Genomic DNA, 47,910 nt, shown 5'->3' with positions numbered 1-47,910 from the left:
AGCGGCAGCGGCCACGGCCGCTGCCGCGATCCGCTCGTCCGCGGCGGCACGGATCCCGCGCCACGCGGACTCCGCCGCCTGCTGTTCCGCTTCCTTCTTGCTGCGGCCGGTGCCGGTGCCGTACGAGACACCACCGACGCGGGCGGCAGCGGTGAAGGTTTTCTCGTGGTCCGGTCCCGTCTCGGTGACCAGGTACTCGGGCACACCGAGCCCTTCGGCCGCCGTGAGCTCCTGGAGACTGGTCTTCCAGTCCAGGCCGGCCCCGAGGTTGGAGGACTTCTCGATGAGCGGGTCGAAGAGCCGGTGGACCAGCTCCGAGGCCGCGTCGAGGCCCTGGTCGAGGTAGACCGCGCCGATCACCGCTTCAAGGGTGTCGGCGAGGATGGAGGCCTTGTCCCGGCCACCCGTGCCCTCTTCGCCCCGGCCGAGCCGGATGAAGGAGCCGAGATCGAGGCCGCGCCCGACCTCCGCCAGTGCGCGAGAGTTGACCACCGCGGCCCGCAGTTTGGCCAGCTGGCCTTCCGGCAGATCGGGGTGGGTGGTGTACAGCGTGTCCGTGACCACCAGGCCCAGCACGGAGTCCCCGAGGAACTCCAGGCGTTCGTTGGTGGGCAGACCGCCGTTCTCGTACGCGTACGAACGGTGGGTCAGCGCACGCACCAGAAGGGCGGACTCGAGTCGATACCCGAGCCGCCCTTCCAGAAGCGTGTGGGACGAGGCCGCGTTGTTACTGTCTGCCTGCTTCTCAGCGTTGGACAGCTCAGACATTGCGCCTCTCACCAGCCGCTCAGACCTCGAGGACCTGGCGCTTGTTGTAGGTGCCGCAGCTCGGGCACGCAATGTGCTGGAGCTTCGGCTCCTGGCAACGCTCGCACGAAACCAGGGTGGGGACCGCAGCCTTCCACTGCGACCGGCGGTGGCGCGTGTTGCTGCGCGACATCTTCCGCTTCGGAACAGCCACGGCTACTTCTCCTGCTTCTCGGCGGCGCCCTGAACTCCGTCAGAGGCAGTGCCGCTCATGTTGTCCTTCTCATCGCCCTGATCGGTGACGAGTCCCTGCAATGCCGCCCAACGGATGTCGACGGCGTCATGGTGGTGGTCCGGGTCGTCGTTCAGGCTGGTCCCGCAATCGGGGCACAGTCCGAGACAGTCCTCCCGGCACACCGGCTGCATCGGCAGTGCGAGCACCACCGCGTCCCGCAGCACGGGTTCGAGGTCGAACAAACCGTCCTCGAGGAAAAGCGCGTCCTCGTCGTCCTCGGCGTCGTCGGCCGGCTCCGCCTTGGAGCGGGTCCGGTCGTCGGCGTCAGGGTACGAGAACATCTCCTGGAAGTCCGCCTTGAGCTCACGCTCGACGGCCTCCAGACACCTTACGCACTCCCCTACGGCCGATGCACGGGCGGTGCCTGTGACAAGCACCCCTTCCATGACCGACTCCAGGCGGAGGCTGAGCTTCAGCGGGGCGCCTTCCGGCACTCCGATGACTCCGACGAGACCGAAGTCCGCCGGGGTCTCGATCTCGCGGGAGAGCCGCTGCATGGCACCAGGACGCCGACCCAGCTCGTGCGTGTCGAACACGAGGGGGTTGCGGTGGTCGAGGCGGGTATTCAGGGCCGTTCCTGCTTTCACAGATCGCTGAAGATCAAGTTCCTGCCGCGTGAGCGAGAAGACGCTTACGGGCAGCATGGATCGCGGTGCATACGCGCGACCGAAGAGCCAGGATACCCGGCGCTTCGCTCTGAGCCCAATCCGGGGCTACCGCCCCTGTTCGTACTGGCGCAGCTGATCCAGGTTGATCATGCTCGTGTCGAAGAAGCTGGTCTCGTCCAGAGCGGGCTGCTGGGGCACCTGCTGGGGGTGGCGTTCCTGGGGCTGCTGGTAGGCGCCGTACGGGTCGGGCTGCTGTTGCTGCTGGTAGACCGCGTACGGGTCGGGCTGCTGCGGGGCCCCGTAGGAGTGGCCCGTGTACGGGTCCTGGTAGGCGTACGCGTCCTGCTGCTGGACGGCCGGCTGCTGCGGGTAGGGGTACGCGTCGTACTGCGGCGCGGGCTGCGCCTGCGGGGGGACGTGCGCCCGCACCGGGCCGGGGTCCGGCTCGGCCAGTCCGGCCAGGAAGTCCGCGTCGCTCGACGGGCGGGCCCCGGTGAGACCGGCCGCGTCCTGGGCGGCCATGTGCGCGCCGAGGTCGTCCGTCGGGACCCTGCCCAGCAGCTTCTGGCGGCCCCGGCCGACGGCCTCCAGGGTCTTGGCCAGCACCGCCTCGAAGGTCGCCAGCTTGGTGTCCACGTACGCGTCCGCCTGCCGGCGCTGCTCCTGCGGGTCGTGACTGCGCTCGGGGGCGTCCGCGTCGGCGAAGCCCTGCTCGTCGAGGCCCGGACCGCGCCCCAGGAGCTTCTCGCGGCCCCGGTCCACGGAGCCGATGGTCTTGCTGAGGACGACCTCGAAGTTGGCGAGCTTGCTGTCGACGTAGTCGTCCGCCTCGGCCCGGATCTCCTCGGCCTCGCGGCGCGCGTCCGCCAGGATCCGGTCCGCCTCGGCCTGCGAGCGGCGGGCGATCTCGGTGTCGGAGATCAGCGAACCCCGCTGGGCGTGCGCGGACTCGATGATCCGGTCCGCCTCCCGGCGGGCCTCCTCGACCATCTGCTCGCGTCCGCCGATCAGTTCGGCGGCCTGGGCGAGGGAGCCGGGCAGGGCCTGGCGCACCTCTTCGAGACGCTCCAGGAGCTCCGCACGGTTGATCACGCAGGACGCCGACATGGGCATGGACCGGGCGCCGCCGACGGCCGCGACGATCTCGTCGAGCTTCTTCTGTACGTCCATGGGGGCTCGCACTCTCTCTGGCTCAAGCGGGTCCTGAGACGGACGGGACCACTGACGAGACGACTGTAGGGCCACCGGCCGCACGTGCGGCGCGGACCGGGGAAGCCCGGTCCGGCCGCCGTCGGGTCACTTCGCGCGCAGCCGTTCGGTCAGTGCCGCGTGCACGTGCGCGGGCAGCAGGTGGGCGACGTCGCCGCCCCAGGTCGCGACCTCCTTGACCAGGGAGGACGAGAGGAAGCTGTAGGTCGGGTTGGTCGGCACGAACAGCGTTTCGACGCCCGAGAGTCCCATGTTCATCTGGGCCATCTGCAGCTCGTAGTCGAAGTCGCTGACGGCGCGCAGGCCCTTGACGATGGCGGGGATGTCCCGCTGCTTGCAGAAGTCCACGAGCAGTCCGTGGAACGACTCGACCTCGACGTTGCCGTAGTCGGCGGTCGCCTCGCGGATCATCTCGATCCGCTCCTCGACCGTGAAGAGCCCCTTCTTGGACTGGTTGATCATCACGGCGACGTGGACCACGTCGTAGAGCCGGGAGGCCCTGCCGATGATGTCGAGGTGTCCGTTGGTGATGGGGTCGAACGACCCCGGACAGACGGCGCGGCGCAACTGAATTCCCTCGCTCCCCGGTGCGGGCATCATGACTCTTCGCTGGTGTCGGCGGCGCGGCCGTACCACAGGGTGCCCTCGCCGTACTTGCGGGACCGGAGCCCCTCGAAGCCTCGGGGCCACGGGAACGCGCCGCTCCTCGTGCTCCGCTCCACGGTGACGAGCGCATCGTCGGTGAGCCAGCCATTGGACCGGAGTGTGAGGAGGATCTCCCCAAGATCGCCGTGCTCGACGGCGTACGGCGGGTCCAGGAAGACGATGTCGTACGGGTCTCCCTGCGCGGTCGCCGCCACGACCTGCTCGGCCTTTCCGGCCCGGAATTCGGCGCCGGGCAGGCCCAGCGTCCTGATGTTGTCCCGGATGGCCTTGGAGGCCTTGGCGTCGGCCTCGACCAGCAGGGTGTGGGCCGCGCCCCGGGAGAGGGCCTCCAGGCCCACGGCGCCCGAACCGCCGTAGAGGTCGAGCACCCGGGAGCCCTCCACCCCGTGCAGGGACTCCCACGTGGAGAAGAGCCCTTCGCGCATCCGGTCGGAGGTCGGGCGGGTGCCGGTGCCGGGCGGCACGGCCAGCCTCCGCCCGCCGGCGGTGCCGGCGATCACGCGGGTCATCTGGGGTCCTTCGGTGCTCGGGGGTTCGTTCGACGCCCCCCCATTGTCAGCCCTTCTCCAGGTACTGCTCCCGCTCGGTGTCCAGCAGGGCGTCCAGGGCGGTGCGCAGGCCGGGGAGGCCGGTCAGCTCGGGGTCGTCGGCGACCACGCGGGTGGCCTCCTCGCGGGCCTGGGCGATGACCTCCTCGTCCTCGATGACGGCGAGCATGCGCAGCGAGGAGCGCACGCCCGACTGGGCCTGGCCGAGGACGTCGCCCTCGCGGCGCTGCTCCAGGTCGATCCGGGAGAGTTCGAAGCCGTCGAGGGTGGCGGCGACGGCGGCGAGCCGGGCACGGGCCGGGCTGGCCTCGTGCATCTCGCTGACCAGCAGGCACAGGCCCGGGGCGGAGCCGCGGCCGACGCGGCCGCGCAGCTGGTGGAGCTGGGAGACGCCGAAGCGGTCGGCGTCCATGATCACCATGACCGTGGAGTTGGGGACGTTGACGCCGACCTCGATGACGGTGGTGGCCACGAGCACCTTGACCTCGCCGGCGGCGAAGCGGCGCATCACGTCGTCCTTGTCGGCGGGGTCCATCCGCCCGTGCAGGACCTCGACGCGGAGCCCGGCGAGCGGTCCCTTGGCGAGCTGCTCGGCGATCTCCAGCACGGCGAGCGGGGGGCGCTTGTCGCCGTCCTCCTCGGTGGCCTTCTTCTTCTTGGGCTCGTCCTCGCCGTCCCCGATCCGGGGGCAGACCACGTAGGCCTGGTGGCCGTTCTCGACTTCCTCACGGACGCGTTCCCAGGCCCGCGTGAGGAAGTGGGGCTTGTCCTTGGCGGGCACGACGTGGGTGGCGATCGGGGAGCGGCCGGCGGGCAGCTGGTCGAGGACGGAAGTCTCCAGGTCGCCGAAGACGGTCATCGCGACGGTGCGCGGGATGGGGGTGGCGGTCATGACGAGCAGGTGCGGGGGCTGCTTGCCCTTCGACCGCAGCGCGTCGCGCTGTTCGACGCCGAAGCGGTGCTGTTCGTCGACCACGACGAGGCCGAGGTCGTGGAACCGGACCTTGTCCTCGATGAGCGCGTGGGTGCCGATGACGATGCCCGCCTCTCCGGTGACCAGGTCGAGCAGGGCCTGGCGGCGGGCGGGCATGCCCATGGAGCCGGTGAGCAGCACCACTTTGGTGCCCTGGTCGGAGCCGCCGAGCATGCCGCCCTCGGCGAGCTCGCCCATCATCTCGGTGATGGACCGGTGGTGCTGCTGGGCGAGCACTTCGGTGGGCGCGAGCATCGCGGCCTGCCCTCCGCTGTCGACCACGGCGAGCATGGCCCGCAGGGCGACCATCGTGTTGTGCGTCACGGTGAAGTTGTCGGTCACGTAGGCGTGACCGGCGTGCTCGACGCTGATGCACTGCACCGGCTTGGGGCCGACATGCTCCACCGTCCGGATACTCCGCCGGAGGGTGCTGGACGTCGGCCTCGGCCGCACGCGTGCCGCCTTGCGCGGCAGCCGGAACGGCTCGAACTCCTCGGGCAGGGCGACGGAGACGTGGAAAGCGGCCTCCTCGGGCAGCACGCGAGCCCGGCCGCCGAGAGAGCGCACGAGCCAGGCCACGTCCTCCGCGAGCCGGAGAGATGCCGAGCGGAATGAGATACCCGTCCCGTCCGCGTGCAGCGTCCCGTCCGTGTCCATGAGCCCCTGAAGGACCGCCAAGCGGTCCTTGACCGGCGCGTTCTTGTAGACCTCCGGGACGAACTCGCCATGGGGGCTCGCACCCCACAGCCCCAGATCGCGCACCGCCTGGATGACGGGATTCCGCCGGGTGCCGCCCCTCGGTCCGCTCGGCCGGATCGTGTAGTCGCAGGCGGATCCCGGCACCGCGGCCATCTCGCAGTGCGGGGCGACCGCCGCCTCGGCGGCAGCCAGGATGTCTTGGTCCCTGGTGGACAGTCGCAGGTCGTGCCGGAAAGAGCCGTCGCCGATGAGCACGCCCATCAGATAGGGATCAAGTGGTGGGCGGTCATCGCTCCCGAGGTCCACGGGGACGGCCACCGGCAGGTACCACTTTGAAGATCCATCGGCCTCGCGCAGGTCCGACCTGATCTCCCTCGTGGTCATGACCTTCGGCTCCTGGCCAGGGTGCCCTCCACGGCTCGTGCCGACGATCCACAGGTGTTCGTCATCGCACTCGACAGAGCTCCCGTCCGAGAGCAGTACGCGCCACACATCGCGCACTCCCTGCGGGAAGACGCCCCCCACGAGGGCGATCTCGCCGGACGGCACCACCACCTCGTCCCCCACCCGGATGTCTCCCATGGGCCGGAACCCGGTGGGCGTCAGCACCAGCGAGTCGAGGGGTTGCGCTTTGCCCGAGCCGACCTCGCCCTGGAGGAGGCGGTGCATCGGGTGGCTGGTGGCGAGGTCGTCGAAGATCTCCCGGGACACGTTCTGCTGGCCGTCGGTGAGGGTGAAGGGGAGCTTCGCGTCGAAGGAGTCGAGGAGGCCGGCCGGGGCGGGGCGGCGGGGGACGGCGGGGAGCTGGGAGTCGGCGTGGCGGCGGCGGGCGAGGGCGACCTGGAGGACGAAGGCCTCGTCCCACTTCAGGCGTTGCCGCGCGTCCTCGATGTCGGCCTTGGCGGTGGGGCGGTGGATCTTGAGGAGGGCCTCGGTGAGCGGGACGAGCCCGCGGCCCTCGCGCAGGGTGGGCGGGAGGGGGTCCACGGTCTCCCGGGCGGCGGGCAGGACCGCGTCCACGCATTTGGCGATCTTCCAGGACTCCAGCTTGGCGCAGGCCGGGTAGATCGGGATGAGCCGGTTCGCGAAGGCGGTCGCCGCGTCCCCTTCGGAGGCGTCGGCGCCGAGGAGTTCGTAGGCGGGGTGCGAGAGCTGGAGCTTGCGGTTGAACATGCCGACCTTGCCCGCGAACATGGCGCGGGTTCCGGGCAGCAGGTCCTTGTGCGGTTTGTGGACGCCGGCTCCGAAGAAGACCAGCTGGAGCCGGCCGCTGCCGTCGGTGATGGTGACTTCGAGGCGTTTGCCCCGGCCGCCGTTGAAGGTCAGGATCCGGGCGTCGGCGACCTGGGCGACGACCGTCACGTGCTCGTCGAGCTGGTCGGCGAGCTCGGTGAGCGGGGTCAGCTCGCCGCGCTCGGCGTACCGCCGGGGGTAGTGGTGGAGCAGGTCCAGGGCCGTGTGCAGGCCGAGCTGCTCGGCCAGCACCTTGGCGGTGGCGGGGCCGAGGGTCTTCTTGAGGTCTTCGTCGAGCGCGGGCACGTGTTCCATTGCACACCATCGCGCTGACAAGGCCGCTATTCCACCCCGATGAGCAGCGGCGCCGAGTACCGGCCGCCCCGGTAGGTGACCGTGTCGACGGCGAGGTGCCCGTGCTGCACGTACGCCTCCAGGCGCGCGGCGAGGGCGTCGGGGACCTCGGGGCCCAGGACCAGGGTGACCAGTTCGCCGCCGGAGCCGAGCATCCGCGCCAGGACCGCCTCGGCCGTCTCGGGCAGGCCGGCGCCGATGACGGCGACGTCGCCGTCGATCAGGCCGAGCACGTCGCCGGCCTGGCAGATGCCGGCGGAGGTGAAGGACTGCCGTTCGGCGACGGCCAGTTCTCCGTAGCGGGTGGCGCCGGCGGCGGCGGTCATGGCGACGACGTCCTCGTCGAAGCTGCCGTCCGGGTCGTGCACGGCGAGGGCGGCCAGGCCCTGGACCGCGGAGCGGGTGGGGATGACGGCGACCCGTACGCCGTCGGCGCGGGCCTGTTCGGCGGCGGCCGCGGCGGCGGCCCGCAGGTCGGCGGCGCCGGGCAGCAGGACCACCTCGCGGGCGTGGGCCCGGCGGATCGCGTCGAGCAGCACGGGGACGGCCGGCGGCTCGCCGGGGCGGGCCAGTACGGCGGTGGCGCCGGCCTCGCCGCACAGTCCGGCCAGCCCCTCGCCCTGGACGACGGCGACGACGGCCCGCTGGACGCGCGGGGCCCGCGCGAGGCGGCGCTCGTCGCCGAAGTGGGTGATGCGGATCCGGTAGGGCCGTCCGGCGACCACTCCCGCCTCGACGGCCGCGCCGGGGTCGTCGACGTGGACGTGGACGTTCCAGAGCGCGTCGCCGCCGACCACCACCAGGGAGTCGCCGAGCCCGTCGAGCGTGGCGCGCAGCTCCCCGACCGCCTCCTCGCCGGCCTCCAGCAGGTAGACCACCTCGTAGGCGGGTCCGCCCAGCTCCTCGGCGCACGGCCGGTCGTCCCGGGGGCCGGGCACGGCCCGGCCGCGTGCCGGTTCGGCCTCGGGTTCCTGTCCGGACAGCGCCTGCCACAGGGCTCCGAGTACGGCGACCAGCCCGCAGCCCCCGGCGTCGACGACTCCGGCCCGCCCCAGCGCGGCGAGCTGGCCCGGGGTCTCGGCGAGGGCCGCGCGGGCTCCCTCGTAGGCGGCCCGCGCCACGTCGGCGGCGGTCGCGGCGGCTGCTCCGGCGGTCGCCGCGGCCCGGGCGGCGGCTCCGGCGACGGTGAGCATGGTGCCCTCGACCGGGTGCGCGACGGCCTGGTAGGCCTCCTCGGCGGCCCGGGTCAGGGCCCGGGCCAGCAGCGGGCCGCCGTCGCGGGCGTCGGGCTCGGCGCCCAGGACGTCGGCGACCCCGCGCAGCAGCTGGGCGAGGATCGTCCCGGAGTTGCCCCGGGCGCCTATGAGGGCGCCGTACGCGTAGGCCCGTACGGCCTCGGGCAGGGAGGGGGCGGCGGGTGTGCCGTCGGTCACGCGGGCGGGGGGGCCGGCGAAGGCCTCGGTCAGGGCGCGGTCCGCGGACTCGGCGGTGAGGTACAGGTTCGTGCCGGTGTCGGCGTCCGCGACCGGGTAGACGTTGATCGCGTCGATGTCCTCGCGGGCCCGGCCCAGTGCGGCCAGGGCCAGCGAGCTCCAGGTGCGCACCGCTTCGGCGTCGAGGGTGTGCGGGCCAGGCTCGTGCGCCACCGGGCGTTCCTCCTTGTGCGGGCCAGGGTTCACCGCAGGGTAACGAAGGACGGGCCCCGGCTCGGGACCCCGGGGCGGAGCCCGTCCCCGTCATGGTAGTTTTCTTGGACCCAAGCAGTCGTTGTATGCTGCTCAGGTTGCCCGTCGAGAGTCGGGTCATTCGTCCGGCAAGCCACTTCAGATCTCTGATTCCGGTGCGCCGGATTCCACCGTAATTGCATCTGAAGTCTTGGAGTGACCTGTGGCTGCCAACTGCGACGTTTGCGCCAAGGGGCCGAGCTTCGGCAACAACATCTCCCACTCGCACCGCCGCACCTCGCGTCGCTGGAACCCGAACATCCAGCGTGTCCGTGCCGTGGTCAATGGGACGCCGAAGCGCCTCAACGCCTGCACCTCGTGCATCAAGGCCGGCAAGGTCTCGCGCTGACGCCTCCCGTCGTCGTAGCGCAGCCCTTTCCGGTTGCCAAGAAGGCCGGTTCACCTCTGGTGAACCGGCCTTTTGTCTTTCCCGGGACGCTGCCGGGAGGGTGCGGGCGAGGGGTGCGGGGAGGGTGCGGGCGCGCTCAGCGCCACTGCCAGGCGTGATCGACGGGACCGATGCCCGCGCCGAGCGCGAAGCCGGCCGCGATGGCGCCCGTGACGTACTCCTTGGCGGCCGTGACCGCCTCCGGGACGGCGAGGCCCTTGGCCAGGCCCGCCGCGACGGCGCTGGCGAGGGTGCAGCCCGTGCCGTGCGTGTGCCGGTTGTCGAGGCGCGGCGCGCGCAGCCACAGCTCCTCGGAGCCGTCGGTGAGCAGGTCCACGGCCTCACCGCCGTGGGCCGCGAGGTGGCCGCCCTTGATCAGCGCCCAGCGGGGGCCGTAGCCGAGGACGGCGTCGGCGGCCCGGCGCATGCCGTCCTCGTCGGTGACGGTCAGTCCCGTGAGCTGCGCCACCTCGTCCAGGTTCGGCGTCGCCACCGTGGCCCGCGGCAGCAGTTCCCGGCGCACGGCGTCCAGCGCGGAGGCGGCGAGCAGCGCGTCCCCGTGCTTGGAGACCCCGACGGGATCGACCACCACCGGGGCGTCCGTCGCGGCCAGCAGCCCGGCCACCGTTTCCACCAGTACGGCGGAGGACAGCATCCCGGTCTTGACGGCCTGGACCCCGATGTCGTCCACCACGGCCCGGTACTGGGCGGTGACGGCCTCGGCGGGCAGCTCCCAGGCCCCCCGTACGCCGAGGGAGTTCTGCGCGGTCACCGCGGTGACGACGCTCATGCCGTGCACGCCGAGGGCGAGCATGGTCTTGAGGTCGGCCTGGATGCCCGCGCCGCCGCCGGAGTCGGATCCGGCGACGGTCAGGCACAAGGGCGGGTGCGGCACCGGCCGGCTCACTGGGACGGTCCCTCGGCGTCCGGATCGGCGCCGAAGTGGTCCCAGCCGCCGGTGCTGGTCCAGGGGGCGCCGTCCACGGTCACCTGGGGCAGCGCGGAGCGGTGCTGGACCTCCCCGATGACCTTCCAGCGGGCCGGGAGCTTCACGTCGGACGGGAAGGTCGCCACGATGGCGTGGTCCTCGCCCCCGGTCAGCACCCACTGGAGCGGGTCCACGCCGACGGCCTGGCCGATGTCGTGCATCTGGGTCGGGATGTCCACGGCCCCCGAGCGCACGTCGATGCGCACCTTGCTGGACTCGGCGATGTGCCCCAGGTCGGCGATCAGGCCGTCGCTGACGTCGGTCATGGCGGTGGCGCCGAGTCCGGCGGCCGCGGGGCCCGCGTGGTACGGGGGCTCGGGGCGCCGGTGCGCCTCGACGAAGGCCCGCGGGGAGCGGAAGCCGCGCGAGAGCACCGCGTAGCCGGCCGCGGACCAGCCGAGCCAGCCCGTGACGGCCACGACGTCCCCGGGCCGGGCGCCGGAGCGCAGTACGGGCTCGTGGTTGCGCAGGTCGCCGAGGGCGGTGATGGAGACGGTGATGGTGTCGCCGCGCACGACGTCGCCGCCGACCACGGCCGCGCCCGCGACCTGGCATTCGTCACGGATGCCGTCCATCAGCTCGGTGGGCCAGGTGACCGGCAGTTCCGCCGGGACGACCAGGCCCAGGAGCAGCGCGGTCGGCACCGCTCCCATGGCGGCGATGTCGGCCAGGTTCTGCGCGGCGGCCTTGCGGCCGACGTCGTAGGCCGTGGACCAGTCGCGCCGGAAGTGCCTGCCCTCCAGCAGGATGTCCGTGCTCGCCACGACCCGCCGGTCGGGGGCCGACACCACCGCGGCGTCGTCGCCGGGTCCGAGCCGGACCGCCGGGGTGGTGGTGAGCCGTGAGGTGAGCTCCCGAATGAGCCCGAACTCCCCCAGCTCGCCCACAGTGCCCTTCATCGCTGTGCCCCTTCTTGGCAAGTCCGCTTGCGGTCGCGAGCCGTCACAGCTCTGGGTACCGTCAACAGATACGTCAACTTCTGCTCTCCGTGCGCCCCGCTGTGCGTGGCGCCGGGCCCACGGGTCTCCCCGCAGCGCACGGCGACGCGGTACCGTGGCGTCTCTTCCCCGGGCCCGCCCGATCTCCCTGGGCCCATCCGAAGGTTAGGGGAAATGATCCTCGTGGCCGCCCTGGAGGTTCTGTGGTACAGGCGTACATCCTCATCCAGACCGAGGTGGGCAAGGCGTCGTTCGTCGCCGAGTCCATCGGAAAGATCGCGGGGGTGATCCAGGCCGAGGACGTGACGGGTCCGTACGACGTGATCGTGCGCGCCCAGGCCGACACGGTCGACGACCTCGGCCGCATGGTGGTCGCCAAGGTCCAGCAGGTGGAGGGGATCACCCGCACCTTGACCTGCCCCGTGGTCCATCTGTAGCCCCCGTCTACTCTTGGCCGGTGATGTCACTCCACCGCCGGCCGTTCCGTCTAGCCGCCCCACTGGTCCTGCTGGCCCTCGCGGGCTGCGCCCCGGGGGATTCCGGGGCCCGGGTGGATCCGCCGCCCGCTCCGCCGGCCGATGTCGCGGGGCTCTGTGCGTCGCTGCACAAGGAGCTCCCGGAGACGGTGGCGGGGCTGGCCCGGACCGCCACCGAGCCGGTGTCGGATCTGACCGCCGCGTGGGGCGGCTCGGCGATCGTACTGCGGTGCGGTATCCCCAAGCCCCCCGCGATGGCCGATCCGAAGCAGGAGGGCGTCGAGGTCAACGGCGTCGGATGGCTGTTGGAGAAGATGTCCGACGGCGGCTTCCGGTTCACCACCGGAGCACGGCTGGCGTACACGGAGGTCCGGGTCGACAAGGAGCATGCCACGGACGCGGGGATGCTGGTCGGTCTGTCCGCCGCCGTGGCCAAGTCGGTGCCGGTGGGCATCTCCTCCTACTGATCCCGCCGGACCCGCTCCCGCTCACACCGCCGCCCGTCGGCCGCCCCTCTCGGGGCGGACGGCGGGCGGTCGGCTGTACGGGGCCGGGTGCGGCTAGCGCAGCCCGGTGGAGCGGCGCAGGGCCGCCTGGAGCAGGAGGTCCACCAGCTCCTGGTACTCGATGCCCGACTCCTGCCACATCCGCGGGTACATGGAGATCGGCGTGAACCCGGGCATGGTGTTGATCTCGTTGATGACGAAGGTGCCGTCCTCGGTGAGGAAGAAGTCGGCGCGCACCAGGCCCTCGCAGGACGCGGCCTCGAAGGCCTCGATCGCGAGCCGCTGCACCTCGGCGGTCTGCTCCGGGGTGAGCGGGGCGGGCACGAGTCCGGCGGCGGAGTCGATGTACTTCGCCTCGAAGTCGTAGAAGTCGTGGCTGGAGACCGGCGGGATCTCGGCCGGGACGCTCGCGCGCGGCCCGTCCTCGAACTCCAGCACGCCGCACTCGATCTCGCGGCCGCGCAGCAGCGCCTCCACGATGACCTTCGGGTCGTGGCGGCGGGCCTCGTGGACGGCCGCTTCCAGACCGGAGGGGTCGTCGACCTTGGTGATGCCGATGGAGGAGCCGGCGCGGGCGGGCTTGATGAACAGCGGCCAGCCGTGCTCGCCCGCGAAGTCCAGGATCCTCGCCGTGGCGGCGGCCGGGTCGGCCTCCCACTCGCGGGGACGGATGGTCACGTACGGGCCGACCTTCAGCCCGAAGGAGGTGAACACCCGCTTCATGTAGTCCTTGTCCTGGCCGACGGCCGAGGCGAGGACGCCCGAACCGACGTAGGGGACCCCGGACAGCTCCAGGAGGCCCTGGAGGGTGCCGTCCTCGCCGTAGGGACCGTGCAGGACGGGGAAGACGACGTCGACCTCGCCCAGCGCCTTGGGGACGGCACCCGGCTCGGTGTAGACGACCTCGCGGCTGGCGGGGTCCACGGAGAGCACGACGGTGCCGTCCGGGGACTCCGCCAGCGTGTCCACGCTCGGGAGGGCGCGGTCCGCGATGGCCATGCGCTCGGGGTCGTCGGCGGTCAGGGCCCACCGGCCGTCCGTGGTGATGCCGATGGGCAGCACCTCGTACTTGGCACGGTCGATGGAGCGCAGCACCGCGCCCGCCGTGACGACCGAAATGGCGTGTTCCGAGCTGCGGCCGCCGAACACGACGGCCACGCGGGGCTTGCGGCCCTGCTGCTCAGGGGTCTGGGGGAGGTTCTCGCTGCTCATATCGCCACGAGGGTACCCGCTCATACGTCCGGAAAGGACTCAGCGGCGTTCCGGTTTCGCGCTGCGCCCCATCAGTTCCTTCAGCGCGACCAGCGGGGGCTTGCCGTGGTGCACGATGTCGACCACCGTGTCGGTGATCGGCATGTCCACCCCGTACCGGCCGGCCAGATCCGCCACCGACTGGCAGGACTTGACGCCCTCGGCGGTCTGCCGGGTGACCGCGATGGTCTCCTCCAGGGTCATCCCGCGGCCCAGGTTGGTGCCGAAGGTGTGGTTCCGGGAGAGCGGCGAGGAGCAGGTGGCGACCAGGTCGCCGAGGCCCGCGAGGCCGGAGAAGGTGAGCGGGTCGGCGCCCATGGCGAGGCCCAGGCGGGTGGCTTCGGCCAGGCCGCGGGTGATGAGGGAGCCCTTGGTGTTGTCGCCCAGGCCCATGCCGTCCGCGATGCCGACGGCGAGGCCGATGACGTTCTTGACGGCGCCGCCGAGCTCGCAGCCGATGACGTCGGTGCTCGTGTACGGGCGGAAGTACGCGGTGTGGCAGGCGGCCTGGAGGCGCCGGGCCACGGCCTCGTCCACGCAGGCGACGACCGAGGCGGCGGGCTGGCGGGCGACGATCTCGCGGGCCAGGTTGGGCCCGGTGACCACGGCCACGCGCTCGGCGGGGACCTTGGCCACCTCTTCGATGACCTCGCTCATCCGCTTGGCGGTGCCGAGTTCGATGCCCTTCATCAGGGAGACGAGCACGGCGTCGGCGGGCAGCAGCGGGGCCCACGCGGCGAGGTTGGCGCGAAGGGTCTGCGAGGGGATGGCCAGGACGGCGAAGTCCGCGTCGCGGGCGGCCTCGGCCGCGTCGGTGGTGGCGCGGAGGTTCGCGGGCAGTTCGACGCCGGGGAAGTAGTCCGGGTTGGTCCGGCCGGTGTTGATGGCGTCGGCGAGCTCCTGGCGGCGGCCCCACAGGGTCACCTCGCAGCCGGCGTCGGCGAGCACCATGCCGAAGGCCGTGCCCCAGGAGCCCGTTCCGAAGACGGCCGCCTTCACGGTACGTGTCACTTGTCGCCCTCCCCCGCGGCATTCCGCCGCTGCTCCGCCCTGGCCTTGCGGTGGTCGTACGGCTGCGCGGGCGCGGTCTGCCCGCGCAGTTCCTCCAGGAGCCCGGTGATGTCGGCCATGATGGCCTCGGTGGCCCCCTTGAGGACGTCCGGAGTGGGTTCCCGGTCGTAGTAGGCCGAGAGGTCCACGGGCGGTCCCGCGAGCACCTGGAGGGTCTTGCGGGGGAACAGGCGGACCTTGTTCTCCTTGGCGTAGGGCGGCATCGCGAGGTTCGCGCCCCACTGGGCCACCGGAATGACCGGGGCCTTGGTGATCAGCGCCACGCGGGCGACACCGGTCTTGCCGGCCATCGGCCACATCTCGGGATCACGGGTGAGGGTGCCCTCCGGGTAAAAGGCCACGCATTCTCCGCGCTCGACGGCGTCGACGGCCGCCCGGAATGCGTCCAGGGCGTTCGTGGTCTCCCGGTAGACGGGGATCTGCCCGGAGCCGTGGAGGATCATGCCGACAAAAGGCACCTTGAAGAGTCCGGCCTTGGCGAGCAATCGGGGCACCCGGCCGGTGTTGTACTGGAAGTGCGCGTAGGAGAGCGGGTCCAGATACGAGTTGTGATTGACGGCGGTGATAAATCCACCATCAGCCGGAATGTGCTCCATTCCCCGCCAGTCCCGCTTGAAGAGCACTACCAGCGGCGGTTTTGCGATGACCGCCGCCAGGCGGTACCAGAAGCCGATTCTGCGGCGGGACACTCGGACACCTTCCTCTAGGACCGGTGCGTGGCGTGGGCACCTTGCGGGCCGGACAAGTGTCGCTTCGGGTCCGGTCCCTGTCGAGGACACCGTACGCCCCGCTCGCACCACCGGGCCCCCCTGTTGCCGGTCGGAGGCGACAATGGGCCGACCGGGGGCCGGGCGACGGCCCGCCGATGGCCGGGGCGGGTGCGGGAGCGCACCGGAGGGAAGGGGTCCGTCACGAACGCCGTGTGGAGTCTGGTGATGCCGCTGAAGCCCTTGGCACTGGCCAAGAGCCGTCTGGCGGCGGCCGTCGGCGCGTCCCGTCCGGGGCTGGCGCTGGCCTTCGCCCAGGACACCGTGGCCGGGGCCCTGGCCTGCGCCTCGGTCGCGGATGTGGTGGTCGTCACGGACGACGTCCTGGCGGGTGCGGAACTGGCCCGGCTGGGTGCGCGGATCCTTCCCGACGCCCCGGGGGCCGGGCTCAACGCCGCCCTGGACCACGGGGCGCGGGCGGTGCGCGCGGGGCGGCCCGGGACCGCGGTGGCGGCGATCAACGCGGACCTGCCCGCCCTGCGGCCACCGGAATTGCTACGCGTGCTCGATACCGCCACGGCATTTCCACGGGCATTTCTGGCGGATGCGGCCGGAATCGGTACCACGCTGCTTTGCGCCGGCCCGGACGTGGAATTGGCCCCCTCGTTCGGCGGCCCCTCCCGGGCCCGCCATTCGGCCTCGGGGGCGGTGGAAATCTCGCTGGCGGACGTCGAGAGCGTCCGCCGGGACGTGGACACCGCGGCGGACCTGCGTACGGCCCTCGCCCTCGGCGTGGGCCGGCACACGGCCCGATACAGTGCCCGTATGCAGGCGACCGCGTACACGTACGACTCCCGGACCCACAGCGGCAGTGTGCTGCTGGACGACGGCACCCCGGTGCCCTTCGAGGCCGCGGCCTTCGAGGCGGGCGGCCTGCTGCTGCTGCGCCCGGGGCAGCGCGTACGGATCGAGACGGACGGCGAGGGCCCGGCCCTGCGCATCACCCTGGTCACCCTGCAGACCTTCTGACCTGCGCAAACCCCGGGCGAGTGGCCCGGGACCACGCACCGCGGGCCGGCTTCCCCCTGGTGGGGAAACCGGCCCGGCGTGTGTGACTCGTGCCCCTTACTTCTTGCGGGCGGTGGTCTTCTTCGCGGTGGTCTTGCGCGCCGTCGCCTTCTTCGTGGCGGGCGCCTTGGTCGCCGGAGCAGCCTTCTTGGCCGCCGGGGCGGTCTTCTTGGCGGCGGCCGTGGTCTTCTTCGCCGCGGTCGCCTTGACGGCGGTGGTCTTCTTGGCCGCCGGCGCGGCCTTCTTGGCCACCGCGGTCGTCTTCTTCGCCGTCGCGGTGGTCTTCTTGGCGGCGGTCTTCTTCACGGTCGCCGCGGTCTTCTTCGCGACCGTGGTCTTGGCCGCCGCCTTCCTGGCGGTGGTGGCCTTCTTGGCCGCGGCCTTCTTGACCGTCGCGGACGCCGAGGCACCGCCGGACAGGCTGCCCTTCGGCGCCTTCTTCACCGACACCTCGCCGCCCTTGGGGAGCTTCTTGGTGCCGCTGACCAGGTCCTTGAAGCCCTGACCCGCACGGAAACGGGGAACCGAGGTCTTCTTGACCCGGACGCGCTCACCCGTCTGCGGGTTGCGGGCGTAGCGGGCGGGCCGCTCCACCTTCTCGAACGAGCCGAAGCCCGTGACCGAGACCCGGTCGCCCGCGACGACCGCGCGGACGATCGCGTCGAGTACCGCGTCGACAGCGTCCGCGGCCTGCTGGCGGCCGCCAACCTTGTCGGCAATCGCTTCTACGAGCTGCGCCTTGTTCACGTCTTCCCCTTCGGAGACTTCGCCAGAACGAATGTGTTCAAGCTTATTTCGCACGTTAGGCGGATATATACCGCAAATCAAACACGAAACGGGCTAATCACCCTAGTGCCGCAACGATGCAGGCCGTTACGGAGTTCCTTCGCATCAGTCGCCTTCAGGGAATCGACCCTCGTCGAGGTCCTTCATCAACCTGTCCAGGCGCCTTGCCGCATCGACGAGATCGTGCTTCGACGCCGCAGTGACGACCAACAGCTTCCGGGACAGCGCCATCCTTACGCCCTCCGGGACTTGCAGTGTGCGCACCCTTGCGTGTGCTTCTTTCAACCGGTCCGCGACGAGTTCGTAGAGGTGCAGTTGACTGTCGCGTTCCATGCACAGATTGTGCCATCTGGGGCGAGTTGTCGCCTCACGGGGCCTCAACATACGGCTGTGCCCCCCGCCGGAAGGCGGGGGGCACAGTGTTGCCGATGTGATCACCCAAGGGTGAATAAGCGCTGATCAGGCAGGAATCAAGCCCGAATCGTGCGGGGCTTGAAGGCCGGGCGGGTGCTTTCGTAAGCGTCGATGTCCGCTTCGTTCTGAAGGGTGAGCGAGATGTCGTCCAGCCCCTCCAGCAGACGCCAGCGGGCGTTGTCGTCGAGTTCGAACTCGGCCTCGACGCCCTCGGCTCGGACCTTGCGGTCCACCAGGTCGACGGTGATTTCGGCGGTGGGGTCGGCCTCGGTCAGCTCCCAGAGCCGCTCGACGGTCTCCTGGGGCAGGACGACCGTCAGCAGACCGTTCTTCAGCGAGTTGCCGCGGAAGATGTCGGCGAAGCGCGAGGAGATGACGGTCTTGAAGCCGAAGTTCTGCAGGGCCCAGACGGCGTGCTCGCGCGAGGAACCGGTGCCGAAGTCGGGACCGGCGACCAGCACCGTGGCACCGGCGCGCTCCGGACGGTTCGTGACGAACTCCGGGTCCTTGCGCCAGGCCTCGAAGAGCCCGTCCTCGAACCCGTCGCGGGTGATCTTCTTCAGCCAGTGGGCCGGGATGATCTGGTCGGTGTCGACGTTGCTGCGGCGCAGCGGGACGGCCCGGCCGGTGTGGGTGGTGAAGGCTTCCATGGTTCAGACTCCGGCGGTCGCGGTGGCGTCGGACAGGTCGGCGGGCGAGGCCAGGTGGCCCAGCACCGCGGTGGCGGCGGCCACCTGCGGGGAGACCAGGTGGGTCCGCCCGCCCTTGCCCTGCCGGCCTTCGAAGTTGCGGTTGGAGGTGGACGCGGAACGCTCACCCGGAGCCAGTTGGTCGGGGTTCATGCCCAGGCACATCGAGCAGCCCGCGTGCCGCCATTCGGCGCCGGCGTCCTTGAAGACCTTGTCCAGGCCCTCTTCCACGGCCTGGAGGGCGACCCGGACCGAGCCCGGGACGACCAGCATCCGTACGCCGTCGGCGACTTTGCGGCCCCCGATGATCCCGGCGACGGCCCGCAGGTCCTCGATGCGGCCGTTGGTGCAGGAACCTACGAAGACCGTGTCGACACGGATCTCGCGCAGCGGCTGCCCGGCGGTCAACCCCATGTACTCCAGGGCCTTTTCGGCGGCCAGGCGCTCCGAAGCGTCCTCGTACGAAGCCGGGTCGGGGACGGCGGCCGACAGCGGCGCGCCCTGGCCCGGGTTGGTGCCCCAGGTGACGAACGGGGACAGCGAAGCGCCGTCGATGACGACCTCCGCGTCGAAGACCGCGTCCTCATCGGTGCGCAGCGTCTCCCAGTACGCGACCGCCGCGTCCCAGTCCTCGCCCACGGGGGCGTGGTCACGGCCCTGGAGGTAGTCGAAGGTGGTCCGGTCGGGGGCGATCATGCCCGCGCGGGCGCCGGCCTCGATCGACATGTTGCAGATGGTCATGCGGGCTTCCATCGACAGCTTCTCGACGGCCTCGCCGCGGTACTCCAGGATGTAGCCCTGGCCGCCGCCGGTGCCGATCTTGGCGATGATCGCCAGGATCAGGTCCTTCGCGGTGACGCCCTCGGCCAGCTCGCCGGTGACGGTGATCGCCATCGTCTTCGGGCGGGCCAGCGGCAGCGTCTGGGTGGCCAGCACGTGCTCGACCTGGCTGGTGCCGATGCCGAAGGCCAGCGCGCCGAAGGCGCCGTGGGTGGAGGTGTGCGAGTCGCCGCAGACCACCGTGGTGCCGGGCTGGGTCAGGCCCAGCTGCGGTCCCACGACGTGGACGACACCCTGCTCCACGTCACCCAGCGAGTGCAGACGGACACCGAACTCGGCGCAGTTCGCCCGCAGCGTCTCCAGCTGGGCGCGGGAGACCGGGTCCGCGATCGGCTTGTCGATGTCGAGCGTGGGGGTGTTGTGGTCCTCGGTCGCGATGGTGAGGTCGAGGCGTCGGACCTTGCGGCCGGCCTGACGCAGGCCTTCGAAGGCCTGCGGGCTGGTCACCTCGTGCAGCAGGTGGAGATCAATGAAGAGGAGATCGGGCTCGCCCTCGGCGCGCCGGACGACGTGGTCGTCCCAGACCTTCTCCGCGAGTGTCCTACCCATCGCTTTCCCTCCGGCCGGCCGGTTGGGCCGGCGCTTATTAGAGATCTGTAGCGCCTGATCGCCCGCTACCCCACAGTGCGGAACGACGGCTCGGACCCAGTGGTTCGTGGACCCGCACATACAGACTCGCTGGTTCTTGGAAAAATTGAACTTGCGTTTCACAGTGTGAGACGTGAATATCGTTTCATGGACAACTCTAGCGGCGTCGGCGTTCTCGACAAGGCAGCTCTGGTACTGAGCGCACTGGAGTCCGGTCCGGCCACCCTCGCCGGGCTGGTCGCGGCGACAGGGCTCGCACGACCCACGGCACATCGCCTTGCCGTGGCACTGGAACACCACCGGATGGTGGCGAGGGACATGCAGGGCCGGTTCATCCTCGGTCCGCGGCTGGCAGAGCTTGCCGCCGCGGCCGGCGAGGACCGCCTGCTGGCGACGGCCGGACCGGTGCTCACGCACCTCCGTGACGTGACGGGCGAGAGCGCGCAGCTCTACCGTCGTCAGGGCGACATGCGCATCTGCGTGGCGGCCGCCGAGCGGCTGTCGGGCCTGCGGGACACCGTCCCGGTGGGCTCCACGCTCCCCATGAAGGCCGGATCGGCCGCACAGATCCTGATGGCCTGGGAGGAGCCCGAACGGCTCCACCGGGGCCTGCAGGGCGCGCGCTTCACGGCCACGGCCCTGTCCGGCGTACGGCGCCGCGGCTGGGCCCAGTCGATCGGCGAGCGGGAGCCCGGCGTGGCCTCCGTCTCGGCGCCGGTGCGCGGGCCGTCGAACCGCGTGGTGGCCTCCGTATCGGTCTCCGGGCCGATCGAGCGCCTGACCCGGCACCCCGGGCGCATGCACGCCCAGGCCGTCATCGACGCGGCCGCCCGTCTGACGGAGGCCCTGCGCCGCTCCGGCTGAGCACCTCCCCGGCCGCAGACCTCCACCGCCAACCCCCCGGGTCCGGGGGCGCGAACGACGCCGCACACGTCCGAACTCGCGCCTCCGGGCCCGTACTTGTATGCCGGGCCGGTCCACTCGGGCTTCCGGCCGGACACAGCGAAGAGGCCCTCCGCGATGAACGCGGAGGGCCTCTCCTGTACGTACCCCCGACCGGATTCGAACCGGCGCTACCGCCTTGAGAGGGCGGCGTGCTAGGCCGCTACACAACGGGGGCTAGCTTTACTGCGGTACTGCGCTGGGCTACCAGGACTCGAACCTAGAATAAGGGAACCAGAAACCCTCGTGTTGCCAATTACACTATAGCCCAATGGTCTAGACCAGCCAGACCTTGGTACCCCCGACCGGATTCGAACCGGCGCTACCGCCTTGAGAGGGCGGCGTGCTAGGCCGCTACACAACGGGGGCCCTAGCGATCCTGCATCAAGACGTCCGGGTGCGACCCTGGAGATCTCGCGGGAAGGATCTGTACCCCCGACCGGATTCGAACCGGCGCTACCGCCTTGAGAGGGCGGCGTGCTAGGCCGCTACACAACGGGGGCAAAGCACTGCGTTACTACTGCACTGCGCTGGGCTACCAGGACTCGAACCTAGAATAAGGGAACCAGAAACCCTCGTGTTGCCAATTACACTATAGCCCACCGAACTTCAACCCCCTGGGGGGCTTTCGTTTGGTTAGCGCCTCCGTTCCGGCCTTTCGGCCCGCTCCGGCGGCGCAGAAAGAACATTACCGGATGCCTGACCGTGCTCCAAAACGGGTATCTGCCGCCAGCAACTCCGGCAGCCCGTCGAGTCCGGCGATCCGGTGCACGCCGGCCGGGCCGGGCCCGCGCCCTCCGTCCCGGTCGAGCCAGACCGCCTTCAGACCCGCGTCACGGGCGCCCCGCGCGTCGATCTCCGGCTGGTCGCCCACGTACGCCACCTCGCCCGCGGACAGCCCCAGGGCCGCGCAGGCGGCGAGGAAGGCGGCGGCGTCGGGCTTGCTGACGCCCAGCTCGGCGGCGCAGACGAGCACCTCGAAGCGGTCGCGCACCCCGAGGTGGCGCAGTTTGGGGTCCTGGTTGGCGGCGGAGGAGTTGGAGAGCACCCCGTGCCGGTAGTCACCGGCCAGGGCGTCCAGTACCGGCACGACGTCCGGGAACAGCGTCCATGCGGCCTTGTAGTGCTCGACGTAGCGGTCGAACCAGGCGTCGGCCCGCTCGTCGCCCATGCCGGGGGAATCGAGGAAGTCCCGCACCCGGTCCTGGCGCTGGCCCTGGAAGGTGACCTCGCCGGCCGCGAAGCGCGCCCAGTGCGCCTCCGTGACCCGCCGCCACAGGGCCAGGGCCTCCTCGGGGGTGCCGTAGCGCTCCCCCAGCCCCTCGTCGACGAGGTGCCGTGCCAGGCCCGCCGAATCGGCACCCGTGTAGTCGAAGAGGGTGTCGTCGATGTCCCACAGCACGGCGCGGATCGGCATGGGAGCGAGCCTACGCCGCGACGTCCTCCGGCGTGGGCACGACGAAGAAGTCCGTCACGAAACAGGTGACCTCGCCGTCGGCGTCCCGGCCGATCCAGGTCGGGTAGTGGCCGTCGCCCCAGCCGGAGCCGAAGGCCGCGAGGTTGTGACCGTGCTCACCTCCGACCAGGTACGGGCCGGGGCCGTGGCCGGCCCCCTCGAAGGCGTCCCAGAGCGGACCCTCGTCGCCCTCGCACTCCGGGAAGGAATCGTCGGCGGCCTTGTCGTAGAAGCAGCCGGCGCCCGCGTCCACCCCGTAGCCGAAGAACTCGCCGTCACCGAGGCCGGACACGTCCTGCCCCTCGGTCACGGCGTGCTCCCAGCTCGCCGTCGCCGTGTCCCGGATCACCAGCCGGGCGGCGGCCGTACGCAGGTGCGGGCGACCGCCGGGGTCCGCACCGGGGGTGACGAGGGTGGCTATCGCCGTCTCGACGCGGTAGCGGCCGGGGGCCACCCGGGTGGTGAAGGGCTTGGTCCATCCCCCGCCGAGGCTGACGAAGGGGTCGCAGGCGATCACCTCGCCGCTCGGGAGCCACAGCTCCCCGGCCACGGCCACCGCGAGGGTGCCGCTCTCCCCGCTCTCGTAGACGAAGGAGTGGCCCGGGGTGAAGTAGCGGTCGAAGTCGGGGGCGGTCATCGGCATGGTGCGGCCTTCCGGGGAGTGCGTGATCAACTGCACGCACCTTAGGGCCGGTCGCCGACAACGCCGAAAGGGGCGGCGGCCGGAAGGCCACCGCCCCTTTCACGGGGTGCGGATCAGGCGGCGAGCTTCGCCAGCGCCGCGTCGATGCGCGCCAGCGAGCGCTCCCGGCCCAGGATCTCCAGGGACTCGAAGAGCGGCAGGCCGACCGTGCGGCCGGTGACGGCCACGCGGACGGGGGCCTGCGCCTTGCCGAGCTTGAGGCCGTGGGCCTCGCCCGCGGTCAGGACGGCCTGCTTGAGGGACTCCGGGTCCGACCAGTCGGCGCCGGCCAGGTTCTCGCGGGCGGTGGTCAGCAGGGCCGCGGGCTCGCCCTTCATGGCCTTGTCCCACGACGCCTGGTCCTCGACCGGGTCCTTCAGGAACAGGAAGTCGACGTTCGCGGTGATGTCCGACAGGACGGTCACGCGGGTCTGGGCGTGCGGGGCGATGCGCGCCCAGGCCTCGGCGTCGAAGTCCTCGGGGGCCCAGTTGGCGTGCGGGGCCGCGAGCCAGGGCGCGCAGGCGTCCGCGAAGGCCTTCGGGTCGAGGCGGCGGATGTGGTCGGCGTTGATCGCCTCGCACTTCTTGAGGTCGAAGCGCGCCGGGTTGGCGTTGACGTCCGGGATGTCGAACTTCGCCACCATCTCCTCGATGGAGAAGATGTCCTGGTCCTTGGAGAAGGACCAGCCCAGGAGCGAGAGGTAGTTCAGCAGGCCCTCGGGCAGGAAGCCGCGCTCGCGGTAGAGGTTGAGCGAGGACTCCGGGTCGCGCTTGGAGAGCTTCTTGTTGCCCTCGCCCATGACGTACGGCAGGTGGCCGAACTCGGGGACGGCCTTGGCGACGCCCAGCTCGATCAGCGCCTTGTAGAGGGCGATCTGGCGGGGGGTGGAGGACAGCAGGTCCTCGCCGCGCAGGACGTGCGTGATCTCCATCAGCGCGTCGTCGACCGGGTTGACCAGCGTGTACAGCGGGGCGCCGTTCGCGCGGACGATGCCGAAGTCCGGCACGTTCTCCGGAGAGAAGGAGAGCTCGCCGCGGACCAGGTCCGTGAAGGTGATGGTCTCGTCGGGCATCCGGAAGCGGACGATCGAGCTGCGGCCCTCGGCCTCGTACGCGGCCTTCCGCTCCGCCGTGAGGTCGCGGCACTGGCCGTCGTAGCCGGAGGGCTTGCCGGCCGCGCGGGCGGCGTCGCGGCGCGCGTCGAGCTCCTCGGTGGTGCAGTAGCAGTGGTAGGCGTAGCCGCCGTCCTGGAGCTTGCGCGCCACGTCCGCGTAGATGTCCATGCGCTGGGACTGGCGGTACGGGGCGTGCGGGCCGCCCACCTCGGGACCCTCGTCCCAGGTGAAGCCGAGCCAGCGCAGCGAGTCGAGCAGCTGGACGTACGACTCCTCGGAGTCGCGCGCCGCGTCGGTGTCCTCGATGCGGAAGACGAACGTACCGCCGTGGTGGCGGGCGAACGCCCAGTTGAAGAGGGCGGTGCGGACCAGGCCCACGTGGGGGTTGCCGGTCGGGGAGGGACAGAAACGTACGCGGACGTTCGCGTTAGCCACGCTTGATCACCTTGTTGGTGAGAGTGCCGATGCCTTCGATGGTGACGGCGACCTCGTCGCCGACGTTGAGGGGGCCGACTCCGGCCGGGGTCCCCGTGAGGATGACGTCGCCCGGGAGCAGGGTCATGGCCTCGCTGATGTGCACGATCAGGTCCTCGACGGAGCGGACCATGTCGCTGGTGCTGCCGAGCTGGCGCTGTTCGCCGTTGACGGTGCACTGGACGGCCAGGCCCGCGGCGATCGCCGCCGGGTCGAGGCCGGTCTCGATCCAGGGGCCGAGGGGGCAGGCGCTGTCGAAGCCCTTGGCCCGGGCCCACTGCTTCTCCCGCTGCTGGACGTCGCGCGCGGTGACGTCGTTGGCGCAGGTGTAGCCGAGGATCACGTCCTTGACGCGCTCCCTGGGGACCTCCCGGCACATGCGGCCGATGACCACGGCGAGCTCCGCCTCGTGGTGGAGGTCCTGCGAGAAGGAGGGGTACGTGATCGGGTCGCCCGGACCGACCACCGAGGTGGAGGGCTTGAAGAAGGTGATCGGAGCCTCGGGCACCTCGTTGCCCAGCTCCGCCGCGTGCTCCGTGTAGTTGCGGCCGACGGCCACGACCTTGTTCGGGAGCACGGGCGGCAGCAGCCGGACCTTGCTCAGCGGGACCTTCGTGCCCGAGAGCTCGAAGTCCGCGAAGGGGATGCCCTTGATGATGTCGAGGACGAGCTCCGACCCGTCGCCGGGGGCGGCGTCGCCCTCGACCGCGCCGAAGGCGACGTTGCCGTCGATCGAGAACCTGGCGATGCGCACGTGTTGCGTCTGCCCCTCTGTATTTCCGCTGGCTGGAGTCTGCGGACTCCAGGCTAACGCGGTGGGCGGCGGCGCTCCGCGTCCTCGCGCGGGGCCGCTACTGCGCGGCGGCGACCGGCGCGTCCATCAGGACGGTGCGGCGGGGGTTCGCGGTCTGGCCCGGAAGCTCGACGGAGTGCTCCGGGGTGGCCGGGGCCGCCTGCAGTTCCTCGGCGTCCTTGAGGTGCGCGAGGGTCGTGCGGCGGGGGTTGGCTATGTTGCGGAACATCATCGTCGTCTTCATCGGAGTTTCGGGCCCTCGGCTCGCTCGTGGGGTGAGGGTTGTCGGATGCGCCGGGTGGGGCGCCAACCCTTTAAAAGGCAAGGCTAAACATCTGAATCCCCGACCGAACCAGGAAGTAATGGCCACTCGCGTGTGAGTTTCCTCACCAATGAAGGGGCATTCCGGGCATAATGGTCAGTCAATTCCACCCGACGAAACGGACATTGCGCCACTGAATCAGCCATTCCGCTCCTGATCATCAGGACTGGGACACCTTGCCAGAGGCAAGCTTTGATTGGCGTAAGTCCGATTCATCCCGATAGCTGTTGCACATCGCGTAGCCCATCCATCACGTGCCGTGACCGGCTCGCCGGGGCGACACGCGCACCTTGTTGGAGATCCCCCACTGTGCTGGAATTCGCGGGACCGCCGCGGGTATCAGCCGGCGCGCAGGTGGCGCGAGAGAGCGCCGAGCGCGGTGGCAAGGAGAGGGAGACGCGCCGGTCACCGACGACCACCATGGGGCCGTCAGTGCCCCACGACTCGACACCGTCCCACCGCTCATCCGGCGGGACGCCTGGTCCAGAGGTTGCGACGCTAGTGCAGGGACGATTCAAGAGGGATGGCAGCGCTGCGGCGGAGCAGGAGCCGCGCGGCGGGACCGACCGTGGCTCCTCGCCCCAGCACGCCCAGAACCGCGGGCCGGCTGTCGAAGGAGCGGGCCCCGATGCCCCGGCTTCGGTGAAGGCGAAGGGCCGCGGCAAGTCCGGGAAGCCCGGCAAGGTCGCCAAGGCCGGCCGGGCCAAGGGCAAGAGCGAGTCCGCCGAGCCCGACGAGGCGATACCGAAGGCCCCGCCCGGGCCCGGTTCCCGTCTGGCCATGCAGAACTGGCGCATCAGCACGCGACTGGTGTCGCTGCTGACGCTGCCCGTCGTCGCCGCCACCACGCTCGGTGGTTTCCGCATCAACGACTCGATGAACGACATCGCGCAGCTGGAGCACATGCAGCTGCTGACGACGATGACCCGGCAGGCCACCAACCTGGCCGCCATGCTCCAGGAGGAGCGCGACAAGTCGGCCGGTCCGCTGTCGCAGACCAAGGACGGCAAGGCCAACAGCCTCGTCCAGGGCGTCCGCGACCAGACCGACGCCGCCGCCAAGGCCTTCGCCTCCGCGACCGACAAGGTCGACAACGCGCAGGACAAGGACGAGACCCTCAAGTCGATCCGCAACAACATCCTGCAGATCGGCCGCCAGCTCACCGGCATCGAGGACATCCGCAAGAAGGCGTACGTCAACGGCGCCCAGCAGACCGTCACCGAGTACAACTCGCTGATCGTCTCGCTGCTCTCGCTCTCGCAGGACATGGCCCAGGCCACCTCCAGCCCCGAGATGATCAAGCGCACCCGCGCCCTGGCGGCGTTCTCCGCCGCCAAGGAGTACGCCTCCATCCAGCGCGCGATCATCGCCGCCTCGCTCCCCGAGAGCGGCGACAAGCCGGGCAAGCTGGAGGAGAACGACCGCCTCTACGCCCTCTCCGCGCTGCGCGGTGAGAGCCAGCAGAAGAAGACCTTCGAGCTCGTCTACCAGGGCAAGCCCGAGGAACTCCTCGCGGCGCTCGGCGACGGCAACACGGAGATCGGCACCGCCGACCACTACGCCCGCCGCGTGCTGAGCACCCAGGGGCAGTTCGGCAAGGAGAAGAACCGGTCCTGGATGGACTGGTACGACGCCGACGACACCAAGCTCCAGGCGATGAAGGTCATCGAGCTCACCCTGCTCGAGGACATGGAGCAGAAGGCCCGCGAGCTCAAGAACGAGTCGCAGCAGGACGCCATCATCAACGGTGCCCTGATCCTCCTCGTCCTCGGCGTCTCGCTCGTCGGCGCCTTCATCATGGCCCGGTCCATGATCCGCTCGCTGCGCCGCCTGCAGGACACCGCGACGCGCGTCGCCCAGGACCGTCTGCCCGAGCTCGTCAAGCAGCTCTCGGAGTCGGACCCGCAGGACGTGGACACCTCCGTGGAGTCCGTCGGCCTGCACACCCGCGACGAGATCGGCCAGGTGGCCGCGGCCTTCGACGACGTGCACCGCGAGGCCGTCCGCCTCGCCGCCGAGCAGGCCCTCCTCCGGGGCAACGTCAACGCGATGTTCACCAACCTCTCGCGCCGCTCCCAGGGCCTCATCCAGCGTCAGCTCTCGCTCATCTCCGAACTGGAGTCCCGCGAGGCCGACCCGGACCAGCTGTCCTCCCTCTTCAAGCTCGACCACCTCGCGACCCGCATGCGCCGTAACGGCGAAAACCTCCTCGTCCTCGCGGGCGAGGAGCCGGGCCGCCGGTGGACCCGCCCCGTCCCGCTCGTCGACGTGCTCCGCGCCGCGGCGTCCGAGGTGGAGCAGTACGAGCGCATCGAACTCGCGTCGGTGCCCGGCACCGACGTCGCCGGCCGCGTCGTCAACGACCTCGTGCACCTCCTCGCCGAGCTGCTGGAGAACGCCACCTCGTTCTCCTCCCCGCAGACCAAGGTCAAGGTCACCGGTCACGCGCTGCCCGACGGCCGCGTGCTCGTCGAGATCCACGACACCGGCATCGGCCTCTCCCCCGAGGACCTCGCCGCGATCAACGAGCGGCTCGCGTCGCCGCCGACCGTGGACGTCTCCGTCTCCCGCCGCATGGGCCTGTTCGTGGTCGGCCGCCTGTCCCTGCGACACGGCATCCGCATCCAGCTGCGCCCCTCCGACTCGGGCGGTACGACGGCCCTCGTCATGCTCCCGGTGGATGTCGCCCAGGGCGGCAAGAAGCCGGCTCCGATGCCGGGCCAGGGCGGCCCCGCGGGCGCTCAGGGCGGCCCCGCGGGCGGCCAGGGCGGTCAGGGTGCTCCCGGTGGGCAGGCTTCCGTGCCCGGCGCGGGCGCACGTCCCGCCGTCGGCGCCGGCCAGCAGCGCGGCCAGGTCCAGGGCGGCGGCCAGCGTGCCGCCCTGCCCGGACGTGACGGTGCGCCGGGCCAGCAGCAGCGTCCGCAGCAGGGCGGCCCGGGGCAGCGTCCCCAGGGCGGTCCCGGCGCCGCGACGGGCCAGGGCCAGGGTGCCTTCGGCTCCGGGGCTCCGCTGCCCGCCCGCGGTCAGGGCGGCAACCAGGGCGGCGGGCTCCTCTCGGGCGGCCCGCAGGCCCGTCCGGCCGGCATGCCGCAGCAGCCCGCGCCCGGCGGGTTCCCGCAGGGCAACGGTTTCGAGCGTCCGCAGCAGCCCCAGTCCCCGCAGCAGCCGGGTCAGTACGGGCAGCAGCCCCAGCAGGGCCAGCCCCAGCAGCCCGGCCAGTACGGCCAGCAGGGTCAGCAGGGTCAGCAGGGTCGGCAGCAGCCTGGGCAGCAGCCGGGCCAGAAGGCTCCGGTCCAGCGCCGTCGTCCGCAGCTGCCGCCGCGCGGTGGCGCCCCCCGCCCGGAGCTTCCGGGTGCCGGCGCCTCTCCGGCCGGGCTCCCGCAGACCACCAGCTGGGGTGCGGGGCAGAACGGCCAGGAGGTCCCGCGCGGCCACGACGAACTGTCGGGCCCCGGCTCCACGGCCGAGTTCGCCCGTCCGGACTTCAACGCCCCGCGTCCGCAGGACGCCGGCCCGAGCCAGACCGGCCAGTTCGAGCGCCCGCAGCAGGGCGGTCCGCTGGACCCGGCCTCCACCGGCCAGTTCGCCCGCCCCGGCGGCCCCGGTGCCGGCGGCTACGGCGAACAGCGTCCGCCGGCGCAGCAGCAGGGCGGCTACGCCCCGGCCCCGCGCGCCGAGGCTCCGCAGCTGCCGCAGGCCCACCAGCCGGAGGCGCTGCCGCCGGCCCCCTCGCAGAACACCGGCGAGCTGCGCAGCCCGATCTTCGACACACTGGAGTCGAACTGGTTCCCGCAGGCGGACGCCCAGTCCTCCGGGCAGGCGCCGGCCGTACCCCAGCAGCCGCAGCAGCCCCAGCAGTCCGGGCCGCAGCGCGGCCAGGAGCACGCGGCCGAGCCCGCCACCGCGGTCACCGGCAGCACGCCGACGGTCAGCTGGCGGTCCTCCCCCAACGACGAGCTGATGCGTCAGGCGGAGCGGGTGCGTCAGCCCGCCGCCGGCGGCATCACCACCTCGGGGCTGCCCCGCCGGGTGCCGCGGGCGAACCTCGTGGCCGGTACCGCCCAGCAGCAGGCCGAGGCCCAGGCGGGCCCGCAGGTCTCGCGTGCCCCGGACGACGTCCGCGGGCGCCTCACCAACCTCCGACGCGGTATCCAGCAGGGGCGCCAGGCCGGCACCACCGGCCCCGCGACCGGCAGTTACCACGTCGACCCCACTTACCAGCAGGAGCGATAGTTGAGTTCGATGAGCCAGGCGGCACAGAACCTGAACTGGTTGATCACCAACTTCGTGGACAACACCCCTGGGGTGTCCCACACCGTGGTGGTCTCCGCCGACGGACTCCTTCTGGCGATGTCCGAAGGATTCCCCCGTGACCGCGCCGACCAGCTGGCGGCCGTGGCCTCCGGTCTGACCTCGCTGACCGCCGGGGCCTCCCGGATCTTCGAGGGCGGCGCCGTCAACCAGACGGTGGTCGAGATGGACCGGGGATTCCTCTTCCTCATGTCCGTCTCCGACGGATCGTCCCTCGCGGTGCTCGCGCACCCCGAGTGCGACATCGGCCTCGTGGGCTACGAGATGGCCCTCCTCGTGGACCGCGCCGGCAGCGTCCTCACCCCGGACCTGCGCGCGGAGCTTCAGGGAAGCCTGCTCATCTGACTCGCACACTCCCGGCCGGACGGTACTTCCGGCCGGGGGACCGGGACTCCGCTCCCGGAAACCAGTACCCCCGTCAGGCCGTCATCACGTCCCCCCACCGGCCGCCCCGTCAGACGGCACGCTGACCACTGCTGTCCAGCCCGGAGGATCAATGACCCCGCCCCCCGCCTATCCCGACGCGTACGGAGACTCGTACTCGGAAGGCGACCAGCCGCTGGTGCGTCCGTACGCGATGACCGGCGGCCGTACCCGGCCGCGCTACCAGCTCGCCATCGAGGCGCTGGTCAGCACCACGGCCGATCCGATGCACCTCTCCACCCTGCTCCCGGAGCACCAGCGCATCTGCACCTTGTGCCGTGAGGTGAAGTCGGTCGCGGAGGTCTCCGCACTGCTGTCGATGCCGCTCGGTGTCGCCCGGATCCTCGTGGCCGACCTGGCCGAGGCCGGAATGGTGGCCATCCACCAGCCGGGCAATGGAGAGGCCGGCGGAACGCCGGATGTAACGCTGCTCGAGAGGGTTCTCAGTGGACTTCGCAAGCTCTGACGCCGGAGCGGCTCCCCGCTCCACCACCTCCGCGAAGATCGTGGTGGCGGGCGGCTTCGGCGTGGGCAAGACCACGTTCGTCGGCGCGGTCTCCGAGATCAACCCCCTGCGCACCGAGGCCGTGATGACGTCCGCGAGCGCGGGCATCGACGACCTCACGCACACCGGTGACAAGACGACCACCACGGTCGCCATGGACTTCGGCCGCATCACCCTGGACCAGGACCTGATCCTGTACCTCTTCGGTACGCCCGGTCAGGACCGCTTCTGGTTCATGTGGGACGACCTGGTCCGCGGCGCGATCGGCGCCGTCGTCCTCGTCGACACGCGCCGTCTCGCGGACTGCTTCCCGGCCGTCGACTACTTCGAGAACAGCGGCCTGCCGTTCGTCGTGGCGCTGAACGGCTTCGAGGGGCACCAGCCGTACACGCCGGAGGAGGTCCGCGAGGCCCTCCAGATCGGACCCGACGCCCCGATCATCACCACCGACGCCCGCCACCGCGCGGACGCCAAGAGCGCGCTCATCACGCTCGTCGAGCACGCCCTGATGGCCCGGCTCAAGTAACACGGTTTCGAGGTCGATTCGCGGGGGCGGGCTGTGTCATCGGACACGGCCCGCCCCTGTCGTTCATAACGTTTCGACAGAGAATTGCCGCCAGTTGGGCACAGCGCGCGTTCGGCTGGTACCGCTGCGCGCACGACTGTCCCGGCTTTTGCCGTACCTCGCTCTTTATGTCCGGTTTATGCGGGACATAAGGCTCTGGGAAACGCGGATTTCAACTGTTTGGAACACGGCCGTTCATCGTGCTGGAATTCAACGAACTAGCTAGTAGCACCGCCGAGAGGTTGTTGGTCGAGTGAGGCGAAGCAACTCGAGCCCCGCGGATGAACCCGCGCGCGGCAACTTCACCCCGCCGCCGCGCGCGGCCGCGTCACCTGTCGACGTACCCGTGGAACCATCCACCGGCGGCGGCAGCACCAGCAAGTTCTCCCCCCGCAACTGGCGCGTGCCGACCCGCCTGAACGCCATCCTCCTCGTACCGGCCCTCGTGGGCCTGGTCATGGGCGGCTTCCAGGTGAAGGGTTCGGTCGACAGCTGGAACGAGGCCAAGGACGCCGAGCAGACCGCGCGGATCGTCCAGGCGGCGGCCGAATACGGCCAGGCCCTCCTCAACGAGCGTGACCTCACCGCCGAGCCCCTCCTGAAGGGCGACCGCGCCAACCAGGCCGTGACGAAGGCCTACGCGGCCACCGACGCGGCCAAGGCCAAGTTCGCCGAGGCCGCCAAGAACCTGCCGCAGAAGCAGGGTCTGGAACGGCGCCTGGAGCTCTTCCGCCAGGAGGAGCCCAAGCTGGAACAGGTCCGCAAGACGGCCTACGCCGTCCCCGAGACCCCCAAGAAGAACCTCCCCGCCGCGGCCGGCCCCATCCCGACCGAAGAGGGGTACGTGCTGGTCCAGCACTACCTCATGCAGTTCTCCAACGAACTGGGCCTCGGCACCGGCAACGTCACCAGCTACGGCCGCATGGTCTACGCGGTCGAGCTGGCCAAGGCCGCGAACTCGCTCCAGCGCTCCGTCGGTACGCACCTGCTGGTGCGCCCGAGCGAGGACGAGAACGTCCGCAAGGCCCAGCTCGTCGCCTTCTCCTCCTACGCCTACCTCGAAGAGATCGCCATCGGTGAGTACGTCGCCGCCGGCACCGACGAGGACACGAACCGGCTGAAGGAGGTCATGGGCAAGAAGTCCGAGGAGGGCGCCGCCAAGCTCGCTCAGGCCAAGCAGGCCGCCGAGCAGTCCGGCAGCACCACCTTCAAGGCCCCGCCCGTGGTCAACGGCTCCGCGCTCACCGGTATGACCGAGGCGATAGCCAGCGGCGACAAGCCCGCCAAGCTCGCCCTGAACGGCACCACCGCCCCCGCCTGGCAGGCCGCCGCCACCGCCAAGTTCGACGCCTACGCCGAGATCGAGAAGGACCTCCTCGACAAGGCCGTCAAGGACGCCGTCGCGGTCTCGGACAAGTCGCAGAGCGACGCCATCCTCACCGGCGCGATCGTGGTCGTGGCCATGCTCGCCGCGTTCATCCTGGCCGGCATGATGGCCCGCCAGATGAGCCGTGCGATGCTCCGCCTGCGCAGCTCCGCCTTCGACGTCGCCGAGCAGCGCCTGCCGATGCTCGTCGACCAGCTCTCGCGCACGGACCCGGGCAAGGTCGACACCCGCGTCCAGCCGATCCCGATCAATTCCCAGGACGAGATCGGCGAGGTCGCGCGCGCCTTCGACCAGGTCCACCGGGAAGCGGTCCGGCTCGCCGCCGAGCAGGCGCTCCTGCGAGGGAACGTCAACGCGATCTTCACGAACCTCTCCATGCGCAACCAGTCGCTGATCGAGGGCCAGCTGACCCTCATCACCGACCTGGAGAACAACGAGGCCGACCCGGACCAGCTGGAGAACCTCTTCCGCCTGGACCACCTGGCCACCCGTATGCGCCGCAACGGCGAGAACCTCCTCATCCTCGCGGGTGAGAACCCGGGCCGCCGCTGGGACCAGCCGGTCCCCCTCGTCGACGTGCTGCGCGCCGCCTCCTCCGAGGTGGAGCAGTACGAGCGCATCGAGCTCTCGGGCGTCTCCGAGGCCGAGATCCACGGCCAGGCCGTGACCGACCTCGTGCACCTGCTCGCCGAGCTGCTGGAGAACGCCACCACCTTCTCCTCCCCGCAGACCAAGGTCCGCGTCAACGCCACGCGTCTGCCCGACGGCCGCGTGATGGTCGAGATCCACGACAAGGGCATCGGCCTCACCGCCGAGGACTTCGCGGACATCAACCACAAGCTGGCCAACCCGCCGACCGTGGACGCCGCGATCTCGCAGCGCATGGGTCTGTTCGTGGTCGGCCGGCTGGCGGACCGCCACAGCATCCGCGTGCAGCTGCGCCCCTCGGGCGAGGCCGCGGGCACCACCTCGCTGGTCATGCTCCCCGACGCCATCACCCACGGTGGCGGTGGCGAGGGCATCCCGGACGACGACTTCACCGTCTCCTCGATGATTCCGCAGCAGCAGAGCCAGCAGGCCGCCCCGCTGCGCACCGCCGCCGAACTCGGCTTCGACGACTCGCGCTACGACGCCCAGGGCGGGCAGGGCCCCGACGGGGCGCCGGTCGACCCGGTCGTCCGGTCGCTGGGCCGCGAGGAGCGCCGGGCCCAGCTGGAGGCGCAGGTCGGCTTCCCGCAGGAGCAGCAGCCGGAAGGTGCCGTCCAGGAGTATCCGGAACCCCAGCCGGAGCACGCGTACCAGCCGTACCAGGGCTACGAACAGCCGGCCGCGCCGGCCTACGAGGCCCCGTACGAGAACGCGCAGCAGCCCCAGGCCTACGAGGCGTACCCCGACCAGGGATATGCCTATACGGAAGACGGGTACGCGGAGCAGCAGCAGCCCGCGCAGACGTACGACGGTGGTTACGAAGAGCAGTCTCCGCAGGCGGCGTGGCCCGAGCAGAACACCTTCCCGGGCTCCTACCAGCAGGACTACGGGATCGAATCGGAATCCCCGCCCGCTCCCGAACCGGCCCGGGAACGCGTAGGCTTCGACCGTCCGGGCGCCGCTGCCGACACCGGTCACGAAATGACCGGAGCGGGCCTGCCGCGACGCGGCAGCCAGCAGCAGTGGCAGCCGGCACAGCAGGAAGCGGAGTCCGCCGGATCCCTCTTCGAGCAGCGCCCGCAGCGTCAGCAGCAGGCCGCCGCCACGGAGAAGGCCCCGGCGGAGGAGACGGAAGACGGCGCCGCGTGGCGTTCGCGCAACGACGAGCGCTGGCAGCAGGCCGGCAAGCTCCGTGAGCCGAAGGCGGGCGGGGTCACCCCGTCCGGTCTCCCTCGGCGGGTACCCAAGGCCAACCTGGTCGAGGGCGCCGCGGAGACGACCCCGCAGGGCGGCCCGCAGGTCTCCCGCGCACCGGAGGACGTCCGTGGCAGGTTGAGCAACCTGCGGCGCGGTGTCCAGCAGGGGCGCAGCGCGGGTTCCGAGCAGTCAAGTAACAGCTATGACCAGGAGCGTTAGTGTGAGCCCGATGAGCCAGGCGGCACAGAACCTGAACTGGTTGATCACCAACTTCGTGGACAACACCCCTGGGGTGTCCCACACCGTGGTGGTCTCCGCCGACGGCCTTCTTCTGGCGATGTCCGACGGGTTCCCGCGTGACCGCGCCGATCAGCTGGCGGCCGTGGCCTCCGGTCTGACGTCGCTGACCGCGGGAGCCTCCCGGATCTTCGAGGGCGGCGCCGTCAACCAGACCGTGGTCGAGATGGACCGGGGATTCCTCTTCCTCATGTCCGTCTCCGACGGATCGTCCCTCGCGGTGCTCGCGCACCCCGAGTGCGACATCGGCCTCGTGGGCTACGAGATGGCCCTCCTTGTCGACCGCGCGGGCAGTGTCCTGACTCCGGATCTGCGCGCCGAGCTGCAGGGAAGTCTTCTCAACTAACAGACAGGCAGTGTGTTTCGCGTCATCGCACCGTAGGGTGCGGTGGCGCGGTTCCACAGGGAGTACTGCGTTCTTGGAGTCGGAGGAGGAGACGTGACAACACCCGGAGGACATCCTTATGGCGGCGCGCAGCAGCCGCAGGGTGGGCACGACCAGAACCGCTTCAATTTCCCCTCGGCTCCCAGCCGGTCCGTGCCGGAGCAGAACCCCTACCAGCACCAGCAGTACGGCCAGCCCCAGCAACCCCCGCATTCCCAGCGCCCTTCGCAGCAGCCGTTGCGCGGCTCCCAGCCGCAGGCTCCGAAGGCGCACAACCCGCTGGTGCGTCCGTACGCGATGACCGGCGGCCGTACCCGGCCGCGCTACCAGCTCGCCATCGAGGCGCTGGTCAGTACCACGGCGGATCCCGCCCGGCTGCAAGGGCAGTTGCCCGAGCACCAGCGCATCTGCCGCCTGTGCCAGGAGATCAAATCCGTCGCGGAGATCTCGGCACTTCTCTCCATTCCTCTTGGTGTCGCCCGCATCCTCGTAGCCGACCTGGCGGAGGCGGGCCTTGTCGCCATTCACCAGCCCGGCGGCGACGAGTCCGCCGGCGGCCAGCCAGATGTGACACTGCTCGAAAGGGTGCTCAGTGGACTTCGCAAGCTCTAACGGCGGAGCGGCTCCCCGCTCCACCACCTCCGCGAAGATCGTGGTGGCGGGCGGCTTCGGCGTGGGCAAGACCACGTTCGTCGGCGCGGTCTCCGAGATCAACCCCCTGCGCACCGAAGCCGTCATGACCAGCGCCTCGGCCGGTATCGACGACCTCACCCACACCGGTGACAAGACGACCACCACGGTCGCCATGGACTTCGGCCGCATCACCCTGGACCAGGACCTGATCCTGTACCTCTTCGGTACGCCCGGTCAGGACCGCTTCTGGTTCATGTGGGACGACCTGGTCCGCGGCGCGATCGGCGCCGTCGTCCTCGTCGACACGCGCCGTCTCGCGGACTGCTTCCCGGCCGTCGACTACTTCGAGAACAGCGGCCTGCCGTTCGTGATCGCGCTGAACGGCTTCGACGGCCACCAGCCGTACACGCCGGAGGAGGTCCGCGAGGCCCTCCAGATCGGGCCCGACGCCCCGATCATCACCACCGACGCCCGCCACCGCGGCGACGCCAAGAGCGCGCTCATCACGCTCGTCGAGCACGCCCTGATGGCCCGTCTGCGGTAGCCGTCCCTCGTACGCGCGGAGCGCCGGGATCCCGATGCGGATCCCGGCGCTCCGTCTTTTCTCCCCGCGCGTGGCACGCCCCGGCCCGCTCCCCGTTGTGGGATCGTCGCGTCGACCGGATCGGCGAGCGGCGAGTTTCGAGGTGATGGGGATGTCCGTGTCCCGCAGCGACGCGTACGGCACGTGGTTCTACGAGAGCCAGCAGGACGGTTCGGCGCGCTCCGCCGAGCGGGTGCTGCCGCTGGTCTTCGATCTGGTCCGTCCCTCCAGCGTGGTCGACCTGGGCTGCGGTACGGGGTCCTGGCTGGCGGCGGCCGGCCGGCTGGGGGCGCAGACGCTCCTCGGGGTCGACGGGGACTGGGTCGCCGAGTCCGCCCTGCGGATCCCGCCGGAGTCCTTCCTGCGGTGGGACCTCTCCCTGCCGCTGCGGATGGACGACCGGCGCTTCGACCTGGCCATGTCCCTGGAGGCGGCCGAGCACCTGGACCCGGGCCGGGCGGACTCGCTGGTCGCCGACCTCTGCGCGCTGTCCGACGTGGTGCTCTTCTCGGCCGCGGTCCCCGGTCAGACCGGCAGCGACCACCGCAACGAGCAGTGGCCGAACTACTGGCGCGACCACTTCGGCCGGTGGGGCTACGAGCTCGTCGACTGCCTGCGCACCCGCCTGTGGGACGACCCGGAGATCGAACCCTGGTACGCGCAGAACGCCTTCCTCTACGTGAGCGCGGACCGCCTGGCGGGCGACGAACGGCTGCGGCAGGCCGCGGCGGAGACGGGACGCATGCCGCTGTGCGCGGTGCACCCGGGGCTTCTGGCCCTCTTCTCCAAGCCCTTCGCCCCGGAGGTGCCCGTACCGCCCGTGCGGCGTCCCGCTCCCGCGCGCTTCACCTCGGCCGCCCGCTAGCCGTCCGTCAGGCCTGGGCGGGCACGGACAGGCGCCGGAGGGCGAAGCCCCGGTTGAGTTCGGTCTGGCGACGGTAGGGGTCCGGCAGGTCGGGCAGGGCCAGGAGACGGTCGCAGGCCTGGAGGCAGGCCGTCAGGTCGCCCACCCAGAACGCGGTGATGGAGTACTCGAACAGCAGCCCCCAACGGTAGACCCAGGGCTGGATGAACAGGACGTCGTCCGGGACCGGCCGGTCCAGGCAGCCCCGGACGATGGCGTGCGCCGAGTGGTGGCGGCCGAGCAGCCGCAGCCGCGAGACCAGTTCGTAGCAGGCCTCCAGCCGCTCCGGCCGGGACTCCCAGGCGCGGCTGAGCGCGTCCATCGCGGCCGGCCAGTCGGCGGGGTCCCCGCTGTCGCCGTGCAGCACGCCGACCTGGAGGAGGGACTGGTACACCTCCTCCACCCAGCCGCCCATGGCCGCCCGCCGCTCGTACAGGCGGATGGCCTCGGCGCGTTCGCCCATGTCCCGCATGGTGTTGGCGAGGTAGAAGACGGTCCGGCCGTTGTCCGGGTCGCGTGCCATCTCGGCGCTCAGCAGCCGGGCGTCGCGCTCGAACTTGTCGTGCTTGGAGCCTCCGTCGCCGTGGTCCTCGATCACCAGGGCGTCCAGGTGGGCCACGGTCTCGGTACGGTCGCAGGTGATGTACTCGTGGGTGACCCCCTCGTACCGCCACGGCAGCCGGCCGCTCACCAGGCGCTTGATGCGGTACTCGGTGTCGCCCTCGTGGCGCAGCATGTACGCATCGGCCACCAGCGGCGGCAGGGGCGCGTCGGCGCGCAGGACGAGGTCCGCGTCGAGGAGGAGCAGGTAGTCGGCCTTGCCGCGGGCGTGGGCGATGTTGAGGCTCCGGTTGTGCCCGAAGTCGGTCCAGGGCTCCTCGTGGAGTTGGCCGGGGATCCCGTCGAGCGCGGCGCGGATCAGCTGCTGCGTGCCGTCGGTGGATCCGGTGTCGGAGATGACCCAGGTGTCGATGTGGTCCCGTACCGCGGCCAGGCAGCGCTCGATCACGGCGGACTCGTTCTTCACGATCATGCAGAGGCAGATGGTCGGCTTCACGGCCGGGACCTTAGGGACGGCCGGTGCCGTCCGCTCCGCAGCGCGCCGCGCGGCTGACCCGGGTGGGTGGGGGCGCTGGGCCGAACCGCTGAACCACCGGCGCGGCGCCCGGTGCCGTGTATCGGGTGCTCCCCAGGATGTCGTCGGACCACCGGACGATCCGGTGATCATGCGATCGGATTTTCCCGAGGAGCGGCACATGCGTCTTGAGGACAGCAGCAGATCCAAGCTGGGCCCGCTGCCCAGGCGAGCCGGCTGGCTCACCGGTGGAGCGTTCGCCTCCATCGCGCTGGTGCTGGGCGGCATCGCCTCCCCCGCCGTCGCGGCGGCGCCCGGGGCGGACGCGCTGGGCGGTGGGGACCACTGCCAGTCGTCCGACTCGCGGTCGAAGGCGGCGCCGTCCGGCGGCGGTGGCGACGACGACTGCCGCGGCCCGCAGGGCCCGAGGGGCCCCCGCGGCCCGAAGGGCAAGCCGGGCCCGCCCGGCCCCACCGGCCCGACGGGTGCGACGGGTGCGACCGGAGCCACGGGTGCGACGGGTGCCACGGGAGCGACCGGAGCAACTGGAGCCACGGGAGCGACCGGCGCGACCGGCGCAACTGGAGCCACAGGTGCGACCGGAGCCACAGGAGCCACCGGACCCAGCGGGTGCGGTAACGGCATCGGCTCGATCCTCTCCAACAGTACCGAGGAATTCAGCGTCTTCCTGATCAACGGAGTGGCGTACGGCGGACACCGGGACGACCCCCAGACGGGGCCCTACAAGCGGGAAGACCTCACCACGACCGCGCAGAACCCCGGCTACCCCAATCCGTCAACCGTCTGCAGCGCAACCGTGTCGTCCCTGGGCCAGGTGACGAACTTCAAGGTCATGACCACGACCGGGACCGTGTACGAGCTCCAGTGCGCCTCCAACGGGACGACTCTCGACTGCGGCACTCCCGTCACCAACCTCAAACCCTGGAATCAGGTCGTCATCCAACCGGTGGCCGGCGGACCGTTCCTGAGGAACGCCGCGCCCAAGCAGCCCGGCTCCGCGAACACGGCGGACAAGGGACCGGCCAAGGGCGGCAAGCGGCCCTGACGCCGGCGGGACCCCGCTGAAGTTGCCGTGCCCGGATCGTCCGGGCACGGCACACTGCCGTGTCCGGCGCCCGGCCCCGCCCCCACCCCGGGGCGGGGCCTTCGGCGTCCGGGCGGCGAACGCCGGACGGCCGCCCACCGCACCCGGGTTCGGGTGCGGACGGGCGGCCGTCGGGCGAAGCGGTGGCGCGGTGGCGGGCCGGCTAGCCCTGCCAGCTGTGCGGGGCCTGGAAGCCGCGGCTGCGCTCCAGGCGGCGCCAGCCGGCCTGGGAGCGGGGGCTGGTGGCGGACTCCTCGGGCGTGGCGGCGGCGCGGGCGAGCAGGATCGCGGTGATCGCGGCCAGCTCCTCGGGCGCGGCGTTGCCCTTCTCGACCTTCAGCAGGGTGTCGGTGGCGGTGCTCATCGGTGGCAGGTCTCCTTCGCTCGTTACTGCGGCGGGTTGCCGTGCTTGCGGGACGGCAGATCGGCGTGCTTCGTGCGGAGCATCGCGAGGGCGCTCACGAGCACCTCGCGGGTCTCGGCGGGGTCGATGACGTCGTCCACGAGGCCGCGCTCGGCCGCGTAGTACGGGTGCATCAGCTCGGCCTTGTACTCCTTGACCATCCGGGCGCGCATCGCCTCGGGGTCCTCGGCGTCCGCGATCTGCTTGCGGAAGATGACGTTGGCCGCGCCCTCGGCGCCCATGACGGCGATCTCGTTGGTCGGCCAGGCGTAGGTGAGGTCGGCACCGATGGACTGGGAGTCCATGACGATGTACGCGCCGCCGTAGGCCTTGCGCAGGATCAGCGAGATGCGCGGCACGGTGGCGTTGCAGTACGCGTACAGCAGCTTGGCGCCGTGGCGGATGATGCCGCCGTGCTCCTGGTCGACGCCCGGGAGGAAGCCGGGGACGTCCAGCAGCGTGACGATCGGGATGTTGAAGGCGTCGCAGAGCTGGACGAACCGCGCGGCCTTCTCGGAGGCGTGGATGTCCAGGACGCCGGCGAGGTGGCCGGGCTGGTTGGCGACGATGCCGACGACCTGGCCGTCCAGCCGCGCGAGGGCGCAGATGATGTTGCGGGCCCAGCGCTCGTGGATCTCCAGGACGTCGCCGTCGTCGACGAGCTCCTCGATGACCTTGAGCATGTCGTACGGGCGGTTGCCGTCGGCCGGGACCAGGTCCAGCAGGACGTCGGAGCGACGGTCCTTCGGGTCGTCGGTCTCGTGGACCGGCGGGTTCTCACGGTTGTTGGAGGGCAGCATCGTGATGAGGTAGCGGACCTCGGAGATGCAGGTCTCCTCGTCGTCGTACGCGAAGTGCGCGACGCCCGAGGTCTCGGCGTGCACGTCCGCGCCGCCGAGGCCGTTCTGGGTGATCTCCTCGCCGGTCACCGCGCGGACCACGTCCGGGCCGGTGATGAACATCTGCGAGGTGTCGCGGACCATGAAGACGAAGTCCGTGAGCGCCGGGGAGTACGCGGCGCCGCCGGCGCAGGGGCCGAGCATGACCGAGATCTGCGGGATGACGCCCGAGGCCTTGGTGTTGCGCTGGAAGATGCCGCCGTACCCGGCGAGCGCGGAGACGCCCTCCTGGATGCGGGCGCCCGCGCCGTCGTTGAGGGAGACCAGCGGGGCACCGGCCGCGATGGCCATGTCCATGATCTTGTGGATCTTCGTGGCGTGGGCCTCGCCCAGCGCCCCGCCGAAGATGCGGAAGTCGTGGGCGTAGACGAAGACCGTGCGGCCCTCGACGGTGCCCCAGCCGGTGATGACACCGTCGGTGTAGGGCTTCTTGGCCTCCAGGCCGAAGCCGGTGGCCCGGTGCCTGCGGAGCTGCTCGACCTCCTTGAAGGAACCCTCGTCGAGCAGGAGCGCGATGCGCTCGCGGGCGGTCAGCTTGCCCTTGGCGTGCTGCGCTTCGGTCGCCCGGTCGCTGGGGCCGCGCCGGGCGTCCTCGCGGAGGGAGTGCAGCTCGGCCACGCGCCCGCGGGCGTCCGTCGGCTCGCTCGGAGTCTGGTCCACAACGGTCATGTACCGACCTTACGAAGCCCGGCCATGAAAACCCTCCGTTGGTTCTACACAGTCTCGGGCCCCATCCGCTGTACGGGCCGGACAGAACCTCCGAAGGATGTACGGACTCCCCCAGTGGGGACCATTGGGCTTTGTGGGAGTCCCACAAAACGACCCCCTTCAACCCAGAGGAAGTTGAAATTTGAACGGAATGGCTCTAGTCTCGCTCTAGTTGAAGTTTCAAGCAATTTCTTCGCAGAACCTTCCGAGGAGGAAGCCATGGGTCTCTTCACCCGCCGCAGCCAGACCACCCCCGTCGCCACGCTCGACGTGGACCCGGCGCTCGCCGCCCTCACCGGCGACTACACGATCGACGCCGGCCACAGCAGCATCGGCTTCACCGTGCGCCACGCCATGGTGACCAACGTCCGCGGCAGCTTCACCGAGCACGAGGGCACGCTGCACCTCGACGGCGCGGACCCCTCCCGGTCCACGGCCGCCATCGACGTCACGATCGCCTCCGTCGGCACGGGCATCGCCGACCGCGACGCGCACCTGCGGGGCGCCGACTTCTTCGACGCCGAACGCTTCCCCCTGATGCGCTTCCGCTCCACCTCGGCGCAGCGCGTCGGCGGTGACACGTACCGGATCACCGGTGAGCTGACGATCAAGGACGTCACGCGCCCGCTCTCCATCGACCTGGAGTTCGCGGGCAGCGCGACCGACGTCTACGGCAACGAGCGCGTCGGCTTCGAGGGCTCGGCCGAGATCCTCCGCTCCGACTGGGGTCTGACCTGGAACGCGGCACTGGAGGCCGGTGGCGTGATGGTCAGCGACAAGGTGAAGCTGACCTTCGACATCTCGGCGATCAAGCAGGCCTAGGTCCTGCCGGACGGCTCCGGGCCGGGGGCGACTACCAGTCGCCCCCTCCGTCGAAGCCCCCACCGCCGTCGAAGCCGCCCCCGCCGCCGAAGTCCCCGCCGCCGAAGTCGGACGGGTTGAAGTCCGCCCCGGAGACGTCGCCCCCCTCGAACCCGGAGCCCATGCCACCGCCGAAATCGGAGGCGTAGGCGGGAGTGGACATCATCGAACCGAGCATCGTGCCCATCAGCAGGCCGGGCAGGATGCCGCCGCCGAAGTAGCCGCCGGCCCAGGGACCGTACGCCGGGCCGGCGTCGTAGTAGGGGCGCGGCCCGTGCTCGGTGTCGACGGTGCGGACCGCCGGGTCCAGGCCGTCACGCAGCCGTACGGCGTCCGCCGCGCAGACCGGAACCGTACGCGGTGCCCCGCCGGCCGGCGCCCAGGCAGCGTCCTCGCTGCTCGGGCCGTGGCGCGGGTCGAAGAAGCAGGGCGAACGCCGCTCCGGCAGGGGCCGGCCCTGACGGCGCGCGTCGAGGCGGGCCAGCGCGAAGCGGCCGTCCTCCAGCGCCTGGGTCACGCCCTGGACCTCCTCCGGGCGCTGCACGGAGGCCATGATCTGCTTGGCCTTCTCGTAGGAGTCCAGGCCCTGCGCGTAGTCCGACCGCATCGCGTCGTCGGCGCCGGGCTCGCCCGGGTGGAAGTCGAGGCGGTCGAGTTCCTCGCCGAATGCGGTGATGTCCTCGTCCACGACCACGCTCAGGCGGGCGATGGCCTCACGGCGGGCCTCCTCCTTCCGCCGGCGGTTGCGCTTCACCAGCGCGTACGCACCGCCGCCGCCGACCAGCGCGACCGCCCCGAGGCCGATCAGCGCGCCGGTGGGAAAGGCGTCGTCCGCGGCGGCGCCGCCCCAGGAGGCCGGGGCTCCGCCCTTGACCTGGGTGAGGGCCTGGTCGACGAAGTTGTTGAGCTGGGTGTTCGCGTCCACCGGGGTGCCGGTCTTGACGGCGTCGGTGAGGTTGCGGACGGCGTTGCCGGACATCACGGTCCGGTCGGCGCCGGCCTTGAAGCCGTCGCCGAGGCGGACCGCGTACAGACCGGTGACCCCGGTCTCGGCCCGGACGGCGCCGAGCACCTTGTCCTGCGGGAACTCGGCCGTGTTCGGGAGCACGGCGACGAACACCGGCTTGCCCGCGTCCTTGATCTTCTTGGCCAGCGCGTCGGCCTGGCTCTGGGACAACTGCGCCCGCGCCCCGGGGTCCACGTAGACGGGCCCCTTCTTCAGGGCCTCCCCGACGGCGGAAACCCCGGTGGCCGCCGACGCCTGCGGGGCGACCACGAGAGCGGTCGCCGACAGGGCCAGCAGCAGGCCGGAAAACACGGAAATCAGCCTGGTCCTCATGCCCAAGACGCTACCCGAACGGGACTTTTCCTGTGTGAGCTGGACATAAAGGAAGTCCTGCGACCCCGCAACCCGGCATCCGGCCCCCGGGGACGCCTACTCCGCCGGTTCGACGCCCGCGCGCAGGAGGCCGAAGGTGAAGGCGTCCTCCAGGGCCTGCCAGGACGCGGCGATCACGTTCTCGGCGACACCGACCGTGGCCCACTCCCGGGTGCCGTCCGTCGTGGAGATCAGGACGCGGGTCGTGGACTCCGTACCGTGCTTGCCCTCCAGGATGCGGACCTTGTAGTCGATGAGCTCGAACTTGGCGAGCTGCGGGTAGAAGCGTTCCAGGGCCACGCGCAGGGCCCGGTCCAGGGCGTTGACGGGACCGTTGCCCTCCGCCGTGGCGACGATCCGCTCGCCCTTGGCCCACAGCTTGACCGTGGCCTCGTTGGCGTGGGTGCCGTCGGGGCGGTCCTCGACGATCGCGCGCCAGGACTCCGTACGGAAGTACTTGCGCGCCCGGCCCTCGACCTCGGCGCGCAGCAGCAGCTCGAAGGAGGCGTCGGCGGCCTCGTAGGTGTAGCCCTGGAGCTCCCGCTCCTTGACCCGCTCGACGACCCGGGAGATCAGCGCGCGGTCCCCTCCTAGGTCGACGCCGAGCTCCTTGCCCTTGAGCTCGATGGAGGCCCGGCCGGCCATGTCGGAGACCAGCATCCGCATGGTGTTGCCGACCCGCTCCGGGTCGATGTGCTGGTAGAGGTCGGGGTCGACCTTGATGGCCGAGGCGTGCAGTCCCGCCTTGTGCGCGAAGGCCGAGACGCCCACGTAGGGCTGGTGCGTGGAGGGGGTGAGGTTGACGACCTCGGCGATGGCGTGCGAGATGCGGGTCATCTCGGCCAGGGCGCCCTCGGGGAGCACCTTGCGGCCGTACTTGATCTCCAGCGCGGCGACCACGGGGAAGAGGTTGGCGTTGCCGACGCGCTCGCCGTAGCCGTTCGCGGTGCACTGCACGTGCGTGGCGCCCGCGTCGACGGCGGCCAGGGTGTTGGCGACGGCGCAGCCCGTGTCGTCCTGGGCGTGGATGCCGAGGCGGGCCCCGGTGTCCGCGACGACCGTCGCGACGACGGCGGTGACCTGGGCGGGGAGCATGCCGCCGTTGGTGTCGCAGAGGATGACGACATCGGCGCCGGCCTCGTGCGCGGTGCGGACCACGGACTTGGCGTACTCGGCGTTGGCGCGGTAGCCGTCGAAGAAGTGCTCGCAGTCGACGAAGATGCGGCGGCCCTGGGCGACGAGGTGCGAGACGGTGTCCCGGACCATCTCCAGGTTCTCTTCGAGGGTGGTGCGCAGCGCGAGTTCGACGTGCCGGTCGTGGGACTTGGCGACCAGGGTGATCACCGGGGCGCCGGATTCCAGGAGGGCGCGGACCTGCGGGTCCGCGGCGGCGGAACCGCCGGCCCGGCGGGTGGCGCCGAAGGCGACGAGCTGGGCGTTCTTGAAGTCGATCTCTGCGCGGGCGCGGGCGAAGAACTCGGTGTCGCGGGGGTTGGCGCCGGGCCAGCCGCCCTCGATGAAGCCCACGCCGAAGTCGTCCAGGTGCCGTGCGATGGTCAGCTTGTCCGCGACCGTGAGGTTGATGCCCTCACGCTGGGCGCCGTCGCGCAGGGTGGTGTCGAAGACGTGGAAGCTGTCATCGAGGGCCGCTGTCGGCTCCGTCGCCTCTGTCGTCGTCATGCTGATCTGACTCCTGTCGGATGAGTGGTTCCGGAAGCCCGGGATCCACTGCCCCCATCATCGCGCGCTGCCGCCCGGCGTGTTTTTGGAGCCGGGAAACGAAAAGACCCCTCGCGGGTGCGAGAGGTCTGCGCGCGGGTCTGAGGCACGGTGGCCGCTGCCGCGAAGGTCTTCCACGGTTTCAGCGGTCACAGAGGACCGGCGCGCTGCTGTCCATAATCATGAGCTGAGCAGGCACGCTCGCAGTGTGCCACACAGCCCGTCACCCGTGGACGCCGGTCTCAGCATCCGGGCAGCCCCGTCCGGCAGCCGGGCCGGCCGCCCGGTCAGGCCTGCGCCACCAGGGCTTCCGTGAGGTACTCGGCCACGTGTTCGAGGATGTCCTCGCGCCCGATCCCCGGCAGTCCGACGGCCAGCTGGATGCTGAAGCCGTCGAGCAGGGCCCGCAGGCGGGCCGCGACGCGTTCGGCGTCCACGGGGCGGAACTCCCCGCGCGAGATGCCCTCGGCGAGGAGGGCGACCAGGTCGCGGTGCCAGGCGCCCTCGATGGCGGCCTGCCGTTCGCGTTCCTGGGGCCCGGCGTTCTGGGAGCGGTTCCAGACCTCCAGCCACAGGGTCCAGTGCGGGTCCCGGGGGCCGTCGGGCACGTAGAGGTCCACGTAGGCCCCGATGCGGGCGCGTGCCGTGCCGGGACGGGACAGCAGGGCGCGCCGTTCGGTGCCCAGCGCCGCCTCGCTCCACTCCAGGGTCCGCAGCAGGAGTTCGTCCTTGCTGCCGAAGTAGTAGAGGAGGTGGCCGCTGCTCATGCCGACCTGGCGGCCGAGGCCGGCCATGGTCAGGCCGTCCAGTCCGCGCTCGGCGATCGTGGCCATGGCGGCGACGAGTACGTCCTCGCGCGGGGGCGCGTTCTTGCGCGCCGCCCGTACCGGTACTCCACCCGCCACCATGGGCCACTCCTTCACGAGGTTCGCCGGCGGTCCGTGGGTCAGACCTTCGGCTGCTGCTGGGTGATGCAGTGGATACCGCCACCCCCGGCGAAAATCGTACGTGCGTCAACGAGCGTCACGGTCCGCTCCGGGAACAGACCGCGGAAGATTTCCGCGGCCTCCTCGTCGCGCGGGTCGTCGAAGGAGCACAGCACCACGCCGCCGTTGCAGAGGTAGTGGTTGATGTACGAGTAGTCCACCCACTCACCGTCCTCCTCCAGCACGGTCGGCGCGGGGATCTCCACGACCTCCAGCTGCCGGCCGCGGGCGTCGGTGGAGGCGCGCAGGATCGCGGCGATGGTCTTGCAGCGCTCGTGGTCCGGGTGGGCGGGGTCGGGCTGGGTGTGGACCACGACCACGCCGGGGCGGGCGAAGGCGGCGACGATGTCCACGTGGCCCTGGGTGCCGTAGGTGCCGTAGTCGCCGGCCAGGCCGTACGGGAGCCAGATGGCCTTGGTGGTGCCGAGGTGGGCGTGGATCTCGGCCTCGACCTGCTGGCGGGTCCAGCCGGGGTTGCGCCCCTCGCCGAGCTGCACGGTGTCGGTCAGGAGTACGGTGCCCTCGCCGTCGACGTGGATCGCGCCGCCCTCGTTGACCAGGCGGGTGCTGTACGTACGGGTGCCCGCGAGGTCGGAGACGTGCCGGGCGATCTTCTCGTCGTGGTCCCAGCGGGCCCACTCCTGGGCGCCCCAGCCGTTGAAGGTCCAGTCGACGGCGGCCAGCTCGCCGGCGTCGTTGGTGACGAAGGTCGGGCCGATGTCGCGCATCCAGGCGTCGTCGAGCTCCCGCTCGACCAGCTGGACGTCCTCGCCGACGAGCGCGCGCGCCGAGTCGGCGTCGCCCGGGGAGACGACGAGGGTCACGGGCTCGTAGGAGCGCACCGCGCGGGCGACGGCGCCCCACGCCTCGCGGGCCTCGGCGAGCTCCCGCTCGTTGGTGAAGGTGGGGTTGGGGCTGGGCCACGCCATCCAGGTGCGCTCGTGGGGGGTCCACTCGGCGGGCATCCGGAATCCGTCGGCGGTGGGCTTGTTCGTGGTCATGGCAGACGTCCTTACGGGCTTCACAGGAAGTACAGGCGGTTGAGGGAGACCGACTCGGCGGCTTCGGAGCGCAGCGGTTCCCCGTCGAGGGAGACGAGTCCGCTGCGCGCGTCCACATCGACCGCGCCCACCCGGGAGTTGAGGAGGAGGTCCCGCGGGCCGATGCCGCGGGTGCCGCGGACGGCGACCCGGCGGCGGCGCGTGGGCATCTCGTCGGAGCCGAGCGCGGCCGCCGCGGCGGAGACGAAGGCGACGGAGATGTCGGCGGCGGTGGCCCCGTAGGAGCCGAACTGCGGGCCGAGGACGAGCGGTTCGCAGGTGTCGGTGGCGGCGTTGGGGTCGCCGGTGACTCCGTAGGCGGGGAAGCCGGACTTGAGGACCAGCTGG

General features: G+C 71.1%; 44 protein-coding genes, 5 tRNA genes and 2 pseudogenes. 16 read left to right on the top strand and 35 right to left on the bottom strand.

Annotation, left to right across the window (positions count from 1 at the left end; translation table 11 throughout):
* The 8 genes from rnc to ACZ5D2_RS27760 all read right to left on the bottom strand — a co-directional run.
* On the bottom strand, positions 1 to 768 hold a 768-nt coding region (rnc, locus tag ACZ5D2_RS27795; protein ID WP_468932957.1), incomplete at its 3' end, for a ribonuclease III.
* Between the two features lie 19 nt (positions 769 to 787).
* Complete coding sequence (rpmF, locus tag ACZ5D2_RS27790; RefSeq protein WP_003965982.1) at positions 788 to 961, bottom strand: 50S ribosomal protein L32; 174 nt, start codon at positions 959 to 961, stop codon at positions 788 to 790.
* Between the two features lie 2 nt (positions 962 to 963).
* Positions 964 to 1,611 (bottom strand): YceD family protein, encoded by a 648-nt coding sequence (locus tag ACZ5D2_RS27785; protein WP_266844066.1) that lies wholly within the window; start codon positions 1,609 to 1,611, stop codon positions 964 to 966.
* 144 nt (positions 1,612 to 1,755) lie between these two features.
* Complete coding sequence (locus tag ACZ5D2_RS27780; RefSeq protein ID WP_371676485.1) at positions 1,756 to 2,820, bottom strand: cell division initiation protein; 1,065 nt, start codon at positions 2,818 to 2,820, stop codon at positions 1,756 to 1,758.
* Positions 2,821 to 2,946: 126 nt separating this feature from the next.
* Complete coding sequence (coaD, locus tag ACZ5D2_RS27775; protein WP_351829746.1) at positions 2,947 to 3,426, bottom strand: pantetheine-phosphate adenylyltransferase; 480 nt, start codon at positions 3,424 to 3,426, stop codon at positions 2,947 to 2,949.
* A 29-nt stretch (positions 3,427 to 3,455) separates the two neighbouring features.
* Complete coding sequence (gene rsmD, locus ACZ5D2_RS27770) at positions 3,456 to 4,034, bottom strand: 16S rRNA (guanine(966)-N(2))-methyltransferase RsmD (RefSeq protein ID WP_371676486.1); 579 nt, start codon at positions 4,032 to 4,034, stop codon at positions 3,456 to 3,458.
* A gap of 46 nt (positions 4,035 to 4,080) precedes the next feature.
* Positions 4,081 to 7,293 carry a helicase-related protein gene (locus ACZ5D2_RS27765; protein WP_468932952.1) on the bottom strand — a complete coding sequence of 1,071 codons (3,213 nt, stop codon included), beginning with the start codon at positions 7,291 to 7,293 and terminating at the stop codon, positions 4,081 to 4,083.
* Positions 7,294 to 7,319: 26 nt separating this feature from the next.
* Positions 7,320 to 8,978, bottom strand: a complete 1,659-nt coding sequence (locus tag ACZ5D2_RS27760) for a DAK2 domain-containing protein (RefSeq protein WP_371676489.1) — start codon at positions 8,976 to 8,978, stop codon at positions 7,320 to 7,322.
* 241 nt (positions 8,979 to 9,219) lie between these two features.
* Here ACZ5D2_RS27760 and rpmB point away from each other — a divergent pair, with 241 nt between their 5' ends.
* A complete protein-coding gene (gene rpmB / locus ACZ5D2_RS27755; protein ID WP_007266795.1) occupies positions 9,220 to 9,405 on the top strand; it encodes a 50S ribosomal protein L28 in 186 nt (61 codons plus the stop codon).
* Positions 9,406 to 9,541: 136 nt separating this feature from the next.
* On the opposite strand, the gene thiD is transcribed toward rpmB, so the two are convergent.
* Both thiD and ACZ5D2_RS27745 read right to left on the bottom strand, forming a co-directional pair.
* Positions 9,542 to 10,339 (bottom strand): bifunctional hydroxymethylpyrimidine kinase/phosphomethylpyrimidine kinase, encoded by a 798-nt coding sequence (thiD, locus tag ACZ5D2_RS27750; RefSeq protein WP_468932948.1) that lies wholly within the window; start codon positions 10,337 to 10,339, stop codon positions 9,542 to 9,544.
* Positions 10,340 to 10,347: 8 nt separating this feature from the next.
* Positions 10,348 to 11,331, bottom strand: a complete 984-nt coding sequence (locus ACZ5D2_RS27745; RefSeq protein ID WP_356221661.1) for a thiamine-phosphate kinase — start codon at positions 11,329 to 11,331, stop codon at positions 10,348 to 10,350.
* Positions 11,332 to 11,573: 242 nt separating this feature from the next.
* Between ACZ5D2_RS27745 and ACZ5D2_RS27740 the strand changes: the two genes are divergently transcribed.
* Together ACZ5D2_RS27740 and ACZ5D2_RS27735 are read left to right on the top strand one after the other, a co-directional pair.
* The gene (locus tag ACZ5D2_RS27740; protein WP_030227340.1) at positions 11,574 to 11,807 is read left to right on the top strand and encodes an Lrp/AsnC ligand binding domain-containing protein; all 234 of its coding nucleotides are present in this window, start codon (positions 11,574 to 11,576) and stop codon (positions 11,805 to 11,807) included.
* Between the two features lie 23 nt (positions 11,808 to 11,830).
* Positions 11,831 to 12,313 (top strand): DUF3515 domain-containing protein, encoded by a 483-nt coding sequence (locus tag ACZ5D2_RS27735; RefSeq protein WP_371676492.1) that lies wholly within the window; start codon positions 11,831 to 11,833, stop codon positions 12,311 to 12,313.
* A 93-nt stretch (positions 12,314 to 12,406) separates the two neighbouring features.
* Here ACZ5D2_RS27735 and ACZ5D2_RS27730 read toward each other — a convergent pair whose 3' ends face one another.
* From ACZ5D2_RS27730 to ACZ5D2_RS27720, 3 genes are read right to left on the bottom strand one after another with little or no spacing between them, the layout of a single operon-like run.
* Positions 12,407 to 13,564, bottom strand: coding sequence for a D-alanine--D-alanine ligase family protein (locus ACZ5D2_RS27730; RefSeq protein ID WP_371676493.1), 1,158 nt, complete (start codon positions 13,562 to 13,564; stop codon positions 12,407 to 12,409).
* 39 nt (positions 13,565 to 13,603) lie between these two features.
* On the bottom strand, positions 13,604 to 14,614 hold the full coding sequence (locus tag ACZ5D2_RS27725) for an NAD(P)H-dependent glycerol-3-phosphate dehydrogenase (RefSeq protein WP_371676494.1): 1,011 nt from the start codon (positions 14,612 to 14,614) through the stop codon (positions 13,604 to 13,606).
* The gene (locus tag ACZ5D2_RS27720) at positions 14,611 to 15,363 is read right to left on the bottom strand and encodes a lysophospholipid acyltransferase family protein (RefSeq protein ID WP_371676495.1); all 753 of its coding nucleotides are present in this window, start codon (positions 15,361 to 15,363) and stop codon (positions 14,611 to 14,613) included. Before ACZ5D2_RS27720 ends, ACZ5D2_RS27725 begins: the two co-directional genes overlap by 4 nt.
* 246 nt (positions 15,364 to 15,609) lie before the next feature.
* Between ACZ5D2_RS27720 and cofC the strand changes: the two are divergent.
* Positions 15,610 to 16,203, top strand: a pseudogene (gene cofC / locus ACZ5D2_RS27715) (2-phospho-L-lactate guanylyltransferase); the annotation flags it as partial.
* A 303-nt stretch (positions 16,204 to 16,506) separates the two neighbouring features.
* On the opposite strand, the gene ACZ5D2_RS27710 reads toward cofC, so the two are convergent.
* From ACZ5D2_RS27710 to leuC, 4 genes are all read right to left on the bottom strand, one after another.
* Positions 16,507 to 17,196 carry an HU family DNA-binding protein gene (locus tag ACZ5D2_RS27710; RefSeq protein WP_371676496.1) on the bottom strand — a complete coding sequence of 230 codons (690 nt, stop codon included), beginning with the start codon at positions 17,194 to 17,196 and terminating at the stop codon, positions 16,507 to 16,509.
* A gap of 144 nt (positions 17,197 to 17,340) precedes the next feature.
* Positions 17,341 to 17,568, bottom strand: a complete 228-nt coding sequence (locus tag ACZ5D2_RS27705; protein WP_030227330.1) for an SCO5555 family protein — start codon at positions 17,566 to 17,568, stop codon at positions 17,341 to 17,343.
* Positions 17,569 to 17,705: 137 nt separating this feature from the next.
* Complete coding sequence (leuD, locus tag ACZ5D2_RS27700; RefSeq protein ID WP_030227329.1) at positions 17,706 to 18,299, bottom strand: 3-isopropylmalate dehydratase small subunit; 594 nt, start codon at positions 18,297 to 18,299, stop codon at positions 17,706 to 17,708.
* A 3-nt stretch (positions 18,300 to 18,302) separates the two neighbouring features.
* Positions 18,303 to 19,727 carry a 3-isopropylmalate dehydratase large subunit gene (gene leuC / locus ACZ5D2_RS27695; RefSeq protein WP_371676497.1) on the bottom strand — a complete coding sequence of 475 codons (1,425 nt, stop codon included), beginning with the start codon at positions 19,725 to 19,727 and terminating at the stop codon, positions 18,303 to 18,305.
* A 186-nt stretch (positions 19,728 to 19,913) separates the two neighbouring features.
* Here leuC and ndgR point away from each other — a divergent pair, with 186 nt between their 5' ends.
* Positions 19,914 to 20,630 carry an IclR family transcriptional regulator NdgR gene (gene ndgR, locus ACZ5D2_RS27690; protein WP_007266782.1) on the top strand — a complete coding sequence of 239 codons (717 nt, stop codon included), beginning with the start codon at positions 19,914 to 19,916 and terminating at the stop codon, positions 20,628 to 20,630.
* A 183-nt stretch (positions 20,631 to 20,813) separates the two neighbouring features.
* Here ndgR and ACZ5D2_RS27685 read toward each other — a convergent pair.
* The 10 genes from ACZ5D2_RS27685 to ACZ5D2_RS27640 form a co-directional block, all read right to left on the bottom strand.
* Positions 20,814 to 20,886 (bottom strand) — tRNA-Glu (locus ACZ5D2_RS27685).
* Between the two features lie 21 nt (positions 20,887 to 20,907).
* A tRNA-Gln gene (locus ACZ5D2_RS27680) sits at positions 20,908 to 20,979 on the bottom strand.
* Positions 20,980 to 21,001: 22 nt separating this feature from the next.
* A tRNA-Glu gene (locus ACZ5D2_RS27675) sits at positions 21,002 to 21,077 on the bottom strand.
* A 61-nt stretch (positions 21,078 to 21,138) separates the two neighbouring features.
* A tRNA-Glu gene (locus ACZ5D2_RS27670) sits at positions 21,139 to 21,211 on the bottom strand.
* 27 nt (positions 21,212 to 21,238) lie between these two features.
* Positions 21,239 to 21,310, bottom strand: a tRNA-Gln gene (locus tag ACZ5D2_RS27665).
* Between the two features lie 86 nt (positions 21,311 to 21,396).
* Complete coding sequence (locus ACZ5D2_RS27660) at positions 21,397 to 22,125, bottom strand: HAD family hydrolase (RefSeq protein WP_371676498.1); 729 nt, start codon at positions 22,123 to 22,125, stop codon at positions 21,397 to 21,399.
* 10 nt (positions 22,126 to 22,135) lie between these two features.
* Entirely contained in the window at positions 22,136 to 22,807 is a 672-nt protein-coding gene (locus ACZ5D2_RS27655) for a DUF4241 domain-containing protein (protein WP_468933009.1), read from the bottom strand.
* Between the two features lie 113 nt (positions 22,808 to 22,920).
* On the bottom strand, positions 22,921 to 24,396 hold the full coding sequence (gene gltX, locus ACZ5D2_RS27650) for a glutamate--tRNA ligase (RefSeq protein WP_371676499.1): 1,476 nt from the start codon (positions 24,394 to 24,396) through the stop codon (positions 22,921 to 22,923).
* Entirely contained in the window at positions 24,389 to 25,189 is an 801-nt protein-coding gene (locus tag ACZ5D2_RS27645; protein WP_468932938.1) for a fumarylacetoacetate hydrolase family protein, read from the bottom strand. The genes gltX and ACZ5D2_RS27645 overlap by 8 nt, the downstream gene beginning before the upstream one ends.
* A 97-nt stretch (positions 25,190 to 25,286) precedes the next feature.
* Positions 25,287 to 25,472, bottom strand: a complete 186-nt coding sequence (locus ACZ5D2_RS27640; RefSeq protein WP_356221683.1) for a hypothetical protein — start codon at positions 25,470 to 25,472, stop codon at positions 25,287 to 25,289.
* A gap of 579 nt (positions 25,473 to 26,051) precedes the next feature.
* Between ACZ5D2_RS27640 and ACZ5D2_RS27635 the strand changes: the two genes are divergently transcribed.
* The 9 genes from ACZ5D2_RS27635 to ACZ5D2_RS27595 all read left to right on the top strand — a co-directional run bounded on the left by ACZ5D2_RS27635 (position 26,052) and on the right by ACZ5D2_RS27595 (position 37,349).
* Positions 26,052 to 29,783, top strand: coding sequence for a sensor histidine kinase (locus ACZ5D2_RS27635; protein ID WP_371676500.1), 3,732 nt, complete (start codon positions 26,052 to 26,054; stop codon positions 29,781 to 29,783).
* Between the two features lie 9 nt (positions 29,784 to 29,792).
* A complete protein-coding gene (locus ACZ5D2_RS27630) occupies positions 29,793 to 30,206 on the top strand; it encodes a roadblock/LC7 domain-containing protein (RefSeq protein ID WP_008739864.1) in 414 nt (137 codons plus the stop codon).
* A gap of 151 nt (positions 30,207 to 30,357) precedes the next feature.
* A complete protein-coding gene (locus ACZ5D2_RS27625; protein ID WP_030227311.1) occupies positions 30,358 to 30,750 on the top strand; it encodes a DUF742 domain-containing protein in 393 nt (130 codons plus the stop codon).
* Positions 30,731 to 31,315 carry a GTP-binding protein gene (locus ACZ5D2_RS27620; protein ID WP_371676501.1) on the top strand — a complete coding sequence of 195 codons (585 nt, stop codon included), beginning with the start codon at positions 30,731 to 30,733 and terminating at the stop codon, positions 31,313 to 31,315. The genes ACZ5D2_RS27625 and ACZ5D2_RS27620 overlap by 20 nt, the downstream gene beginning before the upstream one ends.
* A 292-nt stretch (positions 31,316 to 31,607) precedes the next feature.
* The gene (locus ACZ5D2_RS27615) at positions 31,608 to 34,805 is read left to right on the top strand and encodes a sensor histidine kinase (protein WP_371676502.1); all 3,198 of its coding nucleotides are present in this window, start codon (positions 31,608 to 31,610) and stop codon (positions 34,803 to 34,805) included.
* Positions 34,806 to 34,815: 10 nt separating this feature from the next.
* Positions 34,816 to 35,229: a roadblock/LC7 domain-containing protein gene (locus ACZ5D2_RS27610; RefSeq protein WP_030037347.1), complete on the top strand. Its 414-nt coding sequence runs from the start codon at positions 34,816 to 34,818 to the stop codon at positions 35,227 to 35,229.
* 93 nt (positions 35,230 to 35,322) lie between these two features.
* On the top strand, positions 35,323 to 35,880 hold the full coding sequence (locus ACZ5D2_RS27605) for a DUF742 domain-containing protein (protein ID WP_371676503.1): 558 nt from the start codon (positions 35,323 to 35,325) through the stop codon (positions 35,878 to 35,880).
* Positions 35,861 to 36,445: a GTP-binding protein gene (locus ACZ5D2_RS27600; protein ID WP_136214583.1), complete on the top strand. Its 585-nt coding sequence runs from the start codon at positions 35,861 to 35,863 to the stop codon at positions 36,443 to 36,445. Before ACZ5D2_RS27605 ends, ACZ5D2_RS27600 begins: the two co-directional genes overlap by 20 nt.
* A 151-nt stretch (positions 36,446 to 36,596) precedes the next feature.
* Positions 36,597 to 37,349, top strand: a complete 753-nt coding sequence (locus ACZ5D2_RS27595) for a class I SAM-dependent methyltransferase (RefSeq protein ID WP_371676504.1) — start codon at positions 36,597 to 36,599, stop codon at positions 37,347 to 37,349.
* Positions 37,350 to 37,356: 7 nt separating this feature from the next.
* Here ACZ5D2_RS27595 and ACZ5D2_RS27590 read toward each other — a convergent pair whose 3' ends face one another.
* On the bottom strand, positions 37,357 to 38,445 hold the full coding sequence (locus tag ACZ5D2_RS27590) for a glycosyltransferase (RefSeq protein WP_468932928.1): 1,089 nt from the start codon (positions 38,443 to 38,445) through the stop codon (positions 37,357 to 37,359).
* Between the two features lie 199 nt (positions 38,446 to 38,644).
* Between ACZ5D2_RS27590 and ACZ5D2_RS27585 the strand changes: the two genes are divergently transcribed.
* The gene (locus ACZ5D2_RS27585; RefSeq protein WP_468932926.1) at positions 38,645 to 39,529 is read left to right on the top strand and encodes a hypothetical protein; all 885 of its coding nucleotides are present in this window, start codon (positions 38,645 to 38,647) and stop codon (positions 39,527 to 39,529) included.
* A gap of 202 nt (positions 39,530 to 39,731) precedes the next feature.
* Here the strand turns inward: ACZ5D2_RS27585 and ACZ5D2_RS27580 are convergent, their stop codons facing one another.
* Positions 39,732 to 39,932, bottom strand: coding sequence for an acyl-CoA carboxylase subunit epsilon (locus ACZ5D2_RS27580; protein WP_266842527.1), 201 nt, complete (start codon positions 39,930 to 39,932; stop codon positions 39,732 to 39,734).
* 23 nt (positions 39,933 to 39,955) lie between these two features.
* Entirely contained in the window at positions 39,956 to 41,539 is a 1,584-nt protein-coding gene (locus ACZ5D2_RS27575; protein WP_266842525.1) for an acyl-CoA carboxylase subunit beta, read from the bottom strand.
* Positions 41,540 to 41,797: 258 nt separating this feature from the next.
* On the opposite strand from ACZ5D2_RS27575, the gene ACZ5D2_RS27570 reads away from it, so the two are divergent.
* Entirely contained in the window at positions 41,798 to 42,400 is a 603-nt protein-coding gene (locus ACZ5D2_RS27570; protein WP_371676507.1) for a YceI family protein, read from the top strand.
* Positions 42,401 to 42,431: 31 nt separating this feature from the next.
* On the opposite strand, the gene ACZ5D2_RS27565 is transcribed toward ACZ5D2_RS27570, so the two are convergent.
* From ACZ5D2_RS27565 to ACZ5D2_RS27545, 5 genes and pseudogenes are all read right to left on the bottom strand, one after another.
* The gene (locus ACZ5D2_RS27565) at positions 42,432 to 43,778 is read right to left on the bottom strand and encodes a hypothetical protein (protein ID WP_371676508.1); all 1,347 of its coding nucleotides are present in this window, start codon (positions 43,776 to 43,778) and stop codon (positions 42,432 to 42,434) included.
* Positions 43,779 to 43,874: 96 nt separating this feature from the next.
* Positions 43,875 to 45,497, bottom strand: a complete 1,623-nt coding sequence (cimA, locus tag ACZ5D2_RS27560) for a citramalate synthase (protein WP_468932921.1) — start codon at positions 45,495 to 45,497, stop codon at positions 43,875 to 43,877.
* Between the two features lie 326 nt (positions 45,498 to 45,823).
* The gene (locus tag ACZ5D2_RS27555; protein WP_371676510.1) at positions 45,824 to 46,444 is read right to left on the bottom strand and encodes a TetR/AcrR family transcriptional regulator; all 621 of its coding nucleotides are present in this window, start codon (positions 46,442 to 46,444) and stop codon (positions 45,824 to 45,826) included.
* Positions 46,445 to 46,482: 38 nt separating this feature from the next.
* Positions 46,483 to 47,523 carry an agmatine deiminase family protein gene (locus tag ACZ5D2_RS27550; protein ID WP_371676511.1) on the bottom strand — a complete coding sequence of 347 codons (1,041 nt, stop codon included), beginning with the start codon at positions 47,521 to 47,523 and terminating at the stop codon, positions 46,483 to 46,485.
* Positions 47,524 to 47,543: 20 nt separating this feature from the next.
* Positions 47,544 to 47,910: pseudogene (locus ACZ5D2_RS27545) on the bottom strand (urease subunit alpha); the annotation flags it as partial.

The organism is Streptomyces sp. NPDC031479, assembly GCF_055581065.1.
The sequence above is the reverse complement of the archived record's forward strand: the minus strand, read 5'-3'. Positions and strand labels throughout refer to the sequence as shown.

What these genes read in the sequence shown, in the direction of transcription:
- ACZ5D2_RS27655 (WP_468933009.1), bottom strand. Translation starts at nt 22,807, where the DNA reads ATGCCGATGACCGCCCCCGACTTCGACCGCTACTTCACCCCGGGCCAC.
- ACZ5D2_RS27630 (WP_008739864.1), top strand. Translation starts at nt 29,793, where the DNA reads ATGAGCCAGGCGGCACAGAACCTGAACTGGTTGATCACCAACTTCGTG.
- ACZ5D2_RS27625 (WP_030227311.1), top strand. Translation starts at nt 30,358, where the DNA reads ATGACCCCGCCCCCCGCCTATCCCGACGCGTACGGAGACTCGTACTCG.
- rsmD (WP_371676486.1), bottom strand. Translation starts at nt 4,034, where the DNA reads ATGACCCGCGTGATCGCCGGCACCGCCGGCGGGCGGAGGCTGGCCGTG.
- ACZ5D2_RS27550 (WP_371676511.1), bottom strand. Translation starts at nt 47,523, where the DNA reads ATGACCACGAACAAGCCCACCGCCGACGGATTCCGGATGCCCGCCGAG.
- leuC (WP_371676497.1), bottom strand. Translation starts at nt 19,727, where the DNA reads ATGGGTAGGACACTCGCGGAGAAGGTCTGGGACGACCACGTCGTCCGG.
- ACZ5D2_RS27765 (WP_468932952.1), bottom strand. Translation starts at nt 7,293, where the DNA reads ATGGAACACGTGCCCGCGCTCGACGAAGACCTCAAGAAGACCCTCGGC.
- ACZ5D2_RS27610 (WP_030037347.1), top strand. Translation starts at nt 34,816, where the DNA reads ATGAGCCAGGCGGCACAGAACCTGAACTGGTTGATCACCAACTTCGTG.
- ACZ5D2_RS27705 (WP_030227330.1), bottom strand. Translation starts at nt 17,568, where the DNA reads ATGGAACGCGACAGTCAACTGCACCTCTACGAACTCGTCGCGGACCGG.
- ndgR (WP_007266782.1), top strand. Translation starts at nt 19,914, where the DNA reads ATGGACAACTCTAGCGGCGTCGGCGTTCTCGACAAGGCAGCTCTGGTA.
- ACZ5D2_RS27780 (WP_371676485.1), bottom strand. Translation starts at nt 2,820, where the DNA reads ATGGACGTACAGAAGAAGCTCGACGAGATCGTCGCGGCCGTCGGCGGC.
- ACZ5D2_RS27735 (WP_371676492.1), top strand. Translation starts at nt 11,831, where the DNA reads ATGTCACTCCACCGCCGGCCGTTCCGTCTAGCCGCCCCACTGGTCCTG.
- ACZ5D2_RS27585 (WP_468932926.1), top strand. Translation starts at nt 38,645, where the DNA reads ATGCGTCTTGAGGACAGCAGCAGATCCAAGCTGGGCCCGCTGCCCAGG.
- ACZ5D2_RS27745 (WP_356221661.1), bottom strand. Translation starts at nt 11,331, where the DNA reads ATGAAGGGCACTGTGGGCGAGCTGGGGGAGTTCGGGCTCATTCGGGAG.
- cimA (WP_468932921.1), bottom strand. Translation starts at nt 45,497, where the DNA reads ATGACGACGACAGAGGCGACGGAGCCGACAGCGGCCCTCGATGACAGC.
- ACZ5D2_RS27565 (WP_371676508.1), bottom strand. Translation starts at nt 43,778, where the DNA reads ATGAGGACCAGGCTGATTTCCGTGTTTTCCGGCCTGCTGCTGGCCCTG.
- ACZ5D2_RS27730 (WP_371676493.1), bottom strand. Translation starts at nt 13,564, where the DNA reads ATGAGCAGCGAGAACCTCCCCCAGACCCCTGAGCAGCAGGGCCGCAAG.
- ACZ5D2_RS27595 (WP_371676504.1), top strand. Translation starts at nt 36,597, where the DNA reads ATGTCCGTGTCCCGCAGCGACGCGTACGGCACGTGGTTCTACGAGAGC.
- ACZ5D2_RS27575 (WP_266842525.1), bottom strand. Translation starts at nt 41,539, where the DNA reads ATGACCGTTGTGGACCAGACTCCGAGCGAGCCGACGGACGCCCGCGGG.
- ACZ5D2_RS27570 (WP_371676507.1), top strand. Translation starts at nt 41,798, where the DNA reads ATGGGTCTCTTCACCCGCCGCAGCCAGACCACCCCCGTCGCCACGCTC.
- leuD (WP_030227329.1), bottom strand. Translation starts at nt 18,299, where the DNA reads ATGGAAGCCTTCACCACCCACACCGGCCGGGCCGTCCCGCTGCGCCGC.
- ACZ5D2_RS27660 (WP_371676498.1), bottom strand. Translation starts at nt 22,125, where the DNA reads ATGCCGATCCGCGCCGTGCTGTGGGACATCGACGACACCCTCTTCGAC.
- ACZ5D2_RS27640 (WP_356221683.1), bottom strand. Translation starts at nt 25,472, where the DNA reads ATGAAGACGACGATGATGTTCCGCAACATAGCCAACCCCCGCCGCACG.
- ACZ5D2_RS27555 (WP_371676510.1), bottom strand. Translation starts at nt 46,444, where the DNA reads ATGGTGGCGGGTGGAGTACCGGTACGGGCGGCGCGCAAGAACGCGCCC.
- ACZ5D2_RS27580 (WP_266842527.1), bottom strand. Translation starts at nt 39,932, where the DNA reads ATGAGCACCGCCACCGACACCCTGCTGAAGGTCGAGAAGGGCAACGCC.